Annotated in this window: 47 protein-coding genes, 6 tRNA genes, 3 rRNA genes and 1 pseudogene (2 of these 57 only partly in view); 47 read left to right on the top strand and 10 right to left on the bottom strand. The window is 62.4% G+C overall.

Annotation, left to right across the window (positions count from 1 at the left end; genetic code table 11):
* From FIV02_RS21460 to trpC, 17 genes and pseudogenes are all read left to right on the top strand, one after another.
* On the top strand, positions 1–395 hold the final stretch of the coding sequence (locus tag FIV02_RS21460) for a PAS domain S-box protein (RefSeq protein ID WP_152489726.1). 2,011 nt of this gene lie to the left of the window's left edge; the window shows 395 of its 2,406 coding nt (coding positions 2,012–2,406); the start codon falls outside the window, past its left edge; its stop codon occupies positions 393–395.
* Entirely contained in the window at positions 392–1,021 is a 630-nt protein-coding gene (locus FIV02_RS21455; protein WP_037054999.1) for a response regulator transcription factor, read from the top strand. Before FIV02_RS21460 ends, FIV02_RS21455 begins: the two co-directional genes overlap by 4 nt.
* Positions 1,022–1,351: 330 nt before the next feature.
* The gene (locus FIV02_RS21450) at positions 1,352–2,449 is read left to right on the top strand and encodes an ABC transporter ATP-binding protein (RefSeq protein WP_037054998.1); all 1,098 of its coding nucleotides are present in this window, start codon (positions 1,352–1,354) and stop codon (positions 2,447–2,449) included.
* Positions 2,450–2,501: 52 nt separating this feature from the next.
* On the top strand, positions 2,502–3,533 hold the full coding sequence (locus tag FIV02_RS21445; RefSeq protein ID WP_152489725.1) for an ABC transporter substrate-binding protein: 1,032 nt from the start codon (positions 2,502–2,504) through the stop codon (positions 3,531–3,533).
* Between the two features lie 66 nt (positions 3,534–3,599).
* A complete protein-coding gene (locus FIV02_RS21440; RefSeq protein WP_134676503.1) occupies positions 3,600–4,847 on the top strand; it encodes an ABC transporter permease in 1,248 nt (415 codons plus the stop codon).
* Positions 4,848–5,019: 172 nt separating this feature from the next.
* A complete protein-coding gene (locus FIV02_RS21435; RefSeq protein ID WP_037054990.1) occupies positions 5,020–5,847 on the top strand; it encodes an ABC transporter permease in 828 nt (275 codons plus the stop codon).
* Positions 5,848–5,952: 105 nt separating this feature from the next.
* Positions 5,953–6,996 (top strand): ABC transporter substrate-binding protein, encoded by a 1,044-nt coding sequence (locus tag FIV02_RS21430; protein WP_152489724.1) that lies wholly within the window; start codon positions 5,953–5,955, stop codon positions 6,994–6,996.
* A gap of 57 nt (positions 6,997–7,053) precedes the next feature.
* Positions 7,054–8,424: a sigma-54-dependent Fis family transcriptional regulator gene (locus FIV02_RS21425; protein ID WP_152489723.1), complete on the top strand. Its 1,371-nt coding sequence runs from the start codon at positions 7,054–7,056 to the stop codon at positions 8,422–8,424.
* 177 nt (positions 8,425–8,601) lie between these two features.
* Complete coding sequence (locus tag FIV02_RS21420) at positions 8,602–9,750, top strand: iron-containing alcohol dehydrogenase (protein ID WP_152489722.1); 1,149 nt, start codon at positions 8,602–8,604, stop codon at positions 9,748–9,750.
* Between the two features lie 79 nt (positions 9,751–9,829).
* Entirely contained in the window at positions 9,830–11,209 is a 1,380-nt protein-coding gene (locus FIV02_RS21415) for a membrane protein (protein ID WP_047589098.1), read from the top strand.
* A gap of 55 nt (positions 11,210–11,264) precedes the next feature.
* A complete protein-coding gene (gene gabD / locus FIV02_RS21410) occupies positions 11,265–12,719 on the top strand; it encodes an NADP-dependent succinate-semialdehyde dehydrogenase (protein ID WP_152489721.1) in 1,455 nt (484 codons plus the stop codon).
* A 193-nt stretch (positions 12,720–12,912) separates the two neighbouring features.
* Positions 12,913–13,587, top strand: a complete 675-nt coding sequence (gene rpe, locus FIV02_RS21405; RefSeq protein WP_013717380.1) for a ribulose-phosphate 3-epimerase — start codon at positions 12,913–12,915, stop codon at positions 13,585–13,587.
* A pseudogene (locus FIV02_RS21400) lies at positions 13,584–14,368 on the top strand (phosphoglycolate phosphatase). The gene rpe and the pseudogene FIV02_RS21400 overlap by 4 nt, the downstream one beginning before the upstream one ends.
* A gap of 249 nt (positions 14,369–14,617) precedes the next feature.
* Entirely contained in the window at positions 14,618–16,108 is a 1,491-nt protein-coding gene (trpE, locus tag FIV02_RS21390; protein WP_152489719.1) for an anthranilate synthase component I, read from the top strand.
* A 13-nt stretch (positions 16,109–16,121) separates the two neighbouring features.
* Complete coding sequence (locus FIV02_RS21385; RefSeq protein ID WP_037054979.1) at positions 16,122–16,718, top strand: aminodeoxychorismate/anthranilate synthase component II; 597 nt, start codon at positions 16,122–16,124, stop codon at positions 16,716–16,718.
* The gene (gene trpD / locus FIV02_RS21380; protein ID WP_152489718.1) at positions 16,715–17,761 is read left to right on the top strand and encodes an anthranilate phosphoribosyltransferase; all 1,047 of its coding nucleotides are present in this window, start codon (positions 16,715–16,717) and stop codon (positions 17,759–17,761) included. The genes FIV02_RS21385 and trpD overlap by 4 nt, the downstream gene beginning before the upstream one ends.
* Positions 17,758–18,597 (top strand): indole-3-glycerol phosphate synthase TrpC, encoded by an 840-nt coding sequence (trpC, locus tag FIV02_RS21375; protein WP_152489717.1) that lies wholly within the window; start codon positions 17,758–17,760, stop codon positions 18,595–18,597. Before trpD ends, trpC begins: the two co-directional genes overlap by 4 nt.
* Positions 18,598–18,648: 51 nt before the next feature.
* On the opposite strand, the gene crp is transcribed toward trpC, so the two are convergent.
* Positions 18,649–19,293 (bottom strand): cAMP-activated global transcriptional regulator CRP, encoded by a 645-nt coding sequence (gene crp / locus FIV02_RS21370; RefSeq protein WP_037054974.1) that lies wholly within the window; start codon positions 19,291–19,293, stop codon positions 18,649–18,651.
* 235 nt (positions 19,294–19,528) lie between these two features.
* On the opposite strand from crp, the gene FIV02_RS21365 reads away from it, so the two are divergent.
* Positions 19,529–19,951: an OsmC family protein gene (locus FIV02_RS21365; protein WP_037054973.1), complete on the top strand. Its 423-nt coding sequence runs from the start codon at positions 19,529–19,531 to the stop codon at positions 19,949–19,951.
* Between the two features lie 49 nt (positions 19,952–20,000).
* Here FIV02_RS21365 and coq7 read toward each other — a convergent pair whose 3' ends face one another.
* The gene (gene coq7, locus FIV02_RS21360; protein ID WP_037054971.1) at positions 20,001–20,648 is read right to left on the bottom strand and encodes a 2-polyprenyl-3-methyl-6-methoxy-1,4-benzoquinone monooxygenase; all 648 of its coding nucleotides are present in this window, start codon (positions 20,646–20,648) and stop codon (positions 20,001–20,003) included.
* A gap of 61 nt (positions 20,649–20,709) precedes the next feature.
* A complete protein-coding gene (locus FIV02_RS21355) occupies positions 20,710–21,543 on the bottom strand; it encodes an SUMF1/EgtB/PvdO family nonheme iron enzyme (protein WP_152489716.1) in 834 nt (277 codons plus the stop codon).
* Between the two features lie 123 nt (positions 21,544–21,666).
* On the opposite strand from FIV02_RS21355, the gene FIV02_RS21350 reads away from it, so the two are divergent.
* Positions 21,667–23,148 carry an AAA family ATPase gene (locus tag FIV02_RS21350; protein WP_037054968.1) on the top strand — a complete coding sequence of 494 codons (1,482 nt, stop codon included), beginning with the start codon at positions 21,667–21,669 and terminating at the stop codon, positions 23,146–23,148.
* 21 nt (positions 23,149–23,169) lie between these two features.
* Here the strand turns inward: FIV02_RS21350 and FIV02_RS21345 are convergent, their stop codons facing one another.
* The 5 genes from FIV02_RS21345 to hemJ form a co-directional block, all read right to left on the bottom strand.
* Complete coding sequence (locus tag FIV02_RS21345; RefSeq protein WP_152489715.1) at positions 23,170–23,958, bottom strand: SDR family oxidoreductase; 789 nt, start codon at positions 23,956–23,958, stop codon at positions 23,170–23,172.
* Positions 23,959–23,993: 35 nt separating this feature from the next.
* Positions 23,994–24,929, bottom strand: coding sequence for a DUF805 domain-containing protein (locus FIV02_RS21340; RefSeq protein WP_152489714.1), 936 nt, complete (start codon positions 24,927–24,929; stop codon positions 23,994–23,996).
* Between the two features lie 98 nt (positions 24,930–25,027).
* Entirely contained in the window at positions 25,028–26,290 is a 1,263-nt protein-coding gene (locus FIV02_RS21335) for an alanine racemase (RefSeq protein WP_152489713.1), read from the bottom strand.
* The gene (locus FIV02_RS21330) at positions 26,287–27,249 is read right to left on the bottom strand and encodes a nitronate monooxygenase family protein (RefSeq protein ID WP_152489712.1); all 963 of its coding nucleotides are present in this window, start codon (positions 27,247–27,249) and stop codon (positions 26,287–26,289) included. The genes FIV02_RS21335 and FIV02_RS21330 overlap by 4 nt, the downstream gene beginning before the upstream one ends.
* 10 nt (positions 27,250–27,259) lie before the next feature.
* Positions 27,260–27,688: a protoporphyrinogen oxidase HemJ gene (gene hemJ / locus FIV02_RS21325; protein ID WP_047586843.1), complete on the bottom strand. Its 429-nt coding sequence runs from the start codon at positions 27,686–27,688 to the stop codon at positions 27,260–27,262.
* Positions 27,689–27,821: 133 nt separating this feature from the next.
* Here hemJ and argC point away from each other — a divergent pair, with 133 nt between their 5' ends.
* The 4 genes from argC to erpA all read left to right on the top strand — a co-directional run bounded on the left by argC (position 27,822) and on the right by erpA (position 30,419).
* Positions 27,822–28,856 (top strand): N-acetyl-gamma-glutamyl-phosphate reductase, encoded by a 1,035-nt coding sequence (argC, locus tag FIV02_RS21320; protein ID WP_037054957.1) that lies wholly within the window; start codon positions 27,822–27,824, stop codon positions 28,854–28,856.
* Positions 28,853–29,596 (top strand): DUF6776 family protein, encoded by a 744-nt coding sequence (locus FIV02_RS21315; protein ID WP_256663014.1) that lies wholly within the window; start codon positions 28,853–28,855, stop codon positions 29,594–29,596. The genes argC and FIV02_RS21315 overlap by 4 nt, the downstream gene beginning before the upstream one ends.
* A complete protein-coding gene (locus FIV02_RS21310; RefSeq protein WP_037054952.1) occupies positions 29,586–29,996 on the top strand; it encodes a polymer-forming cytoskeletal protein in 411 nt (136 codons plus the stop codon). The genes FIV02_RS21315 and FIV02_RS21310 overlap by 11 nt, the downstream gene beginning before the upstream one ends.
* Positions 29,997–30,068: 72 nt before the next feature.
* Positions 30,069–30,419 (top strand): iron-sulfur cluster insertion protein ErpA, encoded by a 351-nt coding sequence (erpA, locus tag FIV02_RS21305; RefSeq protein WP_004373465.1) that lies wholly within the window; start codon positions 30,069–30,071, stop codon positions 30,417–30,419.
* Positions 30,420–30,467: 48 nt separating this feature from the next.
* Here erpA and FIV02_RS21300 read toward each other — a convergent pair whose 3' ends face one another.
* Both FIV02_RS21300 and FIV02_RS21295 read right to left on the bottom strand, forming a co-directional pair.
* Complete coding sequence (locus FIV02_RS21300; protein WP_152489711.1) at positions 30,468–31,559, bottom strand: anhydro-N-acetylmuramic acid kinase; 1,092 nt, start codon at positions 31,557–31,559, stop codon at positions 30,468–30,470.
* A 3-nt stretch (positions 31,560–31,562) separates the two neighbouring features.
* Entirely contained in the window at positions 31,563–32,990 is a 1,428-nt protein-coding gene (locus FIV02_RS21295) for a peptidoglycan DD-metalloendopeptidase family protein (RefSeq protein WP_047588590.1), read from the bottom strand.
* A gap of 181 nt (positions 32,991–33,171) precedes the next feature.
* On the opposite strand from FIV02_RS21295, the gene tyrS reads away from it, so the two are divergent.
* The 24 genes from tyrS to rpsG all read left to right on the top strand — a co-directional run.
* Entirely contained in the window at positions 33,172–34,371 is a 1,200-nt protein-coding gene (gene tyrS / locus FIV02_RS21290; protein ID WP_152489710.1) for a tyrosine--tRNA ligase, read from the top strand.
* 553 nt (positions 34,372–34,924) lie between these two features.
* Positions 34,925–36,461, top strand: a 16S ribosomal RNA gene (locus FIV02_RS21280).
* Positions 36,462–36,549: 88 nt separating this feature from the next.
* A tRNA-Ile gene (locus FIV02_RS21275) sits at positions 36,550–36,626 on the top strand.
* A 20-nt stretch (positions 36,627–36,646) separates the two neighbouring features.
* Positions 36,647–36,722: transfer RNA gene (locus FIV02_RS21270), tRNA-Ala, on the top strand.
* Positions 36,723–36,967: 245 nt separating this feature from the next.
* Positions 36,968–39,860, top strand: a 23S ribosomal RNA gene (locus FIV02_RS21265).
* Positions 39,861–39,998: 138 nt separating this feature from the next.
* A 5S ribosomal RNA gene (rrf, locus tag FIV02_RS21260) occupies positions 39,999–40,114 on the top strand.
* The 16S, 23S and 5S rRNA genes sit together here with 2 tRNA genes alongside, the layout of an rRNA operon.
* 369 nt (positions 40,115–40,483) lie before the next feature.
* The gene (gene birA / locus FIV02_RS21255; RefSeq protein ID WP_152490150.1) at positions 40,484–41,449 is read left to right on the top strand and encodes a bifunctional biotin--[acetyl-CoA-carboxylase] ligase/biotin operon repressor BirA; all 966 of its coding nucleotides are present in this window, start codon (positions 40,484–40,486) and stop codon (positions 41,447–41,449) included.
* Positions 41,439–42,188, top strand: coding sequence for a pantothenate kinase (locus FIV02_RS21250; protein ID WP_152489709.1), 750 nt, complete (start codon positions 41,439–41,441; stop codon positions 42,186–42,188). Before birA ends, FIV02_RS21250 begins: the two co-directional genes overlap by 11 nt.
* Positions 42,189–42,196: 8 nt before the next feature.
* Positions 42,197–42,886: an SPOR domain-containing protein gene (locus tag FIV02_RS21245; protein WP_152489708.1), complete on the top strand. Its 690-nt coding sequence runs from the start codon at positions 42,197–42,199 to the stop codon at positions 42,884–42,886.
* A 141-nt stretch (positions 42,887–43,027) separates the two neighbouring features.
* Positions 43,028–43,112, top strand: a tRNA-Tyr gene (locus FIV02_RS21240).
* 24 nt (positions 43,113–43,136) lie between these two features.
* Positions 43,137–43,210, top strand: a tRNA-Gly gene (locus FIV02_RS21235).
* A gap of 26 nt (positions 43,211–43,236) precedes the next feature.
* Positions 43,237–43,312 (top strand) — tRNA-Thr (locus FIV02_RS21230).
* Positions 43,313–43,396: 84 nt separating this feature from the next.
* The gene (tuf, locus tag FIV02_RS21225) at positions 43,397–44,590 is read left to right on the top strand and encodes an elongation factor Tu (protein WP_152489706.1); all 1,194 of its coding nucleotides are present in this window, start codon (positions 43,397–43,399) and stop codon (positions 44,588–44,590) included.
* Between the two features lie 53 nt (positions 44,591–44,643).
* Positions 44,644–44,719 (top strand) — tRNA-Trp (locus tag FIV02_RS21220).
* Between the two features lie 42 nt (positions 44,720–44,761).
* Positions 44,762–45,130 carry a preprotein translocase subunit SecE gene (gene secE / locus FIV02_RS21215; protein ID WP_037057257.1) on the top strand — a complete coding sequence of 123 codons (369 nt, stop codon included), beginning with the start codon at positions 44,762–44,764 and terminating at the stop codon, positions 45,128–45,130.
* A gap of 9 nt (positions 45,131–45,139) precedes the next feature.
* Positions 45,140–45,673, top strand: a complete 534-nt coding sequence (nusG, locus tag FIV02_RS21210) for a transcription termination/antitermination protein NusG (RefSeq protein ID WP_037057253.1) — start codon at positions 45,140–45,142, stop codon at positions 45,671–45,673.
* 119 nt (positions 45,674–45,792) lie between these two features.
* Positions 45,793–46,224, top strand: coding sequence for a 50S ribosomal protein L11 (rplK, locus tag FIV02_RS21205; protein ID WP_021488823.1), 432 nt, complete (start codon positions 45,793–45,795; stop codon positions 46,222–46,224).
* Entirely contained in the window at positions 46,224–46,919 is a 696-nt protein-coding gene (gene rplA / locus FIV02_RS21200; RefSeq protein ID WP_037057251.1) for a 50S ribosomal protein L1, read from the top strand. Before rplK ends, rplA begins: the two co-directional genes overlap by 1 nt.
* Positions 46,920–47,134: 215 nt before the next feature.
* The gene (rplJ, locus tag FIV02_RS21195) at positions 47,135–47,635 is read left to right on the top strand and encodes a 50S ribosomal protein L10 (RefSeq protein WP_037057248.1); all 501 of its coding nucleotides are present in this window, start codon (positions 47,135–47,137) and stop codon (positions 47,633–47,635) included.
* A gap of 81 nt (positions 47,636–47,716) precedes the next feature.
* Complete coding sequence (rplL, locus tag FIV02_RS21190) at positions 47,717–48,085, top strand: 50S ribosomal protein L7/L12 (RefSeq protein ID WP_037057245.1); 369 nt, start codon at positions 47,717–47,719, stop codon at positions 48,083–48,085.
* A 221-nt stretch (positions 48,086–48,306) separates the two neighbouring features.
* Positions 48,307–52,380 (top strand): DNA-directed RNA polymerase subunit beta, encoded by a 4,074-nt coding sequence (gene rpoB, locus FIV02_RS21185; RefSeq protein ID WP_152489707.1) that lies wholly within the window; start codon positions 48,307–48,309, stop codon positions 52,378–52,380.
* A gap of 61 nt (positions 52,381–52,441) precedes the next feature.
* Positions 52,442–56,641, top strand: a complete 4,200-nt coding sequence (rpoC, locus tag FIV02_RS21180; RefSeq protein WP_037057238.1) for a DNA-directed RNA polymerase subunit beta' — start codon at positions 52,442–52,444, stop codon at positions 56,639–56,641.
* A gap of 146 nt (positions 56,642–56,787) precedes the next feature.
* Positions 56,788–57,159 (top strand): 30S ribosomal protein S12, encoded by a 372-nt coding sequence (gene rpsL / locus FIV02_RS21175; RefSeq protein ID WP_004373429.1) that lies wholly within the window; start codon positions 56,788–56,790, stop codon positions 57,157–57,159.
* 104 nt (positions 57,160–57,263) lie between these two features.
* Positions 57,264–57,671: the 5' portion of a 30S ribosomal protein S7 gene (gene rpsG, locus FIV02_RS21170; RefSeq protein WP_003246741.1), read on the top strand. It continues 63 nt past the right edge of the window; only the first 408 of its 471 coding nucleotides appear in the window; the start codon lies at positions 57,264–57,266; its stop codon lies beyond the right edge, outside the window.

The following is a 57,671-nucleotide window of genomic DNA, read 5'->3' as shown; positions in this document are numbered from 1 at the left end:
CCTCGGCCATCGAATGGCAGGTACGTCGTTTCGAGGAGCGGACGCAGATCCCCTGCCTGGTCGAGGTGCCGGAGCATCTCATGCAACTGCCGGATGCCCAGGCCATCGGCCTGTTCCGCATCCTGCAGGAGGCCCTGACCAACGTGATGCGCCATGCCGGCGCGCACAGCGTCGAGGTGCACCTGTGGCAGGAGGGCGACACCTTGTGCCTGTCGGTGGCGGACGATGGCAAGGGCTTCGATCCGGCGCAGCGCAAGCCGGGACAGTCCTTCGGTCTGGTCGGCATGCAGGAGCGCATGCTCATGCTCGGCGGGCAGTTGCAGATTGACAGCAGGCCCGGCGAGGGCACTACCCTTTATGCGCGCATAACTTTGGATGAGGAGGTCACGGCGTGATCCGGGTACTCGTGGCCGAAGACCACACCATCGTACGGGAAGGCATCAAGCAACTGATCGGCATGGCCCGCGACCTCGAGGTGGCGGGGGAGGCGAGCAACGGTGAGCAGCTGCTCGACGTGCTGCGACGCACGCCCTGCGATGTGGTCCTGCTGGATATCTCCATGCCCGGCGTCAACGGCCTGGAGGCCATCCCGCGGATTCGCGCGCTCAGCGCGTCCCCGGCCATCCTGGTGCTGTCGATGCATGACGAGGCGCAGATGGCTGCCCGCGCCCTCAAGGCCGGCGCCGCCGGCTACGCCACCAAGGACAGCGACCCGGCACTGCTGATCACCGCCATCCGCAAGGTCGCTTCGGGCGGGCGCTACATCGACCCGGCGCTGGCCGACCGCATGGTCTTCGAGGTCGGCCTGACCGATTCGCGCCCGCCCCATGCGCAACTGTCCGAACGCGAGTTCTCGGTGTTCGAGCGCCTGGTGCGTGGCGAGGGCGTCAACGACATCGCCCTGCACCTGGCGGTGAGCAACAAGACCGTGAGCACGCACAAGGCGCGCCTGATGCAGAAGCTGGGCGCGCATTCGGTGGCCGACCTGGTGCGCTACGCCATGGAACACCGTCTGGTCTGAGCGCTCAGCCGCGCCGGAGCAGGGTGGATGGCGCTCTTTTCATCCACCGTTTCGAGATCGACGCGCTCGCATCGGTGGACATGAAAAGTGCTGTCCACCCTACCCGTGGATCAGCTGTTGGCGCGCAGTGCTGATCGCGGATAGATCGCGTCTGCAGGCGCGGCCTGCGCCTTCGATAGCCGAGACGATCACTCGGAATTTGTAGGGCGATCCCTACACGAGATTCTCTCCGCGCCTGATATCAGCTTGTCATCCCGCCCGATTTTTCGCCCTTTCTCGCCGCCCTACTCTGTGGCCATCGGCCTGAGACAAGAACAAGGGTGTGGTGTGATGGCAAACGATGTACTGGTGAGCTTCCGCGGCGTGCAGAAGAGCTACGACGGCGAAACGCTGATCGTCAAAGACCTCAACCTGGATATCCGCAAGGGCGAGTTTCTGACCCTGCTCGGCCCGTCCGGTTCCGGCAAGACCACCAGCCTGATGATGCTGGCCGGTTTCGAAACGCCGACCGCCGGCGAGATCCTCCTCGATGGCCGCTCGCTGAACAAACTGCCGCCACACAAGCGCGACATCGGCATGGTGTTCCAGAACTATGCGCTGTTCCCGCACATGACCGTGGCGGAGAACCTGGCCTTCCCGCTGAGCGTGCGCGGCATGTCGCGCACCGACATCAGCGAGCGGGTCAAGCGGGCTCTGTCGATGGTGCAGCTCGACAGCTTCCGCAACCGTTATCCGGGGCAGCTTTCCGGTGGCCAGCAGCAGCGTGTGGCGCTGGCCCGCGCGCTGGTGTTCGAGCCGCAGCTGGTGCTGATGGACGAACCGCTCGGCGCGCTGGACAAGCAGCTGCGCGAGCACATGCAGATGGAGATCAAGCACCTGCACCAGCGCCTGGGCGTGACCGTGGTCTACGTGACCCACGACCAGGGCGAGGCGCTGACCATGTCCGACCGCGTGGCGGTGTTCCACCAGGGCGAGATCCAGCAGATCGCCCCGCCGCGCGAACTCTACGAAACCCCGCAGAACACCTTCGTCGCCCAGTTCATCGGTGAGAACAACCGCCTCGCCGGGCAGCTGGTCAGCCGCGACGGCGAGCAGTGCGTGGTGCGCCTGGCGCGCGGCGAGCAGGTGAAGGCCACGGCGGTGAACGTCGGTGCCGTCGGCGAGCCGGTGAGCCTGTCGATCCGCCCGGAGCGCATCCGCCTCAACGGCCACAGCGAGGCCTGCCCGAACCGGTTCTCCGGGCGCATCGCCGAGTTCATCTACCTGGGCGACCACGTGCGCATCCGCATGGAGGTCTGCGGCCAGTCCGATTTCTACGTCAAGCAACCCGTGGCCGAGCTCGATCCGGGCCTGGAGGTTGGTGACCTGGTTCCGCTCGGCTGGTCTGTCGAGCATGTCCGCGCGCTCGACCCACTCCTGGCGGAGTGAGCGTTGCGCGCAGTGCTTCACCTTACCCCGTAACACAGAGGAGCTGATAAGAATGACGAAATCCCTGAAGCTCGCGGCATTGGCCCTGGGCGTGAGCTGTGCCATGCCGGCGCTGGCGGTGGATCTGACCGCGGTGTCCTTCGGCGGCGCGAACAAGGCGGCGCAGGTCAAGGCCTTCTACGAACCCTTCGAGAAGGACACCGGCAACAAGGTACTGGGCGGCGAATACAACGGTGAGATGGCCAAGGTCAAGGCCATGGTCGACACCCGCAGCGTGAGCTGGGACCTGGTCGAGGTGGAGTCCCCGGAACTGGCACGCGGCTGTGACGAAGGCCTGTTCGAGGAGCTCGATCCGGCGCAGTTCGGCAGTGCCGACAATTTCATCGACGGCGCCATCCAGCCCTGCGGCGTGGGCTTCTTCGTCTGGTCGACGGTACTGGCCTACAACGCCGACAAGCTGAGCAGCGCTCCGACCAGCTGGGCCGATTTCTGGGACGTGCAGAAATTCCCGGGCAAGCGCGGCCTGCGCAAGGGCGCCAAGTACACCCTGGAATTTGCCCTGATGGCCGATGGCGTGCCGGTCAAGGACGTGTACAAGGTGCTGGCCACCAAGGATGGCCAGGATCGCGCGTTCAAGAAGCTCGATGAGCTCAAGCCGAGCATCCAGTGGTGGGAAGCCGGTGCCCAGCCGCCGCAGTACCTCGCCTCCGGCGACGTGGTGATGAGCTCCGCGTACAACGGTCGCATTGCTGCCGTGCAGGCCGAGAGCAACCTGCAGGTGGTGTGGAACGGTGGTATCTACGACTTCGACTCCTGGGCGATTCCGCGTGGCGCGAAGAACGCCGAAGTGGCCAAGCAGTTCATTGCCTACGCGGTCAAACCCGAAGCGCAGAAGACCTACTCGGAAAACATCGCCTACGGCCCGGCCAACAAGCAGGCCATCGAGCTGCTGGCGCCGGAGCGCCTGAACCTGATGCCGACCACGCCGGAAAACATCGCCAACCAGGTGGCCATCGACGTGACCTTCTGGGCTGACTACGGCGAGCAGCTGGAGCAGCGTTTCAACGCCTGGGCCGCGCGTTAAGTCGCCTATCCGGCCCCGCCCGCTGGCGGGGCCGTCTGAATTCTCTTCCTGCTTGCGGAGTTGTCCATGGCCGCCGTACTGCCTGCCACCGATATGCCAGGGCCCAGCCTGAAACAGCGTCTGGCCCGTGCCGAGCGTTTCAATCGCCTGAAGTCGAAGGCGCTGATCCTGCCGCTGTTGCTGTTTCTCCTGCTGACCTTCCTGTTGCCCATCGGCGCCCTGCTGCTGCGCAGTGTCGACAACCCGGAAGTGGTCGGCAGCCTGCCGCGTACCGTCGAGGCGCTCGCCACCTGGGATGGCCGTGGCCTGCCCGCCGAGCCGGCCTATCGGGCGATCGCCGAGGATCTTGCCGAGGCCCGTCGCAATCAGCAGCTGGGTGACCTGTCCAAGCGCCTGAACATGGAGCTGGCAGGCTTCCGCAGCCTGGTCAGCAGTACCGCACGCAAGCTGCCGCTACGTGAGGAGCCGGCCTCCTATCAGACGGCCTTCCTCGACCTGGACGAGCGTTGGGGTGACCCCGCCTACTGGCAGGTGATCCGCCGCAACGCGTCGTCGGCCACCCCTTACTACCTGCTGGCCGCGCTCGATCACCGCATCGACGACCTCGGTGAGTTGGCCAAGGCCACGCCGGACCAGGCCATCTACCTGGACATCTTCGCCCGTACCTTCTGGATGAGCCTGGTGATCACCGCCATCTGCCTGGTGCTGGCGTACCCGCTGGCGTACCTGCTGGCCAACCTGCCGACCCGTTCCGGCAACCTGCTGATGATCCTGGTGCTGTTGCCGTTCTGGACCTCGATCCTGGTGCGGGTCGCGGCCTGGATCGTGCTGCTGCAGTCGGGCGGCCTGATCAACAGTGCGCTGATCTCGCTGGGCATCATCGAGCAGCCGCTGCAACTGGTGTTCAACCGCAGCGGCGTGTACGTGGCGATGGTGCACATCATGCTGCCGTTCATGATCCTGCCGATCTACAGCGTGATGAAGGGCATCTCGCCCAGCTACATGCGCGCGGCGGTGTCGCTCGGCTGCCACCCGTTCGCCAGTTTCTGGCGGGTGTACTTCCCGCAGACCCTGGCCGGTGTCGGCGCAGGCTGCCTGCTGGTGTTCATCCTGTCGATCGGCTACTACATCACCCCGGCGCTGCTGGGCAGCCCGAACGACCAGATGATCAGCTACTTCGTCGCCTTCTACACCAACACCACCATCAACTGGGGCATGGCCACGGCCCTCGGCGGCCTGCTGCTGGCGGCGACCCTGGTGCTCTACGTGGTGTACAGCTGGCTGGTCGGCGCGAGCAAGCTGCGGCTTGGCTGAAAGCGGCCTGCGTAGCAGGCCATCCGATGACCTTCGCCCATTCATGGGCGAGGGTGCCCGAAGGGCGGGAGAGGGTGCTTGTGTCGGCACCGCTGCTCTACGTCCCTGATGTTCACCAGACCCTCTCCCGCCAGCGGGAGAGGGGAGCTAAACGCTAAATGGAGTCACAGCCATGCTCAGCCCCTACATGTCACCCGTCGAGCGCCTCTGGTACTACGGCCTGCGCATTCTCTGCGGCCTGGTGCTGCTGTTCCTGATCCTGCCGGTGCTGGTGATCGTGCCGCTGTCGTTCAACTCCGGCACCTTCCTCGTCTACCCGCTGCAGGGCTTCTCGCTGCGCTGGTACGAGGACTTCTTCATGTCCGCCGACTGGATGCGCTCGCTGAAGAACAGCCTGATCATCGCCCCGGCGGCGACGATGCTGGCGATGGGCTTCGGCACCCTGGCGGCCATCGGCCTGACCCGTGGCGAGTTTCGTGGCAAGGCGCTGGTCATGAGCCTGCTGATTTCCCCGATGATCGTCCCGGTGGTGATCATCGGCGTGGCCAGCTACCTGTTCTTCGCGCCCCTGGGCCTGGGTAACAGCTACCTGTCGCTGATCCTGGTGCATGCGGTGCTCGGCGTGCCCTTCGTCATCATCACCGTGTCGGCGACCCTGCAGGGTTTCAACCACAACCTGGTGCGCGCCGCGGCCAGCCTCGGTGCCTCGCCGATCACCACCTTCCGCCGCGTGACGCTGCCGCTGATCGCGCCTGGCGTCATTTCCGGTGCGCTGTTCGCCTTCGCCACCTCGTTCGATGAAGTGGTGGTGACGCTGTTCCTCGCCGGCCCCGAGCAGGCGACTCTGCCCCGGCAGATGTTCAGCGGCATTCGCGAGAACCTGTCGCCGACCATCGCGGCTGCTGCCACTTTGCTGATCGGCTTTTCCGTGCTGCTCCTGCTGACCCTGGAGTGGCTGCGCGGCCGCAGCGAGCGCCTGCGTACCCAGCAAGTGGAGTGAGTTCACCCGTGCGGCGCAAGGGGCCGCATGCCTGAGTCATCATTAGCGAATGCGTGCCGGCATGGCCCGTGAGGCTGCGCCGGCCGTTCACAGGGAGAATCAAGGATGCTGTGGAAACGTAATTGGCCTTGGGCGCTCGCCCTGTGCTGCGTGGCTTCGATCGATGTGGCCCAGGCCGTATCGCAGTTGCGGGTCGTTTCATTCGGTGGCTCGGTGCGCGATGCCCAGCGCGAAGCCTTCTATCGCCCGTTCCGAGAAGCCTCCGATGTCGTGGTGGTGAGTGGCTCCTACAACGGCGACTTCGGCAAGCTGCGCAAGATGCAAGCGATGCAGCACGTCAGCTGGGACGTGATCGAGGTCGAGGCGCCCGAGCTGGTGCGGGGCTGCGAGGAAGGGCTGTTCCAGCCGATCGATGCCAGCGCGCTGGGCGATACCTCCAGCTATCTGCCGGGGGCGATACGGCCCTGCGGCGTGGGCATCTTCGTCTGGTCCATGGCACTGGCCTACGACAGCAAACGCTTCGGCCAGGCACCGACCGGCTGGGCCGATTTCTGGGACGTGCAGAAATTCCCGGGCAAACGCGGCCTGCGCAAGGGGGCCAAGTACAACCTCGAATTCGCTCTGCTGGCCGATGGCGTGCCGGCGCAGCAGATATATGCGCGCCTGGCCAGCGAGGCCGGTGTGCGCCAGGCCTTCGCCAAGCTCGATCAGATCAAGGCCGATATCCACTGGTGGGAAGCCGGGGAGGAGCCGGTGCGGCGCCTGCGCGATGGCTCCGTGGCGATGAGTGCGGCCTACAGCGGCCGTATCGCCACGGCGCAGGATCAGGGCGACCCGTTGCAGCTGATCTGGGCCGGCAGCGTCTATGACTTCGATTACTGGGCGATTCCCAAGGGCAGCTTCAACACGCCACAGGCGCAGGCGTTCATCCGCTTCGCCAGCCAGGCCGACGCCCAGCGTGCCTTCTCCGAGCAGATTCCCTACGGGCCGATCCGCCAGGACGCCCAGGCGGGGCTCGACGCGCAGCGCCTGGCCAGGCTGCCGACCGCGCCGCAGAACCTCGAGCAGGCACTGCCGATGGGGGTGGAATTCTGGATCGAACACGGTGCCGACCTGGAAGCGCGCTTCGAACAGTGGGCGTCACGCTGAGGCAGGCGGCGGCAGGCAGCGATAGAATTCGTGCTTTAAGCCAGCCGAGTATGCCTGATGGATTTCGATGCCCCGGGGTTTCGCGAACTGCTCGATGCCCTGCATGACGGTGTCTACATCACCGATGCCGACGGCATTACCCTCAAGGTCAACAGCGCCTACGAACGCCTGACCGGACTGCGCAGCGAGGACGTGGTCGGCCAGCACATGCAGGCGCTGGTGGAGCAGGGGGTGATCTCGCAATCGGTTTCCCTGCGCGTGCTCAAGGAGGGCAAGGCGCTGTCGCTGATGCAGAGCGTCAGCCAGGGCAAGCGCCTGCTGGTCAGCGGTACGCCGATCTTCGCCGAGGACGGGCGCGTGCGTTATGTGGTCAGCACCGTGCGTGACATGACCGAACTGCTGCGCATGAAGCACGAGCGCGACGAGCTGCAGCAACTGCGCAAGCTGCGCAGCAGCACCGCCAGGCTGCATGCCGGCCAGCGCGATGACCTGCTCGACACTTCGCCCGTGGCCAATCTGCCCGCCTCGGGCAGGGTCTTCGCCCTGGCCCGTCAGGTCGCCGCCAGCGACGTGAAGGTGCTGCTGCAGGGCGAAACCGGTGTGGGCAAGACGCTCATCGCGCAGTACATCCACAAGAGCAGCCCGCGGGCGGCACAGCCCTTTCTGGCGCTCAACTGTGGCGCGCTTCCCGAGAACCTGATCGAGGCCGAACTGTTCGGCTACGTCGCCGGGGCCTTCACCGGTGCCGGCAGCAAGGGCAAGCGCGGCCTGCTGGAGCTGGCGCACCAGGGCACGGTGTTCCTCGACGAAATCGGCGACCTGCCGCTGGCGCTGCAGGTGAAGCTGCTCAAGGTGATCGAGGAGAGCCGCTTCATTCCGGTCGGCGGGCTGGAACTCAAGGAAGTGGACGTGCGCATCGTCACCGCCACGCACCACGACCTGCGCGCGATGGTCGGCGAAGGGCGTTTTCGCGCCGACCTCTATTACCGCCTCAACGTGGTGCCGATTCATGTGCCGGCGCTGCGTGAGCGGCGCGAGGAGATCCAGCCGCTGCTGGATTTCTATCTGGTCGAGTTCAACCAGCGCTACGGCCGCGAGCTGAGCTGGGGGCTGGAGGCCCTCGATGCGCTCACCGACTACGATTGGCCCGGCAATATCCGCGAGCTGATCAACCTAGTCGAACGCCTGGTGGTCACCTGCAGCGCCGGCAGCGTGGAGCTGTTCGACCTGCCCGAGGAGATGCGCGCCGCCCGTGGCGCGCGTGACGATGAGCACCTGCTGCCGCTGCGCAAGCAGGTCGAGCAGCTGGAGCGCCGCCTGATCCGCCAGGCGCTGGTGCAGCACAAGACCACGCGAGAGGCTGCCAGGGTGCTGGGCCTGAGCCAGGCGACCCTGGTGCAGAAGATGAAGCGCTGGGAACAGGGCTGATTGGAAAATGGATCGTAAGGCGGCTTTTTGATTGGTTTTCCGATCAATGCTGCCTTGAAAAACACTGTGGCAAATCGACGCAAGCCCTCTGCGGCGGTGCTTTGCGCGAAGTGGCACAGGAATCGCTATTGCAGCGCCCGACCCCGTTTCGCAAAACAACGCATAAAGGGCCTGCTGATGAGTATTGCTGCATTCAAGATCGCCAATAAGCTGCTGACCGGCCAGGGCGCCGTCGAACAGCTGGCGAGCGAACTGCCCCGCCTGAAGATCAGCAACCCGCTGATCGTCACCGACACCATCCTGATCAAGTCCGGTACGGTCGAGCATGTCCTCGGGCAACTGGGGGAAATGGCCTATGGCATCTTCGACGGTGTCGAACCGGAGCCGGAGATCGCCATCGTCGAGGCCTGTGCCAAGGTCTATCGCGAGGGTGGCCACGACGGCCTGATCGGCGTGGGCGGTGGCAGCGCCATCGATATCGCCAAGGCCGTGGCCGGCTATGTGGGCCATGACGGCGCGCTGGAAGAGCTGTTCGGCGTCGACCAGGTCAAGCGCAAGGGCCCGCCGCTGATCGCCATCCCGACCACCGCCGGCACCGGCTCGGAAGTGACCAATGTGTCGATCCTGTCCGACAAGCAGGCGCAACTGAAGAAGGGCATCGTCAGCGACTACCTGCTGCCCGACGTGGCGCTGGTCAGCCCGGTGATGACCCTGACCTGTCCGCGCGGCGTCACTGCGGCCAGCGGTGTCGACGCACTGGTGCATGCGGTGGAGTCGTACCTGTCGGTCAATGCCTCGCCGATCACCGACGCGCTGGCCATTGGCGCCATCAAGCTGATCGCCAGGGCTCTGCCCAAGGCCTACGCCAACCCCGCCGACCTGGCCGCGCGCGAGGACATGGCCACCGCCAGCCTGATGGCCGGCATGGCCTTCGGCAATGCGGGGGTCGGTGCGGTGCACGCCCTGGCCTATCCGCTGGGCGGGCGTTTCAACATCGCCCACGGGGTCAGCAATGCCTTGCTGCTGCCTTATGTGATGGCCTGGAACAAGCTGGCCTGCGTCGAACGCATGGCGGAAATCGCCACCGCCCTGGGCGTGCAGACCCACGGCCTGAGCGACAAGGCGGCCGCCGATCTGGCGGTCGAGACCATGGCCGAGCTGTGCGCCAGCGTCGACATTCCCAAGGGCATGCGCAGCTTCGGTGTGCCCGAAGACGCCATCCCGGCCATGGCCGAAGAGGCCAGCCGGATCGACCGCCTGATGCGCAACAACCCGCGTCGCCTGACTGCCGGCGACATCGAGCAGATCTACCGCGCCGCCTACTGAGCGCTGCGCGACAACCGCTGAAAGGCCCCAGCCTGCTGGGGCCGGCTGACTACAACTCTAATAAGGCTGGGTGACTCACATGTCCGAACTGCATCAATCCGAACTGGGCGCGGAAGCACCTTACTGGCCGCTGGGGCCATTCAAGGTGCGTCTGCCGTTCATTCATTACCGCTTCGAAGCCTCCGACTACATGCAGGGCCTGCTCATGTGTGCGGTGGACCTGGCGGCGATTCCGCTGATGACCGAATTCCTCGGCATGCCGTTCGAGGTCGCGCTGGCGGTGGTCATGCTCAATGGCTTGCTCTACCTCGTGCACCACCTGCTCGGCGATCCGGTGGTGCCCGGCTGGATCACCCCGGCGATTCCCCTGCTGATGGCCTATTGCAGCCAGTTCCCGGAGGGGCCGGAGCGGGTTCACGCGTTGATCGCCTTCCAGTTGATGCTGGGGGTGTTCTCCATCGGCCTGGGGATGACGGGCATGGCGCGCAAGGTGGTGTCGCTGGTGCCCTCGGCGCTCAAGGCCGGCATCATCATGGGCGCCGGCCTGAGTGCGGTGGTCACGGTGTTCAAGGAAGGCGGCCGCTTCGACAGCTTCCCCTGGACCATCTCCATCGCGGTGGGCATCGCCTTCTACCTGGTGTTCTCCATGCACTTCCAGGAGCTGAAGAAGCGCAGCCGCTTCTGGTGGAACTTCGCCAAGCTGGGCATCTTCCCGATCATCCTGCTGGCGGTGTTCGTTGCGCCGATCTTCGGCGAGGCACCGTGGCCGAAGATCGAGTGGGGCATCAGCCAGCCGGACTTCGCCACGCTGTGGCGCGAATACACCGTGTTCGGTCTCGGCATGCCGCCGCTGATGATGTTCGTCACTGCCATCCCCACCGTGCTGGCTGCCTACCTGGTGGTGTTCGGCGACGTGCTGGGGGCCAGGGCGATCCTCTCCGAGGCCGACCATGTGCGCCGTGACGAGAAGGTCGATTTCAACCCCGACCGCTCGCACCTGATCTTCGGCGGGCGCAACGCCTTCATGAGCATCTTCGGCCCGGACGTGGCCATGTGCGGCCCGCAGTGGTCGGCGATGCAGGTGGTGATCACCGAGCGCTTCAAGGGCGGCGCCAAGGCCATGAAATCCATCTACGGTGGCGTCGGCTGGTTCCGCTGGGGCACCAACACCGGCTTGCTGCTGCTGCCGGTGGTGACCCTGTTGCAGCCGATTCTCGGTGTGGCGCTGGCGCTGACCCTGCTGATCCAGGGCTACGTCAGCGTACGCCTGGGCATCATGGAAGCCCGCAGCCAGCGTGACCTGGGGATCGCCGGGGTGATCGGCGCGGTGCTGGCGATCAAGGGCGCCGGCTGGGCCTTCGCCATCGGCGTCGGCCTCTGCGCGCTGATCTACGGCGCGCGGATGTTCCGTGGCGAGAACGACCAGACCTTCACCAAGGATCTGCCACCGGCCGAGTGATTCCTTCCTAACCGACCTGCCGGAGGCCGTGCGCCTCCGGCTGCAGGAGCCATGCATGAAACTGATCGATGCTGATTTGCTGCGTCACCAGGCCTACGTCGATGGCCAGTGGTGCGATGCCGACGAGGGCGCGACCACGGAAATCTTCAATCCCGCCAACGGCGCGTCGCTGGGCCGTGTGCCCAACATGGGCGCGGGCGAGACCCGTCGCGCCATCGACGCGGCGCAGGTCGCTCAGGTGGCCTGGCGCGCACTGACCGCCAAGGAACGCGCGGCGCGTTTGCGCGCCTGGTACGAGCTGATGCTGGCCAACCAGGAAGACCTGGCGCAGATCATGACCGCCGAGCAGGGCAAGCCGCTGGGCGAGGCGCGGGGCGAGGTGCTGTATGCCGCGTCCTTCATCGAATGGTTCGCCGAGGAGGCCAAGCGTGTCTATGGCGACACCATCCCCGGCCACCAGCCGGACAAGCGCCTGATCGTGACCAAGGAGCCGGTCGGCGTGGCGGCGGCGATCACCCCCTGGAACTTCCCGGCGGCGATGATCACCCGCAAGGCCGGGCCGGCACTGGCCGCCGGTTGCGCCATGGTGCTCAAGCCGGCGCCGCAGACCCCCTTCAGTGCCCTGGCCCTGGCCGTGCTGGCCGAGCGCGCGGGTATCCCGGCGGGCCTGTTCAGCGTGCTGCCGGCCGATGCCGAGCGCTCCCGCGAGGTCGGTGGCGAGCTGTGCGCCAATCCGGTCGTGCGCAAGCTGTCGTTCACCGGCTCGACCGGCGTCGGCATCAAGCTGATGGAGCAATGCGCGCCGACGCTGAAGAAGCTGTCGCTGGAGCTGGGGGGCAACGCGCCGTTCATCGTCTTCGACGATGCCGACCTGGATGCGGCGGTCGAGGGTGCCATGGTCGCCAAGTACCGCAATGCCGGGCAGACCTGCGTCTGTGCCAACCGCATCTACGTGCAGGACGCCGTGTATGACGCCTTCGCCGAGAAGCTGGCGGCGGCGGTGGCCAGGCTCAAGGTCGGACAGGGCGTCGAGGCAGGGGTGACCACCGGGCCGCTGATCGATGGCAACGCCGTGGCCAAGGTGCAGAGCCACCTGGCGGATGCGCTGGAGAAGGGCGCCAGGGTGGTGCAGGGCGGCAAGGCGCTGGGTGGCAACTTCTTCGAGCCGACCGTGCTGGTCGACGTGACGCCGCAGATGCGCGTGGCCCGCGAGGAAACCTTCGGTCCGCTGGCGCCGCTGTTCCGCTTCAGCGACGAAGCCGAGGTGGTGCGCCAGGCCAACGACACCGAGTTCGGCCTGGCCGGCTACTTCTATACCCGCGATCTGGGCCGCGCTTTCCGCGTGGGTGAGGCGCTGGAGTACGGCATGGTCGGCATCAATACCGGGCTGATCTCCAACGAGGTGGCGCCGTTCGGTGGCATGAAGGCCTCCGGGCTGGGCCGCGAAGGCTCCAGGTACGGGCTGGATGAGTACCTGGAAATCAAATACCTCTGCCTCGGCGGTATCTGAGTCGGGGCGCGCAGGTGGGAGGGGCTTCGGCCGCGGCGGCTACCGGCCCGAACGTCCAGCGCTTGCCGCTGAAGCGCCTCCCGGCGTGCAGTGCTTGTGACTATCTGGCAGCGGCGTCCTCGGGCGGCGCTGCCAGATGAGGCTCGAGCCGCTACAATGCCCGCCACCGTGATCAAGCACTCAGAGGTGCGCCATGCAACCCTTCGCCATCGCCCCGTCGATCCTGTCCGCCGACTTCGCCCGCCTGGGCGAGGAAGTGGATAACGTGCTCGCCGCCGGGGCGGACATCGTCCACTTCGATGTCATGGACAATCACTACGTACCCAACCTGACCATCGGCCCGATGGTCTGCTCGGCGCTGCGCAAGTACGGCATCACCGCGCCGATCGACGCCCACCTGATGGTCAAGCCGGTGGATCGCATCATCGGTGACTTCATCGAGGCCGGCGCCTCGTACATCACCTTCCACCCGGAAGCCAGCGAGCACATCGACCGCTCGCTGCAACTGATCAAGGCCGGTGGCGCCAAGGCCGGCCTGGTGTTCAACCCGGCCACGCCGCTGGACGTGCTCAAGTACGTGATGGACAAGGTCGACATGATCCTGCTGATGAGCGTCAACCCGGGCTTCGGCGGGCAGAAGTTCATCCCCGGCACCCTCGACAAGCTGCGCGAGGCGCGCGCGCTGATCGACGCCAGCGGTCGTGAGATCCGCCTGGAGATCGACGGCGGCGTCAACGTGCAGAACATTCGCGAAATCGCCGAGGCGGGCGCCGATACCTTCGTCGCCGGCTCGGCGATCTTCAACCAGCCGGACTACAAGGCCGTGATCGATGCCATGCGTGCCGAGCTGGCCCAGGTGCGTGGATGAAACCGCTGCGCGAGCTGTGCGGCGGCGAGCTGCCGCGGCTGGTGATGTTCGACCTGGACGGCACGCTGATCGACTCGGTGCCGGACCTGGCCGCCGCCGTCGACCGCATGCTGGTCGAGCAGGGGCGTGCTCCGGCGGGTATCGAGAAGGTTCGTGACTGGGTCGGCAACGGTGCCCGTGTGCTGGTGCGACGCGCCCTGGCCGATGGCCTGGAGCATGCGGCGGTGACAGAGGCCGCGACGGAAGAGGCGCTGGCGCGCTTTCTCGAGATCTACGCCGATTGCCATGAGCTGACGGCGCTCTATCCCGGCGTGCACGAGCTGCTCGAGGCCCTGAGCACGGCGGCCGTGGAACTGGCGGTGGTGACCAACAAGCCGGAGCGCTTCGTTGCACCGCTGCTGGAGCAGGTCGGTCTGGGGGGGTACTTCCGCTGGATCATCGGCGGCGACACCCTGCCGCAGCAGAAGCCCGACCCGGCCGCGCTGCTGCAGGTGATGCACCTGGCGGGTGTCGACGCCGGGCAGTCGTTGTTCGTCGGGGATTCGCGCAGCGACGTGCTGGCCGCGCGTGCTGCCAGCGTGCCGTGCGTGGCGGTGAGCTACGGCTACAACCACGGGCGCCCCATCGACGAGGAGCAGCCGAGCCTGGTCGTGGATAGCCTCGCCGAACTGCTGTAGGGGGGGCGCCGCATCGATCCACTGCGGTGAGCTTGCCGGTGGGCGGTCGGGCCGTGGCGGGTGAGGCGGCTGTCCGGCTGGCGCAGGCGCGGATTCATCGCTGATTCCGTGGAGAGGTCCGCTCCTGCAACGCTATCGCCTTACCCGGCTTGCAGCCTGTAGTGTGTAGCTGCTACCTTGGCCGCTCTCCTTATTCCCCCGCCTGTCGAGATCGCACCGTGGTGGTTAGCTGCAAACTCTGGATGAAAGTCATCAAGGCTCTGGCCCGCTGGCGCTGGCGCGCCTGATTTTTTCCTGCCGCTGCGCGCGGCCCGTTTGCACCCGACCGTTTTCCCCGAGCCATGAGGCTGATCATGACCCATGAAGAATTCCTGCGTTTAGCCGGCGAAGGCTACAACCGCATTCCCCTGGCCTGCGAAACCCTGGTGGATTTCGACACGCCCCTGTCCATCTACCTGAAGCTGGCCGATGCGCCGAACTCCTACCTGCTCGAATCGGTGCAGGGCGGCGAGAAGTGGGGGCGTTATTCGATCATCGGCCTGCCGGCGCGTACCGTGTTGCGCGTGCACGGCCATGACGTCGTGGTGAGCACCGACGGCGTCGAGGTCGAGCGTCAGCAGAGTGCCGACCCGTTGGCGTTCGTCGAGCAGTTCAAGGCGCGCTACAAGGTGCCGACCATCGCCGGCCTGCCGCGTTTCAACGGTGGCCTGGTGGGCTACTTCGGCTACGACAGCGTGCGCTATGTCGAGCAGAAGCTGGCCAGCTGCCCGAATCCGGACCCGCTGGGTACGCCGGATATCCTGCTGATGGTGTCCGACGCCGTGGTGGTGTTCGACAACCTGGCGGGCAAGATGCACGCCATCGTCCTGGCCGACCCCGATGAGGCGGATGCATTCGAGCAGGGCCATGCGCGCCTGCGCGAGATCCTGCACAAGCTGCGTCAGCCGATCACCCCGCGCCTCGGCGTGGACCTCGCTGCGCCACAGGGCGAGGAGCCGGCGTTCCGCTCCAGCTACAGCAAGGGTGACTACGAATCGGCGGTCAGTGCGATCAAGGAATACATCCTGGCCGGCGACTGCATGCAGGTGGTGATCTCCCAGCGCATGACCATCGGCTTCCAGGCCGCGCCCATCGATCTGTATCGCGCGCTGCGTTGCATCAACCCGACGCCGTACATGTACTTCTTCAACTTCGGCGACTTCCACGTGGTCGGCAGCTCGCCGGAAGTGCTGGTACGGGTCGAGGATGGCCTGGTCACCGTGCGCCCGATCGCCGGTACCCGGCCGCGTGGTGCCACCGAAGAGGCTGACCTGGCGCTGGAGCAGGACCTGCTCGGCGATGCCAAGGAGGTCGCCGAACACCTGATGCTGATCGACCTGGGCCGCAACGATACCGGCCGTGTGTCGCAGATCGGCTCGGTCAAGCTCACCGAGAAGATGGTCATCGAACGTTATTCCAACGTCATGCACATCGTCTCCAACGTCACCGGCCAGCTCAAGCCCGAGCTGTCGGCGGTGGATGCGCTGCGCGCGATCCTGCCGGCGGGCACCCTGTCCGGGGCGCCGAAGATCCGCGCCATGGAAATCATCGACGAGCTGGAGCCGGTCAAGCGCGGCGTCTACGGCGGTGCGGTCGGTTACTACGCCTGGAACGGCAACATGGACACTGCCATCGCCATCCGCACCGCGGTGATCAAGGATGGCGAGCTGCATGTACAGGCTGGCGCCGGTATCGTCGCCGATTCGGTGCCTGCCCTGGAGTGGGAAGAAACCCTGAACAAGCGCCGCGCGATGTTCCGCGCCGTTGCGCTGGCTGAACAGACCGCTCCCCAGGCTCAGGAATAAGAGGCGCCGCACCATGCTTTTGATGATCGACAACTACGACTCCTTTACCTACAACGTCGTGCAGTACCTGGGTGAACTGGGCGCCGACGTGCATGTGATTCGCAACGACGAACTCAGCGTGGCCGAGATCGAGGCGCTCAAGCCCGAGCGCATCGTGGTCTCGCCGGGGCCGTGCACGCCCAGCGAAGCGGGGGTGTCCATCGAGGCCATCCTGCATTTCGCCGGCAAGCTGCCGATCCTGGGCGTGTGCCTGGGCCACCAGAGCATCGGCCAGGCCTATGGCGGCGACGTGGTGCGTGCGCGCCAGGTGATGCACGGCAAGACCAGCCCGGTGTTCCACGAGGACAAGGGGGTGTTCGCCGGCCTCAACAAGCCGCTCACCGTGACCCGCTATCATTCCCTGGTGGTCAAGCGCGAGACCTTGCCTGACTGCCTGGAAATCACCGCCTGGACCCAGCACGACGACGGCTCGGTCGACGAGATCATGGGCCTGCGCCACAAGACCCTGAACATCGAAGGCGTGCAGTTCCACCCCGAGTCCATCCTGACCGAGCAGGGCCACGAACTGTTCGCCAACTTCCTCAAGCAGACCGGAGGCGTGCGCGCATGAACATCAAGGAAGCCCTCAACCGGATCGTCGCCCAGCTCGATCTGACCACCGAGGAAATGCAGGCGGTGATGCGCGAGATCATGACCGGCCAGTGCACCGACGCCCAGATCGGCGCCTTCCTCATGGGCATGCGCATGAAGAGCGAGACCATCGACGAGATCGTCGGTGCTGCCAGTGTGATGCGTGAGCTGGCCTCCCCGGTGGTGATCGACGCCGAGCGCATGGTCGATACCTGCGGCACCGGCGGCGACGGCATGAACGTGTTCAACGTCTCCACCGCTGCGGCATTCGTCGTCGCGGCTGCCGGTGGCAAGGTGGCCAAGCATGGCAACCGCGCGGTGTCCGGCAAGAGCGGCAGTGCCGATCTGCTCGAGGCAGCCGGGGTCTACCTGGGGCTCAAGCCCGAACAGGTGGCGCGTTGCGTGGAAAGCGTCGGGGTCGGCTTCATGTTCGCCCCTGCCCATCACGGGGCGATGAAGCACGCCATCGGCCCCCGTCGCGAACTGGGGCTGCGGACCATCTTCAACATGCTCGGCCCGATGACCAACCCGGCGGGTGCCCGGCATCAGGTGATCGGCGTGTTCAGCCTGGCGCTGTGCCGGCCGATGGCCGAGGTGCTGCAGCGTCTGGGTAGCCAGCACGTACTGGTGGTGCATGCGCAGGACGGCCTGGACGAGATCAGCCTGGCTGCACCGACCTTCGTCGCCGAGCTGAAGGATGGGGCGGTCAGCGAGTACCGCATCCAGCCAGAGGATTTCGGCATCAAGAGCCAGAGCCTGATCGGCCTGACCGTCGACAACGCCGAGCAGTCGCTGGAGCTGATTCGCGACGCGCTGGGTCGACGCAAGACCGAGAATGGACAGAAGGCGGCCGATATGATCGTCCTCAATGCCGGTGCGGCGCTGTACGCCGCCGACCATGCCAGTACCCTGAACGAAGGCATGCAGCTCGCGCATGACGCCCTGCACACCGGACTGGCGCGCGAGAAGCTGGAGGAGCTGGTGTCCTTTACCGCGGTATTCAGACAGGAGAACGAAGGGTGAGCGTACCAACCGTACTGGAGAAGATCGTTGCCCGTAAGTTCGAGGAAGTGGCGGCGCGCCGCGCGCAGGTCAGCCTCGCCGAACTCGAGGTCGCAGCCCGCAGCGCCGACGCACCGCGCGGTTTCGCCCGCGCACTGCTGGAGCAGGCTGCGCGCAAGCAGCCGGCAGTGATTGCCGAGGTGAAGAAGGCATCGCCGAGCAAGGGCATCCTGCGCGAGGACTTCATCCCGGCCGACATCGCCCGCAGCTACGAGGCCGGCGGCGCTACCTGCCTGTCGGTGCTGACCGATATCGACTTCTTCCAGGGTGCCGACCAGTACCTGCAGCAGGCCCGTGCGGCCTGCACGCTGCCGGTGATCCGCAAGGACTTCATGGTCGATCCGTATCAGATCGTCGAAGCCCGCGCCCTGGGCGCCGACTGCGTACTGTTGATCGTCTCCTGCCTGGATGACGTGCGCATGGCCGAACTGGCCTCGGTGGCCAAGGATGTTGGTCTCGATGTGCTGGTGGAGGTGCATGACGGCGACGAACTTGAGCGCGCCCTGACCACCCTCGATACGCCCCTGGTCGGTATCAACAACCGCAACCTGCACACCTTCGAGGTCAGCCTGGAAACCACGCTCGACCTGCTGCCACGTATCCCAAGGGATCGCCTGGTGGTGACCGAGAGCGGCATCCTCAACCGGGCCGATGTCGAGCTGATGGAGATCAGCGAGGTGTACGCCTTCCTGGTCGGCGAAGCCTTCATGCGCGCGCAGGAGCCGGGCGTGGAGCTGCAGCGCCTGTTCTTTCCCGAGCGCGGGCGGGCCACGGTGATCGGCAAGGATCCCGACTAGGACGCATGAAAAAGCCGGCTCAGAGCCGGCTTTTTTCATTGCGTGGCGTGCTCAGCGAGTGCCGAACACCACCATGGTCTTGCCCTTGACGTGCACCAGCCCCTGTTCCTCCAGGGACTTGAGCACGCGACCGACCATCTCGCGGGAGCAGCCGACGATGCGGCCGATTTCCTGGCGAGTGATCTTGATCTGCATGCCGTCCGGGTGGGTCATGGCGTCCGGCTGCTTGCACAGGTCGAGCAGGGTGCGCGCGACACGGCCGGTCACGTCGAGGAAGGCCAGGTCGCCGACCTTGCGCGTGGTGTTGCGCAGGCGTTCGGCCATCTGGCTGCCGAGGGCGAAGAGAATGTCCGGGTCTTGCTGGGTCAGTTCGCGGAACTTGGTGTAGCTGATTTCCGCGACCTCGCATTCGGTCTTGGCGCGTACCCAGGCACTGCGCTCCTTCTCCGTGCCTTCTTTCTCGAACAGGCCCATTTCACCGAAGAAGTCGCCGGCATTGAGGTAGGCGATGATCATCTCGCGGCCGTCGTCGTCCTCGATGAGGATGGTGACCGAACCTTTGACGATGAAGAACAGGGTTTCGCAACGATCACCTGCGTAGATGATGGTGCTTTTCGCGGTGTAGCGACGGCGATGACAGTGCGCGAGCAACTTGTCGAGATGTTTGATTTTTGGTGTAAGGGTAATAGCGACCATGCCCGAGTCCCGAATATAGAAAAGTAGGCCTTTGTCCAACAGGCAATTTCTTATTAGTTATCCGGCCAAGTGTGCCAGCAATCCGGCGCCAGCTTAACAGACGCACAAAATGAAGGGTGTTTTTTGTGACCTGCCTAACACAGCCTAGTGGAACTTTGACGCTTGGCGCGTGCATCAGGATGTCGCGGGGCTGTGCTAACCTGCGTGCCTTTGCAAAGCAACGGAGCCTGGATAGATGAAAGCGCGCGTGCAGTGGGCCGGCGAAGCCCTGTTTCTCGGGGAATCCGGTAGTGGCCATGCCGTGGTCATGGACGGCCCGCCCGAGGCCGGAGGTCGCAACCTGGGCATCCGTCCGATGGAGATGCTGCTGATCGGCCTGGGTGGCTGCAGCAACTTCGATGTCGTCAGCATCCTGCGCAAGGGGCGCCAGCCGGTGGAGAGCTGCGAGGTGTTCCTCGATGCCGAGCGCGCAGGCGAGGAGCCCAAGGTGTTCACCAGGATTCACCTGCACTTCGTGGTCAAGGGGCGTGGCTTGAAAGAGGCTCAGGTCAAGCGTGCCGTAGAGCTGTCGGCGGAGAAATACTGCTCGGCTTCGATCATGCTGGGCCGTGCCGGTGTCGACATCAGCCACGACTACGAAATCGTCGAGCTGGGCTGAGCGGGTTTCGCGTGATACGACGAGGGCGCCCATGGGCGCCCTCGTTCATTCAGATGCGGTAGGTGCTCTTGGTCATGACCTTCGATAGCAGGGTCATGCCGAACTTGACCGGCGCCGGGAAGCGTACACCGCCGGCTGCAAGCGCGCTGTTGGCGTGCTGCTGCTCGTCGATGCGCATCTGCTCGAGAATGGCGCGCGACTTGGCGTCATGTTCGGGAATCTGCTCCAGGTGTTCGTCCAGGTGCTTGCAGACCTGATCCTCGGTGGCGGCGACGAAGCCCAGGCTGACCCGGTCGCTGACCAGGCCGGCAACGGCGCCCACGCCGAAGGACAGCCCGTAGAACAGCGGGTTGAGCACGCTCGGGTGGCTACCCAGTTCGCGGATACGCTGCTCGCACCAGGCCAGGTGGTCGATTTCCTCATCGGCCGCGTGCTCCATGGCGCTGCGCACCTCCGGCAGCTTGGCCGTCAGCGACTGTCCCTGATACAGCGCCTGGGCGCAGACTTCACCGGTGTGGTTGATGCGCATCAGCCCGGCGACGTGGCGCGACTCCTCGCTGCTCAGCTCCGCCTCGTTCTGCACCACGGCGGGTGAGGGGCGAGCCGATGCGCCGCTGAAGGGCAGTAGGGTGCGCAGGGCGGCATCGGCCTGCAGCAGCAGGCGATCGACGGGGGAATACTGGCGTTCGCTGGCCATGGGGCACCTCCAGAAGGAACAACGCGCCTAGTCTACTGCAAAGTGGCCGGGGCGTCCGGGGTCAGGGCAACTCGCGCAGGACGCGAAAGCCCAGGGCGTAGTCGCGGTGGTGCAGCTGCTTGAGGTCGCGCATGCTGCTGCGCAGGTAGCTCGGGCCGCTGTTCCAGGCACCGCCGCGTACCACGCGCGGGCTGTCGTCGAGCAGGCCGGCACTCTGCGTTTCGCTGCCGTCGAAGCGCTGGGTGAAGCGCGACGCGGTCCATTCCCAGACATTGCCCGCCGTGTCGCTCAGGCCGAAGCCGTTGGCGGGGAACTGGCCCACGGCGGCGGTCTTGTTGCGCAACAGGCGTGATGTCGCGCAGCCACGGCAGTGGGCGCGCGGCGCCTGCTCGCTGCTGTCCAGTTCATCGCCCCACCAGTAGTAGCTCGGGCTACCGCCGCGAGCGGCATATTCCCACTCCGCCTCGGTCGGCAGGCGGTAGCGGGCGCCGCTCTGGCGCGACAGCCATTGCGTATAGGCATGCGCGTCGCGCCAGGACACGTGGATCACCGGGCGCCGTGCGGAGAGGCCCCAGCCCTCGTTGTCGGGCATGGGCAGGTTGGCGGCTTCGGCATAGCGCTGCCAGTCGGCGAAGGTGACCTCGTAGCGGCCGATGGCGAAGGGCGCGGCGAAGGTCACGGTGCGTGGCGGGCGCTCGTTGTCGTTGCCCCGGCCGCTGCCATCGCCCAGCTGGAACTGCCCGGCGGGGATGACCACCAGTTCGGGCCCTGTGCCGCCGCTGGCCAGTGTATCGCTGATCGGCTCGCTGGCGAACGCCGGCAGGGCCAGCAGCGCCAGGCCGGCGAGGCCGAGGGATAGCTGCCGTGTCACAGCGCGTGCGATCAGCACTTGCATGGCAGGTTGCCTGCGGCGACGATCTGCGTGTTTAGACGGTCCATGCGGCGAGCTCCCGATTCTGCCAAATCGCGGATGTTAACCTTGCTCGCCGGGCAGACCCAACCTCACAAGGAGCAGGTGTTGAAGAACGATATTCACGATCTGGGGCTGGTGCTGGACTCGAAGGTCAAGCTGATCGTCATCGAGTCCTGGGACGAGCTGCGCGTTCTGGAGACCCTGACAGGGCTGGCGATCAAGCGCGGCCTGGGCTTGCACACCTGGTCGGTGACCGAAGGCCTGCAGCGCCTCGGCTTCGGTGGCGCGGCGGTGGACGAGTCGCCCACCCTGGAGCCGGATGCCGCGTTGCGCCTGATCAAGGTCGATCCGCAGCCCAACCTGTACGTGATGTGCGATCTGCACCCATTCCTCGATGACAACCCTCGTCTGGTGCGCTTGCTCAAGGAGATCGCCATGAGCGAGGGGGCGCACAAGCCGACGCTGGTACTGGTGTCGCACGCGCTCAAGCTGCCGGCCGAGGTGCAGCGTTATGCTGCGCGCTTCAGCCTGGCGCTGCCGTCCGAGGACGAACTGCTCGGCATCGTGCGTGACGAGGCGACGCGCTGGAGCGAAGGGAACCGCGGGGCGCGGGTGCGCACCGACAATCGCACGCTGCAGCAGGTGGTCAAGAACCTGCGCGGCCTCAGCCATGCCGAGGCGCGTGCGTTGGCACGCAACGTGATCTGCGACGACGGGGCGATCACCCAGGAAGATATCCCCGAGCTGAACAAGACCAAGTTCCAGCTGCTCGATCTGGAAGGCGTGCTCAGCTTCGAGTACGACACCGCACGCTTCGCGGAAGTCGGTGGCCTGGTCAACCTCAAGCGCTGGCTGGCGGAGCGGCAGGCCGGTTTCCTCGAGGGCAAGCAGCTCGACGCGCCCAAGGGGGTGATGCTGGTCGGCGTGCAGGGCGGCGGCAAGAGCCTCGCTGCCAAGGCGGTGGCCGGTCTCTGGGGGCTGCCGTTGCTGCGCCTGGACTTCGCCTGCCTGTACAACAAGTTCTTCGGCGAGACCGAGCGCAACCTGCGTGAGGCGCTGCGCCTGGCTGAACAGATGGCCCCCTGCGTGCTGTGGATGGACGAGGTGGAGAAGGGCCTGGCCAGTGGTGACCATGATGGCGGGGTCAGCCAGCGGGTGCTCGGCACCCTGCTGACCTGGATGTCCGAGCGCAAGGCACCGGTGTTCGTCGTGGCCACGGCCAATGCCATCGACCGCCTGCCGCCCGAGCTGGTGCGCAAGGGGCGTTTCGACGAGCTGTTTTTCGTCGACCTGCCGAGTGCCGAGGTCCGCGCCGAGATCTTCCGCATCCACCTGCAGCGCCGCGAGCTGGATCCTGCCGGGTTCGACCTGGCACAACTGGCGGCGGCCAGCGAGGGTTACTCCGGCGCGGAGATCGAGCAGGCGGTGGTCAGTGCGCTGTACGCCGGTCAGGCGCAACAGCAGTCGGTCGACCAGGCGCTGGTGGTGCGTGTGCTGCAGGGCACGGCGCCGCTGTCGGTGGTGATGGCCGAGCGGCTGGCGGCGCTGCGTGACTGGGCGGACGGCAGAACGGTCAACGCGGGCTGACGTCGGGCTGTCGCGAACGGCTCAGGCGCCAGTGAAGGGGCGGGTCAGGCGTGCGCTGATCTTGCGCACCAGCCAGCGCGGCGCCAGGCGCGGGCTCATTGCCAGCAGGCGGTTGCGCCAACCGGGAATGATCAGGGCGCGGTCTTTCTGCAGGGAGCGCACGGTGAGCAGCGCCACTTCCTCGGCGCTCATCATCAGCCTGCTGCCGGCGAGGCGGCTGACGTCCATCCGCGCCGAGCGGAAGAATGCACTGTGCGTCGGCCCGGGGCAGAGGACGGAAACCCGGACGCCACGCGCGCGCAACTCCTCGCGCAGGCCTTCGGAAAAGTGCAGGACATAGGCCTTGCTGGCGTAGTAGCTGCTCATCCAAGGGCCCGGCTGGAACGCCGCGACCGATGCCACGTTGAGAATCTGTCCGCCGCCCTGTTCGGCCATGCGCTGACCGAGGGCATGGCAGAGGCGGGTCAAGGCCAGGACGTTGACTTCCAACTGCTCCTGCTCGCGGCCCCAGTCCTGTTCGAGGAACGGGCCGGCACAGCCCAGGCCGGCGTTGTTCACCAGCAGGTCGATGTGCCACTGGCCCTGTTCCAGTTCGATCAGCAGCCCGGACAGCTGCAGTGGCTCGCTCAGGTCGCAGAGCCGGAACAGCACTTCGACGCCGAAGCGCTGTGCCAGCTCGCAGGCGATGCTTTCCAGGGCTTCACGCCGGCGCGCCACCAGGATCAGGTTGCGCCCACGACGCGCCAGGGCTTCGGCCATGGCCAGGCCGATGCCGCTGGATGCGCCGGTAACCAATGCATAGCTGCGCATGATGGGGCGTCAACGATCCCGTCTGTAGGCCGACACTAGCCGAGGTAGCCCTGGTAGGCAGGCAGGGCGATGGCCGCGACGATGCCCGCGATCGGTACCAGCAGGAACAGCCAGGCCAGGACCTTGACCCCGGTGCTGTTGGGCGGTGGCGGCGGACCGTAGCGGTTGACGCCCTGAGTACCCGGAATGATCAACATGAGCAGGGCAAACACGCTGCCGACGACGGGGACGAAGTTGAGCAGCCAGAGCCAGCCCGACCAGCCCATGTCATGCAGGCGCTGCACGCCGATGAACACGCTGATCACGATCATGGCAATGACCGCGATACCCAGTAGCAGCCCGCCAAGAGTGCCGGAAATGGCCGATGCGCCCGCGAACAGCGCCATCAGCGGCAGGGAGCAGAGCAGCATGGCCATGGTCCAGCCGAGGTAGCGCACGCGGCCGATACGGCCGTTGACGCTGAATACCTTGAGTTCGGAATACTCGGGCAGTGCCTCCGCGACATTGGCCTGCGGCGGTGCATAAGGGGAGGCGCCAGTGGCATCTGCAACCTGCGCCGGGGCGGCTTCGGCCAGCTGGGCCTGGCGAGCGAGGTACTTCTCGATGATGATGCCGCAGGCGGAGCATTCGCTGGCCTTGGCCTGTTCATGCCCACACTTGGGGCAGTTCATGCGGGCGCTATCTACCGGCTCCGCCTCGGATTCTTCTTCGGTGGGCACCAGGCTCAGGCTGGCGCTCTGGTCCAGTTCCTTGCGCACGTTGGCGCCGGCCTTCTGCAGGGCGTTGAGGTACTGGTTCGCCTCGTGTTCCTCGAGGTCGCGCTTGAGTGCCACCGGGGTGCCGCTGAACAGGCTGTCGATGCGGGCCGCATCGCTCTTGAACAGGCGGGCCAGATTGTCCTTGACCGTTTCCAGTGTGGTCTCCGGCATCAGTTGGCCATCGAACACTATCTTGTAGCGCGGTTGGTTCATGCGAGCTTCCTTGTCTGCTGGAAGGTAGAAGTGGGCTAAGCCTAGAGCGACGCGAGGCCAATATACAAGCGGCCTGAGCTGCACGCGACGGGCAATGTTCAGGCGTTGCCTATTGTGCTCCAGCGGCCCACCAGCTGGCCGCGGCGTAGTAGACGTATTTCGCTGAAGTCGGCCAGCAGGCCCTCGCTGACGGCGGGGCGCAGGAACACCCAGTCCCCGCTGCCCAGTTGCGTGCCTGCGCTGCCGATCAGGCGTTCCTGGTTGGCGCTGCGGCCATACAGGGGGTCGTAGTCGAGGCCTTGTGGCGAAACGGGTTGCGCTGGCCAGCGGCCACCGTACAGGTAGTAGGCGCGCTGCCGGTTCGGGTTCCAGGCGCTGATCGCCGGCTGCAGCGGCTGCAGGTAGGGCAGGGCGCCGTCAACCGCCTTGAGTACCGGCGCAGCGATCCACAAGGCCGGCTGGTGCGCCTGTAGCAGCGCGGTATCGAAGTCCGCAGGCTTGAGCAGGGCGGAACCGACGGCGACTTCATTGAGTACACTGGCCTGCTGGCTGTGGAGGGGGTAGGTCAGGCTGCCGCCGCCGTTGAGCAGGGGCAGCGCCGGCCACCGCTTGTCGAGCGAGCGTACGCTGTCGATGAACGCGCGATAGCGCGCATCGCTGTCGGCGAAGGCTTGCTGCTGGCGCACCCAGGGCGGGCTGTGGGCGACATGGGCGTCGTAGCCCATCAGGCCGCGGCACTGCAGCTGCGGGTAGCGGGCAAGTTGCTGCACGGCCTGGTTGAGTGCCTGCGGGCTGGCGAAGCCGCCACGCTGCAGGCCGACATCGATTTCCAGCGCGATGCGCAACGGCTGGTTCAGCGCCTTGGCCAGCTCGGCGTACTGCACCAGGCGCTGTTCGCTGTCGATCAGCCAGGTCACCTGGCGCGCCGCGTCGAAAGTCAGGTGCTGTGGCAACTGGCGGTGGAAGTTCAGGGCCGCCTCGACGGGCAGCGGCTTGCCCAGCAGCAGGTCGGCCTGGGGGAAACTCTTGGCCAGACGATTCAGCTGAGGTTGCTGAAAGACCATGAAACGCTGGGTCTGCAGGCGCTTGCCCAGGTACTCCAGCAGGCCACTGCTGGCCAGCGACTTGGTCACCAGGCGCAACGCGAGGCGCTCCGGCAGGCGGGCGGCGAGCAGGTCGGCATTGGCGTCCAGCCGGTCGAGGTCGAGCAGCAGAGTGGGCAGGCCATCGCCATCCTGCTGCAGCTGCCGATTGAGCGCGGCGAAATAGGCGTCATGCACCTGCCCCCGGTCATGCGGGCGCAGTGCCCAGCCGCCGAGCAGGCCCAGCGCTCCCAGGCCGAGCAGGTGACGGCGTTTCATCGTGGCCAGCGTTGCCCCAGTTGCTGGCTGCGGGCGACTGCCGCGCGGTACTCGCCGTCGAGTCGTGCCACCAGCTCCTGTACCGATGGCAGGTCATCGATGGCGCCAACCCCCTGGCCGGCTGACCATACGGTTTTCCACGCCTTGGCCTCGTCATCCATCGGCTTGAGTTTCTCGCCGTAGTTGATGCTGGCCTTGTTCTGCAACTGATTCAGGTCGTAACCCGCCTGTTCCAGGCTCTGGCGCATGAAGCTGGCCGGCACGCCGGAGACGGCGGGTGTGTGGATGATGTCGGCGGCGCGGGCGCCGAGGATCATGTCCCGGTAGGCGGCAGGGGCGTCGTTCTGCGTGGTGGCGATGAAGCGTGTGCCCATGTAGGCCAGGTCCGCGCCCAGCAACTGGGCGGCGAGAATCTCGTGGCCGTGGTTGAGGCAGCCGGACAGCAGCACGGTCTTGTCGAAGAACTGACGGATCTCGGCCAGCAGCGCGAAGGGGCTCCAGGTGCCCGCATGGCCACCTGCGCCCGCAGCTACCGCGATCAGCCCGTCGACGCCGGCCTCTGCGGCCTTCTCGGCGTGGCGGCGGGTGGTCACGTCATGGAACACCAGGCCGCCATAGCCATGCACGGCGTCGACCACTTCCTTCACCGCGCCCAGGCTGGTGATGACGATCGGCACGCGGCGCTCGACGCAGATGGCCAGGTCGGTCTGCAGTCGTGGGTTGCTCTGGTGCACGATCAGGTTGACGGCGAAGGGCGCGGCGTCGGGCTGCAGGCTGGCGCTAATCTCGTCGAGCCAGGCGGCGAAACCGCTGCTTTCACGCTGGTTGAGCGCCGGAAAGCTGCCGACGATGCCGCTGTTGCAGCAGGCGCTGACCAGTGCCGGGTTGGATACCAGAAACATCGGAGCGGCTACCAGGGGCAGACGCAGGCGTTGCTCGAGCAGAGTAGGCAGAGACATGGTGGTTTCCTCAGAAGGGGCGGACGACGACCAGAATGACGATGCCCAGCAGAGCCAGCACCGGCGCTTCGTTGAACCAGCGATAGAACACATGGCTGCGGCTGTTCTCACCCCGCGCGAAGCGCTTCAGCTGAGCGCCGCACAGGTGGTGATAGATGACCAGGGCGACCACCAGTGTCAGCTTGGCGTGCATCCAGCCCTGGGAGAAATAGTAGGAAGGGTTGAGGCTCAGCAGCCAGATGCCCAGGCCCAGTGTCGCGATCATCGACGGCAGCATGATGCCGCGGTAGAGCTTGCGCTCCATCACGCAGAAGCGTTCATGGCTGGCGCTGTCGTCGCTCATCGCGTGATAGACGAACAGGCGCGGCAGATAAAACAGGCCGGCGAACCAGCAGACCACGGCAATGATGTGCAGGGCCTTGAGCCAGAGATAGAGCATTTGCGTGTCTCATGCTGAAAATTGCCCCGATAGTAGAGGCAGGCAACGCTTTACGTCACCTCTGCGGTTGGAGCTTGGCCGATGCGGCTTTATCATCGGCAACTTTCCAATGGCTTTTGTGAAGGGGCATGTGATGATCAAGGTCGGTATCGTCGGCGGCACGGGTTACACCGGTGTCGAACTGCTGCGTCTGCTGGCGCAACACCCGCAGGCTGAAGTGACCGTCATCACTTCCCGTTCCGAAGCCGGCCTGCGTGTCGACGAGATGTACCCCAACCTGCGCGGCCACTACCCGGACCTGGCATTCAGCGTGCCGGACGTCGCCACCCTGGGCGCCTGCGATGTGGTGTTCTTCGCCACGCCCCACGGTGTGGCCCATGCCCTGGCCGGTGAACTGCTGGCTGCCGGCACGCGAGTGATCGACCTGTCCGCCGACTTCCGTCTGCAGGATGCCGAGGAGTGGGCCAAGTGGTACGGCCAGCCGCACGGCGCGCCGGAGCTGCTGAGCGAGGCGGTGTATGGCCTGCCCGAGGTCAACCGTGAGGCGATCAAGGCGGCGCGTCTGATCGCCGTGCCGGGTTGCTACCCGACGGCCACCCAGCTTGGCCTGATCCCGTTGCTGGAGGCCGGGCTGGCAGACACCGGCAGTCTGATTGCCGACTGCAAGAGTGGTGTCAGCGGCGCCGGGCGTGGCGCCAGCGTCGGCTCGCTGTTCTGCGAGGCCGGCGAAAGCATGAAAGCCTACTCGGTCAAAGGCCATCGCCACCTGCCGGAAATCCGCCAGGGGCTGCGCCTGGCTGCGGGCAGCGACGTCGGCCTGACGTTCGTCCCGCACCTGACACCGATGATCCGTGGCATTCACGCCACCCTGTATGCGCGCGTGGCCGACACCTCGGTGGATCTGCAGGCACTGTTCGAGAAGCGCTATGCGGGCGAGCCGTTCGTCGACGTGATGCCGGCCGGCAGCCACCCGGAAACCCGCAGCGTGCGCGGCGGCAATGTCTGCCGGATCGCGCTGCATCGGCCTCAGGGCGGTGACCTGGTGGTGGTGCTGTCGGTCATCGACAACCTGGTCAAGGGGGCTTCCGGCCAGGCAGTGCAGAACATGAACATCCTCTTCGGCCTCGACGAGCGCCTCGGTCTGTCGCACGCGGCTCTGTTGCCGTGACAGCGGGTTGGGAAGTTCGCCTCAGCGATCCGCGCCGTGATCGTCGACGTCGCTGGTCGCTGTTGCTGCTGGTGCTCGCGCTGCCAGCGGCATTCGCCCTGGGCTGGTACTGGCCGCAGGCTGCGCCGCAGCAGAGCCCGGAGCAAACGCAGGCGCTGCTGACGCGCCTGGCCGAGCAGGACCAGGAACTGGAGCTGCTGCGCCAACGCCTGGCGGTGGTGGGCAGCAGCGACAAGGTGAGTCAGCAGGCGATCGAACAGAACCGCCTGACCATCAAGCTGCTCGAGGAGCAGATCTTCAAGCAGCAGCAGGACCTGGCCTTCTACAAGGGCGTGCTGGCGCCTGCCAGTCGCCGCGAAGGCCTGCGCATTCGCACGTTTGAGCTGCAAGCCACGGACGTACCTCGGCGTTTCCGCTACAAATTGCTGATGAGCCGAGTCGGCGCCAGTGACGAGGCGCTGCAGGGGAAAATGCGTGTCACCGTCGAGGGTCGGCAGGGGGGTAAAACCGCCTCTCTGGCGCTGTCGACGTTGTCCGATGACGTGAGTGAAAACCCCATCCCATTTTCCTTCAAGCATTTCCAGTCCTTTCCCGAGGCTGGCCGCTTCGGTGAATTGCAGCTGCCTGAAGGCTTCGAGCCGCTTCAGGTCAAGGTTCAGGCGGAAGTCGAAGGCGACAAGCCGCTGAACCGTACGTTCGAATGGATCAAATCAGGAGTTATGACCCCCCATGTGGAGTAAAGACAAGGCCAAACCCGACCTGCAGCGTTTCAGCGGCAAGACCAGCCTGATCGCTGCCGGTGCCGAGCTGGTGGGCGACATGCGCTTTCAGGGCGCGGTGCAGGTGGACGGCAAGGTCACCGGAAACCTGCTGGCCACCGAAGGGCTGGTTCGTGTCAGTGTGGGTGGGCTGGTTGAAGGAGAGGTGCGGGCCCCCCATATCGTCATCGACGGCGAAGTGATCGGCGACGTGTTCGCCAGTGGTCATCTCGAACTGGGTGCGCGTTCGCGTGTGCGTGGCAATCTGCACTATGCCCTGATGGAAATGGCCATGGGGGCGCAGATCGAAGGTCGCCTTCACCATCTCAAGGACGGCGACAAGCCGCTTGAGCTGCCAGCCTTGGTAGATGCCGAGCAATAGTTGACCGATTTTGTAGGGCAAGCGGATAATGCATGCCCAACGCAGTATGGCGCATGGCGCCGGGAGTTCAGCATGAGCGTCGAAACCTTCACCCCTGCCCCTTTGCACTTCACCCAGGGTGCGGCCAGCAAGGTGAAGACCCTGGTCGATGAAGAAGGCAATCCGCGTCTGAAGTTGCGCGTGTTCGTCACGGGCGGTGGCTGCTCGGGCTTTCAGTACGGCTTCACCTTCGATGAAGACGTTGCCGAGGATGACACCATCGTCGAGCGCGAGGGCGTCAGCCTGGTGGTCGATGCCATGAGCTTCCAGTATCTGGTCGGCTCCGAGGTCGATTACCAGGAAGGGCTCGAGGGTTCGCGCTTCGTGATCAAGAACCCCAATGCCACCACGACCTGTGGCTGTGGTTCGTCCTTCTCGATCTGAGCACCTGGCCAGACGAAAAACGCCGCGCTCGATGCGCGGCGTTTTCGTTCAGGCGGGATAGATCGCGCCGAGGATGCGCAGCCCTGCGGCTCCGGTAACGCTCGGCCGGTTACCCGGAATCCCCTCCAGGGCGCAGTGGGCGAGCCAGGCGAAGGCCATGGCCTCGACCCAGTCCGGGTCGATACCCTGCGCGGCCGTACTCCGCACGTCGGCTCCTTGCGTCAGCGCGCTCAGGCGCTGCATGAGGCAGGTGTTGTGCGCGCCGCCGCCGCATACCAGCAGGACATCGGTATGGGCCTGCGCAGTGCGCAAGGCACTGGTGATGCTGCGGGCAGTGAGTTCGACCAGCGTCGCCTGCACATCCTCGCCCGCTATCGCAGGCAAGGCCTGCAGGTGGCCGAGCAGCCAGTCGAGGTTGAACAGCTCGCGGCCGGTACTCTTGGGGCCGGCCGTCGCGAAGAACGGATCGCTCAGCAGTCGGCTCAGCAGGCCGGGGTGCACGGTGCCAGTGGCAGCCCAGGCACCGTCGCGGTCATAGTTGAGCCCCTGGCAGTGATGAATCCAGGCATCGAGCAGGACGTTTCCAGGGCCGCTGTCGAAGCCCAGCACCTCCCCATTCGGATCCAGCAGGCTGAGATTGCTGAAACCGCCGACGTTGAGCACGGCCACCTGATGCTCGCCATCAGCAAACAGGCTCTGATGGAAGGCAGGCACCAGGGGCGCGCCCTGGCCACCCGCCGCAACGTCGCGGCGGCGGAAGTCCGCGACCACGCAGATGCCGGTCAGCTCGGCGAGTAGCGCGGGGTTGCCGATCTGGATGGTGAAACCACGGGCAGGTTCATGGCGCACGGTCTGGCCATGGCTGCCAATGGCGCGAATCTGTTGTGCGGTCAGGTTCTGCCGGTTCAGCAGCTCGTCGATGCCCTGTGCGGCGAGCTCGACCCAGCGTTGTTCGGCAATGGCGGCGCGAGCCAGCTCATTCTCGCCAGGTGCGCAGAGTGCCAGCAGATCGCTGCGCAGCGTCTCGGGCATTGGCCGGTAGAGGGTCGCGAGCAGGCGGGGGGAGTGGTCTTGCTCGATCAGTGCGATGTCCAGGCCGTCCAGACTGGTACCGGACATCACACCTATATAAAGAGACATGGATTACTGCTTGTTGCTGGCCAGCATGGTGGCCTTTTCCTGATCCATGCGTGCCATCAGCGGCTTGCTCAGTTGCATGAAGCGTTGCTTCTCGCTCGCAGCAATCGGGTCGGCCATTGGCAGCTTCTGGCTCAGCGGGTCGACGTGCACGCCATTGACCTGGAACTCGTAGTGCAGGTGTGGGCCGGTCGACAGGCCGGTGGTACCGATATAGCCGATGATCTGCCCTTGCTTGACGTTGACGCCGTTGCGAATGCCCTTGGCGAAGCCTTGCATGTGCGCATAGAGCGTCCGGTAGCGCTGTCCGTGCTGGATGATCACCGTATTGCCATAACCGCCGTTACGACCGGCCAGGGCAATCTTGCCATCGCCGGCCGCCTTGATCGGCGTACCGCGTGGTGCCGCGTAGTCGACACCCTTGTGCGCGCGAATCTTGTTCAGGATCGGGTGCTTGCGTCCGGTGGAGAAGCGCGAGCTGATGCGGGCAAAGTCCACCGGCGTGCGGATGAAGGCCTTGCGCATGCTTTCGCCGTTGGCGCTGTAGTAGCTGGTCGCGCCCTGCTTGTTGGTGTAGCGCACGGCGGTGTAAGTCTTGCCGCGGTTGGTGAAGCGTGCGGACAGGATGTCGCCGGTGCCGACGCGCTTGCCGTTGACCACCTTCTCCTCGTAGATCACCTCGAACTCGTCGCCTTCGCGAATATCCATGGCGAAGTCGATGTCGTAACCGAAGACGTTGGCCAGATCCATGGTCAAGCCATGAGACAGTCCGGCACGCTTGGCCGAGAGGAACAGCGAGCTGTTGATCACGCCATGGCTGTAGGCCGTCACGACTTCCGGCTTGACCTGGTCACGCTGGAAATCGAAGCCATCGGCGTCACGGCTCAGACGAATGGTTTCCAGCTCACTGAGCTTGCTCTGCAGGCTTTTCAGCTTGCCGTCGTCACCCAGCTGGAAGTCGAGTACCTGGCCGACCTTGAGGCGGCTGAACTGCTTGGCTTCCTTGCTGCTGTTGAGCGCCTCGTGCAGGTCGTTCGCGTTCAGCCCGACCTTGGCAAAGACCGTGGACAGCGTATCGCCGTTGCTGACGGTGACGCTGTGCTGGTTGGGATCGGAAGGAGTGGTGTCGGCTGTTGCTGGATTCTTTTCATCAGCGCCATCTCCGACGCTGTTTTCGGCGCTATCTGCGCTCGGTCCGATCTTGGCGAACGGCGAGGCAGCGCCAGAGGCTGGCTGTCCCGCTCGGAGGTCGTCCTTTTCCTGCAGCACCAGCTCGGCTTCGCTGCCGAGGTCCAGATCGAGAAAGGTCTTCTGCGCTTCGACTTCACGCGAAGGAAACACCAGCAGAGCCAGGCTCAGCAGCGCAGCTACACCACTCGCAGCCAGGATATGGCTCTTGGGGTAGGGCGGGGCTTTAGGGATATTTTGCGTCATGGCGTGAGGCGTTTTCTTGGAATGTGCATTAACTGTATAAAATATAACCAAAATCGGCTCGGGGCAACCCTTGACATGCCCTGTCTGCGACCGCCGGGCCAACCATGGGCAAAACTTGTAATTAGTTTGCGATCTTGTATGGTTGGTTCCCTTTCAATTTCCAGTGGTTGCGGGTTCTGTCATGAAGTCGGTCGAAGAGCAGCTGGCGCTGATCAAGCGCGGTGCGGAAGAGGTTCTGGTTGAAGCGGAGCTGGTCGAAAAGCTCAAGCGTGGTCAGCCACTGCGGATCAAGGCGGGGTTCGATCCTACCGCGCCGGATCTGCACCTCGGTCATACCGTGCTTATTAATAAGCTGCGTCAGTTCCAGGAGCTGGGGCATCAGGTGATTTTCCTGATCGGTGACTTCACCGGAATGATTGGTGATCCCAGCGGCAAGAGCGCTACTCGTCCGCCGCTGACCCGCGAGCAGGTGCTGGACAACGCCGAGACCTACAAGCAGCAGGTGTTCAAGATACTCGATCCGGCCAAGACCGAAGTGGCGTTCAACTCCACCTGGATGGATCAGCTCACGCCGGCCGACTTCATTCGCCTGGCGTCGCAGTACACCGTTGCGCGGATGCTCGAGCGCGATGACTTCGACAAGCGCTACAGCAGCAACCAGCCGATTGCCATTCACGAGTTCCTCTACCCGCTGGTGCAGGGCTACGACTCCGTTGCGCTCAAGGCCGATGTGGAGCTTGGCGGTACTGACCAGAAGTTCAACCTGCTGATGGGGCGCGAGCTGCAGCGTGCCTACGGTCAGGAGTCGCAGTGCATCGTCACCATGCCTCTGCTCGAAGGGCTCGATGGCGTGAAGAAGATGTCCAAGTCCCTGGGCAACTACGTGGGTATCCAGGAAGCGCCAGGCGTGATGTACAACAAGCTGGTGTCCATGCCGGATGCATTGATGTGGCGCTACTTCGAGCTGCTCAGCTTCCGCTCCATGGAGGAGATCGAGCAGTTCAGGCGCGATGTCGAGCAGGGTGCCAACCCGCGTGACATCAAGATCAAGCTGGCCGAGGAACTGGTTGCGCGTTTCCACGGTGAAGAGGCGGCTGCCAATGCGCATCGCTCGGCCGGTAACCGCATGAAGGATGGCGAGCTGCCGGACGACCTGCCCGAGGTCGAGCTGGTTTCGGCTGAAGATATGCCGATCTCGTCCGTCCTTAATAAGGCAGGCTTGGTGAAGAACGCTGCGGTGGCACGTGATCTGCTGGGCTCCGGCGGTGTGCGGGTCGATGGCGAGGTGGTCGATCGCTCCTTCCTGTTCAAGGTGGGCGAGGCCCATGTCTGCCAGGCGGGCAAGAAAGCCTTTGCGCGGGTCGTGCTCAAGGCCGAGTAATAAAATTGCAATTTAAGCTTGACGCGCGTTCTGTGGGTTGTAGAATGCGCGCCACTTCAGCGATGAAGCTCTTCGAAAACTTCTTGTTAATCAATAAGTTAAGTTTAAAAGAGGGGTTGCAAAGCTGGATCTGGCGTGTAGAATGCGCGCCGGTCGACAGGGTGGTGGTTGAGCCCTGTTGGTGATTCGGTCAAGTGGATCGAAAGCGGTAGAAAAGAGGTGGTTGACAGCGGTTTTGAACGCTGTAGAATGCGCCTCCCGCTGGAGAGAAGAAGCTCTGATCGAAAGCGCAAGTGGTTGAGTAGAAAGAAAAAATTCTTCGAAAAACAGCTTGACAGAAACAAAGGCTGCTGTAGAATGCGCGGCCTCGGTTGAGACGAAAGACTTAACCAACTGTTCTTTAACAACTGAATCAAGCAATTCGTGTGGGTGCTTGTGAGGTAAGACTGGTAGTCAACTGATTATCAGCATCACAAGTAACACTCGTGAATTCGAGAGTTTATTTGCGATTGCTGAGCCAAGTTTAGGGTTTTCTCAAAACCCAAGTAGTATTGAACTGAAGAGTTTGATCATGGCTCAGATTGAACGCTGGCGGCAGGCCTAACACATGCAAGTCGAGCGGATGAAGGGAGCTTGCTCCTGGATTCAGCGGCGGACGGGTGAGTAATGCCTAGGAATCTGCCTGGTAGTGGGGGATAACGTTCCGAAAGGAACGCTAATACCGCATACGTCCTACGGGAGAAAGCAGGGGACCTTAGGGCCTTGCGCTATCAGATGAGCCTAGGTCGGATTAGCTAGTTGGTGAGGTAATGGCTCACCAAGGCGACGATCCGTAACTGGTCTGAGAGGATGATCAGTCACACTGGAACTGAGACACGGTCCAGACTCCTACGGGAGGCAGCAGTGGGGAATATTGGACAATGGGCGAAAGCCTGATCCAGCCATGCCGCGTGTGTGAAGAAGGTCTTCGGATTGTAAAGCACTTTAAGTTGGGAGGAAGGGCTGTAGGCTAATATCCTGCGGTTTTGACGTTACCAACAGAATAAGCACCGGCTAACTTCGTGCCAGCAGCCGCGGTAATACGAAGGGTGCAAGCGTTAATCGGAATTACTGGGCGTAAAGCGCGCGTAGGTGGTTCGTTAAGTTGGATGTGAAAGCCCCGGGCTCAACCTGGGAACTGCATCCAAAACTGGCGAGCTAGAGTACGGTAGAGGGTAGTGGAATTTCCTGTGTAGCGGTGAAATGCGTAGATATAGGAAGGAACACCAGTGGCGAAGGCGACTACCTGGACTGATACTGACACTGAGGTGCGAAAGCGTGGGGAGCAAACAGGATTAGATACCCTGGTAGTCCACGCCGTAAACGATGTCAACTAGCCGTTGGAATCCTTGAGATTTTAGTGGCGCAGCTAACGCATTAAGTTGACCGCCTGGGGAGTACGGCCGCAAGGTTAAAACTCAAATGAATTGACGGGGGCCCGCACAAGCGGTGGAGCATGTGGTTTAATTCGAAGCAACGCGAAGAACCTTACCTGGCCTTGACATGCTGAGAACTTTCCAGAGATGGATTGGTGCCTTCGGGAACTCAGACACAGGTGCTGCATGGCTGTCGTCAGCTCGTGTCGTGAGATGTTGGGTTAAGTCCCGTAACGAGCGCAACCCTTGTCCTTAGTTACCAGCACGTTATGGTGGGCACTCTAAGGAGACTGCCGGTGACAAACCGGAGGAAGGTGGGGATGACGTCAAGTCATCATGGCCCTTACGGCCAGGGCTACACACGTGCTACAATGGTCGGTACAAAGGGTTGCCAAGCCGCGAGGTGGAGCTAATCCCATAAAACCGATCGTAGTCCGGATCGCAGTCTGCAACTCGACTGCGTGAAGTCGGAATCGCTAGTAATCGTGAATCAGAATGTCACGGTGAATACGTTCCCGGGCCTTGTACACACCGCCCGTCACACCATGGGAGTGGGTTGCTCCAGAAGTAGCTAGTCTAACCTTCGGGGGGACGGTTACCACGGAGTGATTCATGACTGGGGTGAAGTCGTAACAAGGTAGCCGTAGGGGAACCTGCGGCTGGATCACCTCCTTAATCGAAGACTTCAGCTTTCTCATAAGCTCCCACACGAATTGCTTGATTCACTGTAGAAGACGATGCTGTAACGCGGCGACCCTGTTATAGGTCTGTAGCTCAGTTGGTTAGAGCGCACCCCTGATAAGGGTGAGGTCGGCAGTTCAAATCTGCCCAGACCTACCAATTCAGGTGCAGATGCTTACGGGGCCATAGCTCAGCTGGGAGAGCGCCTGCTTTGCACGCAGGAGGTCAGCGGTTCGATCCCGCTTGGCTCCACCATTACAGCATGATCGTTAGAGAGTTCAGAAATGAGCGCTTCAGGTGATGACCTGTTGAGTGCTGATTTCTGGTCTTTTGACCGGTACAAATCGTTCTTTAAAAATTTGGATATGTGATAGAAGTGACTAACGATGTGTTTCACTGCACATTGTTAATCAAGGCAAAATTTGTAGTTCTCAAGACGCAAATTTTCGGCGATGTCGTCTTCACGATTGAGACAGTAACCAGATTGCTTGGGGTTATATGGTCAAGTGAAGAAGCGCATACGGTGGATGCCTTGGCAGTCAGAGGCGATGAAAGACGTGGTAGCCTGCGAAAAGCTTTGGGGAGTCGGCAAACAGACTGTGATCCAGAGATCTCTGAATGGGGGAACCCACCCGGCATAAGCCGGGTATCTTGTACTGAATCCATAGGTGCAAGAGGCGAACCAGGGGAACTGAAACATCTAAGTACCCTGAGGAAAAGAAATCAACCGAGATTCCCTAAGTAGTGGCGAGCGAACGGGGACTAGCCCTTAAGTTGATTTGAGTGTAGTGGAAGGCTCTGGAAAGTGCCGCCGTAGTGGGTGATAGCCCCGTACACGAAACGCTCTTATCAATGAAATCGAGTAGGACGGGGCACGAGAAACCTTGTCTGAACATGGGGGGACCATCCTCCAAGGCTAAATACTACTGACTGACCGATAGTGAACCAGTACCGTGAGGGAAAGGCGAAAAGAACCCCGGAGAGGGGAGTGAAATAGAACCTGAAACCGTATGCGTACAAGCAGTGGGAGCCTACTTTGTTGGGTGACTGCGTACCTTTTGTATAATGGGTCAGCGACTTATATTCAGTGGCGAGCTTAACCGAATAGGGGAGGCGTAGCGAAAGCGAGTCTTAATAGGGCGCTTTAGTCGCTGGGTATAGACCCGAAACCGGGCGATCTATCCATGGGCAGGTTGAAGGTTAGGTAACACTGACTGGAGGACCGAACCGACTACCGTTGAAAAGTTAGCGGATGACCTGTGGATCGGAGTGAAAGGCTAATCAAGCTCGGAGATAGCTGGTTCTCCTCGAAAGCTATTTAGGTAGCGCCTCGTGTATCACTGCTGGGGGTAGAGCACTGTTTCGGCTAGGGGGTCATCCCGACTTACCAAACCGATGCAAACTCCGAATACCAGCAAGTGTCAGCACGGGAGACACACGGCGGGTGCTAACGTCCGTCGTGAAAAGGGAAACAACCCAGACCGTCAGCTAAGGTCCCAAAGTTATGGTTAAGTGGGAAACGATGTGGGAAGGCTTAGACAGCTAGGAGGTTGGCTTAGAAGCAGCCATCCTTTAAAGAAAGCGTAATAGCTCACTAGTCGAGTCGGCCTGCGCGGAAGATGTAACGGGGCTCAAACCATACACCGAAGCTACGGGTTCATCCTTTGGATGAGCGGTAGAGGAGCGTTCTGTAAGCCTGTGAAGGTGAGTTGAGAAGCTTGCTGGAGGTATCAGAAGTGCGAATGCTGACATGAGTAACGACAATGCGAGTGAAAAACTCGCACGCCGAAAGACCAAGGTTTCCTGCGCAACGTTAATCGACGCAGGGTTAGTCGGCCCCTAAGGCGAGGCAGAAATGCGTAGTCGATGGGAAACGGGTTAATATTCCCGTACTTCTAGTTACTGCGATGGAGGGACGGAGAAGGCTAGGCCAGCACGGCGTTGGTTGTCCGTGTTTAAGGTTGTAGGCTGGTTTCTTAGGTAAATCCGGGAGATCAAGGCCGAGAACTGATGACGAGCGTTCTTTTAGAATGCGAAGTGGTTGATGCCATGCTTCCAGGAAAAGCTTCTAAGCTTCAGGTAACTAGGAACCGTACCCCAAACCGACACAGGTGGTTAGGTAGAGAATACCAAGGCGCTTGAGAGAACTCGGGTGAAGGAACTAGGCAAAATGGCACCGTAACTTCGGGAGAAGGTGCGCCGGTGAGGGTGAAGTATTTACTACGTAAGCCCATGCCGGTCGAAGATACCAGGCCGCTGCGACTGTTTATTAAAAACACAGCACTCTGCAAACACGAAAGTGGACGTATAGGGTGTGACGCCTGCCCGGTGCCGGAAGGTTAATTGATGGGGTTAGCGCAAGCGAAGCTCTTGATCGAAGCCCCGGTAAACGGCGGCCGTAACTATAACGGTCCTAAGGTAGCGAAATTCCTTGTCGGGTAAGTTCCGACCTGCACGAATGGCGTAACGATGGCGGCGCTGTCTCCACCCGAGACTCAGTGAAATTGAAATCGCTGTGAAGATGCAGTGTATCCGCGGCTAGACGGAAAGACCCCGTGAACCTTTACTATAGCTTTGCACTGGACTTTGAGCTTGCTTGTGTAGGATAGGTGGGAGGCTTTGAAGTGGGGACGCCAGTTCTCATGGAGCCATCCTTGAAATACCACCCTGGCAACCTTGAGGTTCTAACTCTGGTCCGTTATCCGGATCGAGGACAGTGTATGGTGGGTAGTTTGACTGGGGCGGTCTCCTCCCAAAGAGTAACGGAGGAGTACGAAGGTGCGCTCAGACCGGTCGGAAATCGGTCGTAGAGTATAAAGGCAAAAGCGCGCTTGACTGCGAGACAGACACGTCGAGCAGGTACGAAAGTAGGTCTTAGTGATCCGGTGGTTCTGTATGGAAGGGCCATCGCTCAACGGATAAAAGGTACTCCGGGGATAACAGGCTGATACCGCCCAAGAGTTCATATCGACGGCGGTGTTTGGCACCTCGATGTCGGCTCATCACATCCTGGGGCTGAAGCCGGTCCCAAGGGTATGGCTGTTCGCCATTTAAAGTGGTACGCGAGCTGGGTTTAGAACGTCGTGAGACAGTTCGGTCCCTATCTGCCGTGGACGTTTGAGATTTGAGAGGGGCTGACCTTAGTACGAGAGGACCGGGTTGGACGAACCTCTGGTGTTCCGGTTGTCACGCCAGTGGCATTGCCGGGTAGCTATGTTCGGAAAAGATAACCGCTGAAAGCATCTAAGCGGGAAACTTGCCTCAAGATGAGATCTCACTGGGAACTTGATTCCCCTAAAGGGCCGTCGAAGACTACGACGTTGATAGGCAGGGTGTGTAAGCGCTGTGAGGCGTTGAGCTAACCTGTACTAATTGCCCGTGAGGCTTGACCATATAACACCCAAACAATCTGCTCTGACAGCAGAGGGTGTCGATGGTGAAGTCGACAGAAAGCCGAAAATTTGCGAGAGCTACAAGCCTCTATCACGTATCCAAGGGATCGCGCCTTACCGCGAGATCCCAACCGAATTGCTTGACGACCATAGAGCGTTGGAACCACCTGATCCCATCCCGAACTCAGTAGTGAAACGACGCATCGCCGATGGTAGTGTGGTGCTTCACCATGTGAGAGTAGGTCATCGTCAAGCTCCTATACGAAACCCCAGATCTCTAACGAGGTCTGGGGTTTCTTCTTTGCGCGGCAGAAAGTCGGGCGTGGGCAGCGCCGCCTGGCGGGGTAACCTGCAGGACGTCATCGCCGGCAAGCCGGCTCCTACGGTACGCGGCCTGGCGAAGTTCCTGTAGGAGCCCGCTTGCGGGCGATCGCGGTGATCGCCGCACCTGGGTGGTCGGGGCGTTCGCGGCTGAAGATGTTCCTGTGCAGCGCTTTCGGGGTGTTTGCCGGCGCGGTGCAGTGCTTGGATCTTCTCCCCGGATCGGCGGTGGAACACTGCGTTTTCTATGCAAGTACAAGCCTCGTCGTTATCATGCCAGCCTTGTTCATAGCGGGGCCTCGCATGCTGGAATTGTTGAAACTTCTGCAGGATGGTCGCTTCCATTCCGGTGAAGCCCTTGGGGCTCGGCTCGGGATCAGTCGGAGTGCCATCTGGAAGCAGTTGCAGGGCCTGGAGGCTGAACTGGGGGTCGAGGTGTTCAAGGTCCCAGGTAAAGGCTATCGGCTTTCTTCGCCCCTGGTCCTGCTCGATGCCGAGCGGATTTCACAAGCGGCGGGAGAGGTGGACTGGCCCATCGCTGTCGAGTCCAGCCTGGATTCGACGAATGCGGAAATCTTCCGCCGCCTCGATGCCGGCGCTCGTCCGCCTTTCGTGTTGCTTGCCGAACGTCAGACCGCGGGTCGCGGGCGGCGAGGTCGGGTGTGGGCGAGTCCGTTTGCCGAGAACCTCTATTGCAGTCTTGTCCTGCGCGTTGATGGTGGAATGAGTCAGGTCGAGGCCCTGAGTCTGACCGTCGGCCTGGCGGTGGCGAAAGCGCTGCGGGCGTGTGGCGTGACTGCGGCCGGGCTCAAGTGGCCGAATGACGTGTTGGTCGATGGGCGCAAGATATCCGGAATACTGCTCGAGCTTGCCGGCGATCCTGCCGATGTCTGCCATGTCGTGATCGGTATCGGTATCAATGTGAACATGCTGGTCGATACGCCTGCGTTGATCGATCAGCCCTGGACGTCGGTGCGGCAGTGTCTCGGCCACGCGCTCGACCGCAACCAGTTGGCGGCTGAACTCCTGAAGCAGTTGCGTGTGCACCTCTCCACGCATTGGCAGCAGGGCTTTGCCGGCTTGCGAGAAGAGTGGGAGGCGTTGCACGTGTGGCGAGGCCGCTCCGTCGCGTTGACTGCGGGGAGCAACGCAATCCTGGGTGTGGTGCAGGGCGTCGATGAACGAGGGGCGATTCGGCTGAGTGTCGATGGTGTCGATCAAATCTTCAGCGGTGGCGAGTTGAGCCTGAGGTTGCAGCATGATTCTTGAGCTCGACTGCGGTAACAGCTTCATCAAATGGCGAGTGATCTCCATCGACGCTGCTCAGCGTATTGCCGCTGGCGTGGTCAACGACGATGCCGGCCTGTTCGAGGCGCTGTCGGCTGTCCCTGATCTGCAAGTGGAGCATTGCCGCATGGTCAGTGTGCGCAGCGATGCCGAGACCGAGCAGTTGGTTGCCCGTCTGCGTGCGTCTCTGGGCGTGGAGGCGGTTTGCGCTCAGTCCGCCAGTCAGGTCGGCGCTGTACGCAATGGCTATGCTGACTTCCAGCGCCTGGGCCTGGACCGCTGGCTGGCCGTGCTCGGGGCTTACCATCTCGGTCAGCGCGCCTGTCTGGTGGTGGATCTGGGGACGGCCGTCACAGCCGATTTCATCTCTGCCGATGGTGCGCACCTGGGCGGCTTCATCTGTCCGGGGCTGCCGTTGATGCGCGATCAGCTGAGCACGCACACCCGGCGTATTCGTTACGACCGCCAGGTGGCACTCGCGGCATTGCAGGAGCTGGATCCTGGGCGTTCCACTGCGGAGGCGGTCGAGCGTGGTTGCGTGCTGATGCTGCGCGGGTTCGTCGCCGAGCAGTTGGCACAGGCGACGGCGCGTTTTTCGGATGGCTTCGAGGTGTTCCTGACGGGTGGGGATGCCGATCTGGTGCGTGATGTCGTGCCGGGCGCTCAGGTCGTCGCGGATCTGGTATTTGTCGGGTTGGCGATCGCCTGCCCCCTGAATTGAGGCAAGGCATGCGCTGGTTCCTGCTACTGCTGCTACTTCTTAACGCGTTCTACTACGTCTGGCACCAACAGCAGGCGCCGTTGCGGGCCAAGGAGGTGGCGCCGGCCAGTTCTTATCAGGGGGCGCGCAAGGACATACGCCTGCTCAGCGAGGCCGAGTCGCCTCGTCTGCCCGCAAGGCAGCCGGAGGTCGAGCCGCAGGCGGCGGCCTCCGAGGCGGCGGTGTGTCTTTTCCTGGGGAGCTTCGAGGCGGAATCTCGCGCCCGGGTCGTCGAGCAGCGCCTGCTGAGCCTGGACATACAGGCTGAGGTTCACAGCATCGATGCGGCTGCGGGCGTGGAGTACTGGGTGTACCTGCCTCCGCTGGCGTCCCGGCAGGCGTCGTTGCGTCAGTTGCGAGAGCTGCAGGCGCGGCGCATCGACAGTTACATCATCACGCAGGGGGAGTTGGCTAATGGCATCTCCCTGGGCATCTTCCCGCGCAGCGATTCGGCCGACAGTGTCATGCAGCGCCTTCGCGAAGTGGGTTACGAGCCGCAGATGCGCGAATTGTCGCGCGCCCATCGCAGTTTCTGGGTGCGGGTGGCCCCGGAAAGCAGGCGTCTGGCCGACGAATTTCTGCTGGGGCGACTGGCTGGAGACTTCGCTGGTTTGCAACATCAATTAATGCCGTGCGAGGGCGTTGCATTGCTCCAATAGTTTGCATAGAATGGCGCCCGCTTCGCAGGGTGGTCAAAGTTGGTTCCCGACGAAGATGTTGTCAAAGTAGCTAACCTCAAGATTTTAATGAGAAAAAGCTTGACAGCAGGGTGGCAGATCTAGAAAATGCCGCCTCACTTTGGAGGGGTTCCCGAGCGGCCAAAGGGATCAGACTGTAAATCTGACGTCATCGACTTCGAAGGTTCGAATCCTTCCCCCTCCACCAGATTCAGCGTGAGCTGCAGGCTCCGCGGGCATAGTTCAGTGGTAGAACCTCAGCCTTCCAAGCTGATGATGCGGGTTCGATTCCCGCTGCCCGCTCCAGTTTGTGGTTGGCGCAATAGAGTTTGGCTCATGTAGCTCAGTTGGTAGAGCACACCCTTGGTAAGGGTGAGGTCAGCGGTTCAAGTCCGCTCATGAGCTCCATCTAATGAAGGCAGATATGAAAGTATCTGCCTTTGTTTTAATGGCGGCATGGCTTGCTCAATTCTTCGTTAGGAGACGGTCAAGATGGCTAAAGAGAAATTCGAACGTAACAAACCGCACGTCAACGTCGGCACCATCGGTCACGTTGACCACGGTAAGACCACTCTGACCGCTGCTCTGACCCGTGTCTGCTCCGAAGTTTTCGGTTCGGCCAAGGTCGACTTCGACAAGATCGACAGCGCTCCGGAAGAAAAAGCTCGTGGTATCACCATCAACACCGCGCACGTAGAGTACGACTCCACCATTCGTCACTACGCGCACGTTGACTGCCCGGGCCACGCCGACTACGTGAAGAACATGATCACCGGTGCCGCCCAGATGGACGGCGCGATCCTGGTCTGCTCGGCTGCCGATGGTCCGATGCCGCAAACCCGTGAGCACATCCTGCTGTCCCGTCAGGTTGGCGTACCGTACATCGTCGTGTTCCTGAACAAGGCCGACATGGTTGACGACGCCGAGCTGCTGGAACTGGTTGAGATGGAAGTTCGCGACCTGCTGAGCACCTACGACTTCCCGGGCGACGACACTCCGATCATCATCGGTTCTGCTCTGATGGCCCTGAACGGCGAAGACGACAACGAGCTGGGCACCACTGCCGTTAAGAAGCTGGTCGAGACTCTGGATAGCTACATTCCTGAGCCGGTTCGTGCCATCGATCGTCCGTTCCTGATGCCGATCGAAGACGTATTCTCGATCTCCGGCCGCGGTACTGTTGTTACCGGTCGTGTAGAGCGCGGTATCGTCAAGATCCAGGAAGAAATCGAAATCGTCGGTCTGCGTCCGACCACCAAGACTACCTGCACCGGCGTTGAGATGTTCCGCAAGCTGCTGGACGAAGGTCGTGCTGGTGAGAACTGCGGCGTGCTGCTGCGCGGCACCAAGCGTGATGAAGTCGAGCGTGGTCAGGTTCTGGCCAAGCCGGGCACCATCAAGCCGCACACCAAGTTCGAAGCTGAAGTGTACGTTCTGTCCAAGGAAGAAGGTGGTCGTCACACCCCGTTCTTCAAGGGCTACCGTCCGCAGTTCTACTTCCGTACCACTGACGTGACCGGTTCGTGCGAACTGCCGGAAGGCGTTGAGATGGTAATGCCGGGCGACAACATCAAAATGGTTGTCACCCTGATCAAGCCGATCGCCATGGAAGACGGCCTGCGCTTCGCGATCCGCGAAGGCGGTCGTACCGTCGGCGCCGGCGTGGTTGCCAAGATCGTCGAGTAATCGGTTGATCTGTTCCTCTCGGGCCGGCATAATGGTCGGCCTGATTTTGCTTTAGGTCAGTAGCTCAATTGGCAGAGCGGCGGTCTCCAAAACCGCAGGTTGGGGGTTCGATTCCCTCCTGACCTGCCATTTTCTAACGAATCTGGCGTGTCTTTCACAGGATCTTCTCGAATGAATGTTAAGGCTGAAGCCAAAGACTCTCGCTTTGATCTGGTCAAGTGGCTGGTTGTCGCTGCCCTGGTTGTTGTGGGTGTCGTAGGTAATCAGTACTTCTCTGCTGAGCCGGTTCTGTATCGTGTTCTGGGTCTGGTTGCTCTGGGTGCTGTTGCTGCCTTCGTGGCGTTTCAGACTGCTCGCGGCCAGGCGTTCGCGGTTCTGCTGAAAGAAGCTCGCGTCGAGATTCGTAAAGTTGTTTGGCCGACCCGTCAGGAAACCACGCAGACCACGTTGATCGTGGTTGCTGTTGTCCTGGTAATGGCGCTGCTGTTGTGGGGGCTCGATTCCCTGCTCGGTTGGCTTGTTTCCCTGATTGTTGGTTAAGGGTGTCTCGTGGCTAAGCGTTGGTACGTCGTGCATGCCTACTCGGGTTACGAGAAGCATGTGATGCGCTCGCTGATCGAGCGCGTGAAACTCGCTGGAATGGAAGATGAATTCGGCGAAATTCTCGTGCCCACTGAAGAAGTGGTCGAGATGCGCAACGGTCAGAAGCGCAAGAGTGAGCGCAAGTTCTTCCCTGGCTATGTTCTGGTCCAGATGGAAATGAACGAGGCGACTTGGCACTTGATCAAGGATACGCCGCGCGTCATGGGCTTCATTGGTGGTACTGCCGACAAGCCGGCGCCGATCACCGAGAAAGAAGCTGAAGCCATTCTCCGTCGTGTTGCCGATAACGGCGACAAGCCCAAGCCGAAGACGCTGTTCGAGCCGGGCGAGATGGTCCGTGTTGTCGATGGCCCGTTCGCCGATTTCGGTGGCGTGGTCGAAGAAGTGAATTACGAGAAGAGCCGTATCCAGGTTGCAGTGACCATCTTCGGTCGCTCCACCCCGGTCGAGCTGGAGTTCAGTCAGGTCGAGAAGGCATAACTGACATAAGCATCCCACACCCCGCAGCCTTAGGCTGCGGGGTTTTGTCGTCACTGGGATAAATGCGTAAGTAACCTCGGGGAGCCGTCAGGCGTTCGAACCCGAAATTGGAGTAGCTAATGGCTAAGAAAATTCAGGCTTATATCAAGCTGCAGGTTAAAGCCGGTCAGGCAAACCCGTCGCCACCCGTTGGTCCGGCTCTGGGTCAGCACGGTGTCAACATCATGGAATTCTGCAAGGCGTTCAACGCCAAGACTCAGGGCATGGAACCTGGTCTGCCGACTCCTGTGATCATCACCGTTTACAGCGACCGTAGCTTCACCTTTGAAACCAAGAGCACCCCGGCATCGGTACTGCTGAAGAAGGCCGCTGGCCTGAGCAGCGGCTCCGCTCGCCCGAACACCGTCAAAGTAGGCACCGTTACCCGTGCTCAGCTGGAAGAGATCGCCAAGACCAAGCAGGCCGATCTGACTGCCGCTGACCTGGATGCGGCCGTGCGCACCATCGCCGGCTCCGCTCGTAGCATGGGCCTGAACGTGGAGGGTGTGTAATGGCTAAGTTGACCAAGCGCCAAAAGGCCATTGCGGCCAAGGTTGAAGCCGGCAAGGCCTACACCTTCGAAGAAGCTGCCGGCCTGCTGGCCGAGCTGTCTGCTGTCAAGTTCACCGAGTCCTTCGACGTCGCAGTGAACCTGGGCGTAGACCCGCGTAAATCCGACCAGGTCGTTCGTGGCGCCACCGTTCTGCCGAACGGCACCGGTAAAAGCGTTCGCGTTGCCGTGTTCACCCAGGGTCCGGGCGCTGAAGCCGCTCTGGCTGCTGGTGCCGACAAGGTAGGTATGGACGATCTGGCTGCCGAAATGAAAGCCGGCGACCTGAACTACGACGTCGTCATCGCTTCCCCGGACGCCATGCGCGTTGTCGGCCAGTTGGGTCAGGTTCTCGGCCCGCGCGGCCTGATGCCGAACCCGAAAGTCGGCACCGTGACTCCGGACGTCGCTACTGCGGTCAAGAATGCCAAGGCTGGTCAGGTGCGTTTCCGTACCGACAAGAACGGCATCATCCACACTTCCGTTGGCAAGGTCGGCTTCGAAGCCACCGCGCTGAAGCAGAACGTGGAAGCCCTGCTGGCTGACCTGAAGCGTCTGAAGCCGTCGACTTCGAAAGGCATCTACGTCAAGCGCGTGACCCTGAGCACCACCATGGGTCCTGGTCTGATCATCGATCAGGCTTCGCTCGACGCGTAAGTGATTGAGCCGGCAGCCTTGTGCTGCCGGCTTTGAAAAAATTGGGGTCCCTGCCTGGCGGGGGCTATCCAAGACCGTAGGTGGCGCAAGCTTTAAAGCAGAGAGAGCGATCTCCCTGAGCCTACGCAGATGGTGCTCCCGATTCATACCGAATCAGACACCAAAACGCCGTCCGGCCCATGTCGGACGAAACGGTAACATCCAGGAGTAAACCCGTGGCAATTAAACTCGAAGACAAGAAGGCCATCGTCGCTGAAGTCAACGAGGCTGCCAAAGCCGGTCTGTCCGCTGTCGTGGCTGATGCCCGTGGCGTGACCGTCGGCGCAATGACCGGACTCCGTAAAGAGGCCCGAGCGGCTGGTGTGTACGTGAAAGTCGTACGTAACACCCTGCTCAAGCGCGCTGTTGAAGGCACTCAGTTCGACGTGCTCAACGACGTGTTCAAAGGCCCGACCCTGATCGCGTTCTCCAACGAACATCCGGGCGCTGCTGCCCGTATCTTCAAGGATTTCGCCAAGGGTCAGGACAAGTTCGAGATCAAGGCAGCTGCGTTCGAGGGCCAGTTCCTCGCAGCAAACCAGATCGACGTACTGGCAAGCCTGCCGACCCGCGAAGAGGGCATTGCCCAGCTGATGAGCGTGATTCAAGGCGCCACCAGCAAACTCGCTCGCACGCTGGCAGCTATTCGCGACCAGAAAGAAGCTGCTGCTGCCTAAGGCCGCGTAAGCACTTTCGAAATCACATGTTTAATTTGATGGTCGCGTAAGGCCGTCACCCCAATACAGGAATTGATAGTCATGTCCCTGACTAACGAGCAAATCATCGAAGCTATCGGCCAGAAATCCGTTATGGAAATCGTTGAGCTGATCAAAGCGATGGAAGAAACCTTCGGCGTTACCGCTGCTGCTGCTGTTGCTGCCGGTCCGGCTGCTGCTGCTCCGGCTGCTGAAGAGCAAACCGAGTTCACCATCGTTCTGGCTGAAGCTGGCGACAAGAAAGTGAACGTGATCAAGGCTGTTCGCGAGCTGACCGGTCTGGGCCTGAAAGAAGCCAAGGCTGTCGTTGACGGCGCCCCGGGCGTGGTCAAGGAAGGCGCTTCGAAAGAAGAAGCCGAAGCTGCCAAGAAAGCCCTGGAAGAAGCAGGCGCCAAGGTCGAGCTCAAGTAAGTTCGCACCTTGCGTCTACAGCCCGAGCGACTCGCACAAGGCTGATGGCTGGTGGCTTTTGCCACCGGCCTTTTTCCGTTCTAGGTTGGCTGTTCGTCAGTCAGCCTGGAATCGGGAAGATCCCGCCCGAGAGGCGGCCGCAAACCGAGGGTTTGCACGATTTTCTGGTCATCGCCGCCGGCGCTGGCCAAATAAGCAGGTGACCAAGCTGGGGAACGCTGATGGCTTACTCATACACTGAGAAAAAACGTATCCGCAAGGACTTTAGCAAGTTGCCGGATGTCATGGATGTGCCTTACCTCCTGGCCATCCAGCTGGATTCCTATCGCGAATTCCTGCAGCAAGGGGCGAGCAAGGAACAGTTCCGTGACATCGGCCTGCATGCGGCCTTCAAATCGGTATTCCCGATCATCAGCTACTCCGGCAACGCCGCTCTGGAGTACGTCGGCTATCGCCTGGGCGATCCGGCGTTCGACGTCAAGGAGTGCGTCCTGCGTGGCGTGACCTTCGCCGTGCCGCTGCGCGTGAAGGTGCGTCTGATCATTTTCGACAAAGAATCGTCGAACAAAGCGATCAAGGACATCAAAGAGCAGGAAGTGTACATGGGCGAAATCCCGCTCATGACCGAGAACGGTACCTTCGTCATCAACGGTACCGAGCGTGTGATCGTTTCCCAGCTGCACCGTTCGCCGGGCGTGTTCTTCGACCACGACCGTGGCAAGACCCACAGCTCGGGCAAGCTGCTGTACTCCGCTCGCATCATCCCTTACCGCGGTTCCTGGCTGGACTTCGAGTTCGACCCGAAGGACGCGGTATTCGTGCGTATCGACCGTCGCCGCAAACTGCCGGCGTCCGTCCTGCTGCGCGCGCTCGGCTACAGCACCGAGGAAGTGCTGGATGCCTTCTACGACACCAACGTCTACCACGTTAAGAGCGAAGGCCTGAGCCTGGAGCTCGTGCCTCAGCGCCTGCGCGGTGAAGTCGCGGTCCTGGACATCAAGGACAGCAGCGGCAAGGTGATCGTGGAGCAGGGCCGTCGTATCACTGCCCGCCACATCAACCAGCTGGACAAGGCTGGCATCAAAGAGCTGGACGTTCCGCTCGAGTACGTCATTGGCCGCACCACTGCCAAGGCCGTCGTGCATCCGGCCACCGGCGAAATCATCGCCGAGTGCAACACCGAGCTGACCGCCGACCTGCTGGTCAAGATGTCCAAGGCACAGGTTGTCCGCTTCGAGACCCTGTACACCAACGACATCGACTGTGGTCCGTTCATCAGCGACACCCTGAAGATCGACAGCACCACCAATCAGCTGGAGGCGCTGGTCGAGATCTACCGCATGATGCGCCCGGGCGAGCCGCCAACCAAGGATGCCGCCGAGACCCTGTTCAACAACCTGTTCTTCAGCGCCGAGCGTTACGATCTGTCTGCCGTCGGCCGCATGAAGTTCAACCGTCGTATCGGTCGTACCGAGATCGAAGGTTCGGGCGTGCTGAGCAAGGAAGACATCGTTGCCGTACTGAAGACCCTGGTCGACATCCGTAACGGCAAAGGCATCGTCGATGACATCGACCACCTGGGTAACCGTCGCGTACGTTGCGTCGGCGAGATGGCCGAGAACCAGTTCCGCGTGGGCCTGGTGCGTGTCGAGCGCGCGGTCAAGGAACGTCTGTCGATGGCCGAAAGCGAAGGCCTGATGCCGCAGGATCTGATCAACGCCAAGCCGGTTGCGGCGGCGGTGAAGGAGTTCTTCGGTTCCAGCCAGCTTTCCCAGTTCATGGACCAGAACAACCCGCTCTCCGAGATCACCCACAAGCGCCGCGTTTCCGCACTCGGCCCAGGTGGTCTGACCCGTGAGCGCGCCGGCTTCGAAGTCCGCGACGTACACCCGACCCACTACGGCCGTGTGTGCCCGATCGAGACGCCTGAAGGTCCGAACATCGGTCTGATCAACTCGCTGGCTGCCTACGCCCGCACCAACCAGTACGGCTTCCTGGAAAGCCCGTACCGCGTGGTCAAGGAAGGCAAGGTCACCAACGACATCGTGTTCCTGTCGGCCATCGAAGAAGCCGATCACGTGATCGCCCAGGCCTCCGCCACCCTGAACGACAAGGGTGAGCTGATCGACGAGCTGGTTGCCGTACGTCACCTGAACGAATTCACCGTGAAGGCGCCGGAAGACGTCACCCTGATGGACGTTTCGCCGAAGCAGGTTGTTTCCGTCGCTGCCTCGCTGATTCCGTTCCTCGAGCACGACGACGCCAACCGTGCACTCATGGGTTCGAACATGCAGCGTCAGGCTGTACCGACCCTGCGCGCCGACAAGCCGCTGGTAGGTACCGGCATGGAGCGCAACGTCGCCCGTGACTCCGGTGTCTGCGTCGTGGCCCGTCGCGGTGGCGTGATCGACTCGGTCGACGCCAGCCGTATCGTGGTTCGCGTCAATGATGACGAAGTCGAAACTGGCGAAGCCGGTGTCGACATCTACAACCTGACCAAGTACACCCGCTCCAACCAGAACACCTGCATCAACCAGCGTCCGCTGGTGAGCAAGGGTGATCAGGTTGCGCGTGGCGACATCATGGCTGACGGCCCGTCCACCGACATGGGTGAACTGGCGCTGGGTCAGAACATGCGCGTTGCGTTCATGCCGTGGAACGGCTTCAACTTCGAAGACTCCATCTGCCTGTCCGAGCGCGTGGTTCAGGAAGACCGCTTCACCACCATCCACATCCAGGAACTGACCTGTGTGGCGCGTGACACCAAGCTCGGCCCAGAGGAAATCTCCTCGGATATCCCGAACGTTGGTGAAGCTGCACTGAACAAGCTGGACGAAGCCGGTATCGTCTACGTCGGTGCCGAAGTCGGCCCGGGCGACATCCTGGTCGGCAAGGTCACCCCGAAAGGCGAGACCCAGCTGACTCCGGAAGAGAAGCTGCTGCGTGCGATCTTCGGTGAGAAGGCGTCCGACGTGAAGGACACCTCCCTGCGCGTGCCGACCGGCACCAAGGGTACCGTCATCGACGTACAGGTCTTCACCCGTGATGGTGTCGAGCGCGACAGCCGTGCCCTGGCCATCGAGAAAGAGCAGCTCGACGAGATCCGCAAGGATCTGAACGAAGAGTTCCGCATCGTCGAAGGCGCGACCTTCGAGCGTCTGCGTTCCGCTCTGGTGGGTGCCATCGCCGAAGGCGGCGCCGGCCTGAAGAAAGGCAGCGCGGTCACCGACGAGTTCCTCGACGGCCTCGAGCGTGGTCAGTGGTTCAAACTGCGCATGGCCGACGACGCGCTGAACGAGCAGCTGGAGAAGGCGCAGGCCTACATCTCCGACCGCCGTCAGCTGCTCGACGACAAGTTCGAAGACAAGAAGCGCAAGCTGCAGCAGGGCGATGACCTGGCTCCGGGCGTACTGAAGATCGTCAAGGTCTACCTGGCCATCCGCCGTCGCATCCAGCCGGGTGACAAGATGGCCGGTCGTCACGGTAACAAGGGTGTGGTCTCGGTGATCATGCCGGTCGAAGACATGCCGCACGACGCCAACGGTACGCCGGTCGACATCGTCCTCAACCCGCTGGGCGTACCGTCGCGTATGAACGTCGGTCAGATCCTCGAAACCCACCTGGGCCTGGCGGCCAAGGGCCTGGGCGAGAAGATCAACCGCATGCTCGAAGAGCAGCGCAAGATCGCTGAGCTGCGCAAGTTCCTCGCCGAGATCTACAACGAGATCGGTGGTCGTCAGGAAAACCTCGACGAGTTCTCCGACAACGAGATCCTCGAGCTGGCGAAGAACCTGAAAGGCGGCGTGCCGATGGCGACTGCCGTGTTCGACGGTGCCAAGGAAACCGAGATCAAGGCCATGCTGAAGCTGGCCGATCTGCCGGAAAGCGGCCAGATGCGTCTGTTCGACGGTCGTACTGGTAACCAGTTCGAGCGCCCGACCACCGTCGGCTACATGTACATGCTCAAACTGAACCACTTGGTGGACGACAAGATGCACGCGCGTTCCACTGGTTCCTACAGCCTGGTTACCCAGCAGCCGCTGGGTGGTAAGGCGCAGTTCGGTGGTCAGCGTTTCGGGGAGATGGAGGTCTGGGCGCTGGAAGCCTACGGTGCCGCCTACACCCTGCAGGAAATGCTGACCGTGAAGTCGGACGACGTGAACGGCCGTACCAAGATGTACAAGAACATCGTGGATGGCGATCACCGGATGGAGCCGGGCATGCCCGAGTCCTTCAACGTGCTGATCAAAGAGATCCGTTCGCTCGGCATCGACATCGATCTGGAAACCGAATAACACGTGACGCGAGGAGAGCGGGGCGGTTAGCCCGCTCTCCGCTCCGCCAGGAGGAAAGGCCTTGAAAGACCTACTGAATTTGCTGAAAAACCAGGGTCAGATCGAAGAGTTCGACGCCATCCGCATCGGGTTGGCCTCGCCTGAGATGATCCGTTCGTGGTCGTTCGGTGAAGTTAAAAAGCCGGAAACCATCAACTACCGTACCTTCAAGCCAGAGCGCGACGGCCTGTTCTGCGCCAAGATCTTTGGCCCGGTCAAGGACTACGAGTGCCTGTGCGGCAAGTACAAGCGCCTCAAGCACCGCGGTGTGATCTGCGAGAAGTGCGGCGTTGAAGTCGCGCTGGCCAAGGTTCGTCGTGAGCGCATGGCGCACATCGAACTGGCCTCGCCGGTTGCCCACATCTGGTTCCTGAAGTCGCTGCCGTCCCGTATCGGCCTGCTGATGGACATGACCCTGCGTGACATCGAGCGCGTGCTCTACTTCGAGAGCTACGTGGTGATCGATCCGGGCATGACCACCCTCGAGAAGGGGCAGCTGCTGAACGACGAGCAGTACTTCGAAGCCCTCGAAGAGTTCGGTGACGACTTCGACGCGCGCATGGGCGCCGAAGCCGTGCGCGAGCTGCTGCACGCCATCGACCTGGATCACGAGATCGGCCGCCTGCGTGAAGAGATTCCGCAGACCAACTCCGAGACCAAGATCAAGAAGCTGTCCAAGCGCCTGAAGCTGATGGAAGCCTTCAAGGACTCCGGTAACCTGCCGGAGTGGATGGTCCTGACCGTTCTGCCGGTTCTGCCGCCGGACCTGCGTCCGCTGGTGCCGCTGGATGGTGGCCGCTTCGCGACTTCGGATCTGAACGATCTGTATCGCCGCGTGATCAACCGTAACAACCGTCTGAAGCGCCTGCTCGATCTGTCGGCGCCGGACATCATCGTGCGCAACGAAAAGCGCATGCTGCAGGAAGCGGTCGACGCCCTGCTCGACAACGGCCGTCGCGGTCGCGCCATCACCGGCTCGAACAAGCGTCCGCTGAAGTCGCTGGCCGACATGATCAAGGGTAAGCAAGGTCGCTTCCGTCAGAACCTGCTCGGTAAGCGCGTGGACTACTCCGGTCGCTCCGTTATTACCGTGGGCCCGACCCTGCGCCTGCACCAGTGCGGTCTGCCGAAGAAGATGGCGCTGGAGCTGTTCAAGCCGTTCATCTTCGGCAAGCTGGAAGCCCGTGGTCTGGCGACCACCATCAAGGCGGCCAAGAAGATGGTCGAGCGCGAGCTGCCCGAGGTCTGGGACGTTCTCGCCGAAGTCATCCGCGAACATCCCGTGCTGCTCAACCGTGCACCGACCCTGCACCGTCTGGGTATCCAGGCGTTCGAGCCGGTTCTGATCGAAGGCAAGGCCATCCAGCTGCACCCGCTGGTCTGCGCCGCGTACAACGCCGACTTCGACGGTGACCAGATGGCCGTGCACGTGCCGCTGACCCTCGAGGCCCAGCTGGAAGCGCGCGCGCTGATGATGTCGACCAACAACATCCTCTCGCCCGCCAACGGCGAGCCGATCATCGTACCGTCGCAGGACGTGGTTCTGGGTCTGTACTACATGACCCGTGAAGCGGTGAACGCCAAGGGTGAAGGTCGCGTCTTCGCCGATCTGCAGGAAGTCGACCGCGTGTTCCGCGCCGGCGAAGCGTCCCTGCACGCCCGTGTGAAAGTGCGTATCAACGAAACCGTCAAAGAGAAAGACGGTTCGATCAGCAAGAACACCCGCATCGTCGACACCACCGTCGGCCGCGCGCTGCTGTTCCAGGTGGTACCGGCCGGCCTGTCCTACGACGTGGTCAACCAGCCGATGAAGAAGAAGGCGATCTCCAAGCTGATCAACCAGTGCTACCGCACCGTGGGTCTGAAGGACACCGTCATCTTCGCCGACCAGCTGATGTACACCGGTTTCGCCTACTCGACCATCTCCGGTGTGTCGATCGGCGTGAACGACTTCGTCATCCCGGATGAAAAAGCGCGCATTATCGATGCCGCCACCGAGGAAGTGAAGGAAATCGAATCGCAGTACGCCTCCGGCCTGGTTACCCAGGGCGAGAAGTACAACAAGGTGATCGACCTGTGGTCGAAGGCCAACGACGAAGTCTCCAAGGCGATGATGGCCAACCTCTCGAAAGAGCCGGTGGTCGATCGCGAAGGCAAGACCGTCGAGCAGGAGTCCTTCAACTCCATGTACATGATGGCCGACTCCGGTGCGCGGGGTTCCGCAGCCCAGATTCGTCAGCTGGCCGGTATGCGTGGTCTGATGGCCAAGCCGGACGGTTCCATCATCGAAACGCCGATCACGGCGAACTTCCGTGAAGGCCTGTCGGTTCTGCAGTACTTCATCTCCACCCACGGTGCTCGTAAAGGTCTGGCGGATACCGCACTGAAGACCGCGAACTCCGGTTACCTGACCCGTCGTCTGGTCGACGTGGCCCAGGATCTGGTGGTGACCGAGGTCGACTGCGGTACCGAACACGGTCTGCTGATGACTCCGCACATCGAAGGCGGCGACGTGGTCGAGCCGCTCGGTGAGCGCGTTCTGGGTCGTGTCATTGCCAAGGACGTGCCGAAGCCGGGCAGCGACGAGATCATCGTGCCGGCCGGTACCCTGATCGACGAGCAGTGGGTCGAGTTCATCGAGCTGAACAGCGTCGACGAAGTGGTCGTGCGTTCGCCGATCACCTGCGAAACCCGCTACGGCATCTGCTCCGCGTGCTACGGCCGCGATCTGGCCCGTGGTCACCAGGTCAACATCGGTGAGGCGGTCGGCGTTATCGCTGCCCAGTCGATCGGTGAGCCGGGTACCCAGCTGACCATGCGTACCTTCCACATCGGTGGTGCTGCAAGCCGTACCTCGGCTGCCGACAGCGTCCAGGTGAAGAACGGTGGTGCGATCCGTCTGCACAACCTGAAGCACGTCGAGCGTGTCGACGGCAACCTGGTAGCGGTTTCCCGTTCCGGTGAGCTGGCCGTGGCCGACGAGTTCGGTCGTGAGCGCGAGCGCTACAAGCTGCCGTACGGTGCCGTTATTTCCGTGAAGGAAGGCGACAAGGTCGACGCTGGCGCCATCGTCGCCAAGTGGGACCCGCACACCCACCCGATCGTGACCGAAATGAAGGGTATCGTGACCTTCGTCGGCATGGAGGAGGGCATCACCATCAAGCGCCAGACCGACGAACTGACCGGTCTGACCAACATCGAGGTGATGGATCCGAAGGATCGTCCGGCTGCTGGCAAGGACATTCGTCCGGCCATCAAGATGGTCGACGCCAACGGCAAGGAACTGCTGCTGCCGGGTACCGACGTACCGGCCCAGTACTTCCTGCCTGCCAACGCCCTGGTCGGTGTGGCGGATGGTGCGCAGATCGCGGTCGGTGACGTTATCGCCCGTATCCCGCAGGAAACCTCGAAGACCCGCGACATCACCGGTGGTCTGCCGCGCGTTGCCGACCTGTTCGAAGCCCGTCGTCCGAAGGAAGCTTCGATCCTGGCGGAAATCAGCGGCACCATCTCGTTCGGAAAGGAGACCAAGGGCAAGCGCCGTCTGGTCATCACTCCGACCGATGGCAGCGATCCGTACGAGGAGCTGATTCCGAAGTGGCGTCACCTGAACGTGTTCGAAGGTGAACAGGTCAACAAGGGTGAAGTCATCTCCGACGGTCCGAGCGATCCGCACGACATCCTGCGTCTGCTGGGCGTCAGCGCGCTGGCCAAGTACATCGTCAACGAGATCCAGGACGTTTACCGTCTGCAGGGCGTGAAGATCAACGACAAGCACATCGAGACCATCCTGCGTCAGATGCTGCGCAAGGTCGAAGTCAGCGAGTCCGGCGATTCGTCCTTCATCAAGGGCGACCAGATGGAGCTCACCCAGGTTCTGGGCGAGAACGAGCGTCTGGCCGAGGAAGACAAGTTCATCGCCAAGTACACCCGCGTACTGCTGGGTATCACCAAGGCGTCGCTGTCCACCGAGTCGTTCATCTCGGCGGCTTCCTTCCAGGAAACCACCCGCGTCCTCACCGAGGCGGCGGTTACTGGCAAGCGCGACTACCTGCGTGGTCTGAAAGAGAACGTGGTCGTGGGTCGTCTGATCCCGGCTGGTACCGGCCTGGCCTATCACAGCGAGCGCAAGCGCAAGCGTGATGCCGACAAGCCGGTCCGCGTCAGCGCCAGTGAGGTCGAAGCCGCACTGACCGAAGCGCTGAACTCCAGCGGAAATTGAGTCGAAGCCCCGTCAGTTCGCTGGCGGGGCTTTGCCTTGACTGGGGACGTGAGTCTCTTTAGACTCATGCACCCCTAAATTTGGCAGGGCGTTTGGCTCTGCCATCTTTATTTGTGAGCGTCGAAAGACAACAGTGGAGCTAGTAGATGGCAACTATCAACCAGCTGGTACGTCAGCCGCGTAAGCGCATCGTCGAGAAATCCGACGTGCCTGCGCTGCAGAACTGCCCGCAGCGTCGTGGCGTGTGCACCCGCGTGTACACCACCACGCCGAAGAAACCTAACTCGGCACTGCGTAAGGTATGCCGCGTGCGTCTGACCAACGGCTACGAAGTGTCTTCGTACATCGGCGGTGAAGGCCACAACCTGCAAGAGCACAGCGTCGTGCTGATCCGTGGCGGTCGTGTAAAAGACCTTCCGGGTGTGCGCTACCACACCGTGCGTGGTTCGCTGGATACCTCCGGCGTCAAAGACCGTAAGCAGGGTCGTTCCAAGTACGGTACCAAGCGTCCGAAATAAGGCCGCTTGATCCTTTTTATTTAGTTGAGTCGATAAGAGTAAGGTCGGGCGCGGCGTTCGCCGTTGGTCCCGAGCTAACCTGAAGACCGTTTGAGGGCTTATCAATGCCAAGACGTCGTGTAGCAGCCAAGCGTGAGATCCTGGACGATCCGAAATACGGAAGCCAGATCCTCGCCAAATTCATGAACCACGTGATGGAAAGCGGCAAGAAGGCCGTGGCCGAGCGCATCGTTTACGGTGCTCTGGACACTGTCAAAGCACGCAAGAACAGCGATCCCCTGGAGATCTTCGAGAAAGCTCTCGACGCCATCGCTCCGCTGGTCGAAGTCAAGTCCCGCCGTGTAGGCGGTGCTACCTACCAGGTTCCGGTCGAAGTTCGTCCGTCCCGTCGTAACGCTCTGGCCATGCGCTGGCTGGTGGACTACGCGCGCAAGCGTGGTGAGAAGTCCATGGCTCTGCGTCTGGCTGGTGAGTTGCTGGATGCTGCTGAAGGCAAAGGCGCTGCTGTCAAG

Origin of the sequence: Pseudomonas sp. THAF187a, assembly GCF_009363395.1 — a bacterium.
GTDB classification, from domain to species: domain Bacteria; phylum Pseudomonadota; class Gammaproteobacteria; order Pseudomonadales; family Pseudomonadaceae; genus Aquipseudomonas; species Aquipseudomonas khazarica.
The sequence above is the reverse complement of the archived record's forward strand: the minus strand, read 5'-3'. Positions and strand labels throughout refer to the sequence as shown.

What these genes read in the sequence shown, in the direction of transcription:
- FIV02_RS21450 (WP_037054998.1), top strand. Translation starts at nt 1,352, where the DNA reads ATGGCAAACGATGTACTGGTGAGCTTCCGCGGCGTGCAGAAGAGCTAC.
- FIV02_RS21445 (WP_152489725.1), top strand. Translation starts at nt 2,502, where the DNA reads ATGACGAAATCCCTGAAGCTCGCGGCATTGGCCCTGGGCGTGAGCTGT.
- FIV02_RS21440 (WP_134676503.1), top strand. Translation starts at nt 3,600, where the DNA reads ATGGCCGCCGTACTGCCTGCCACCGATATGCCAGGGCCCAGCCTGAAA.
- FIV02_RS21435 (WP_037054990.1), top strand. Translation starts at nt 5,020, where the DNA reads ATGCTCAGCCCCTACATGTCACCCGTCGAGCGCCTCTGGTACTACGGC.
- FIV02_RS21430 (WP_152489724.1), top strand. Translation starts at nt 5,953, where the DNA reads ATGCTGTGGAAACGTAATTGGCCTTGGGCGCTCGCCCTGTGCTGCGTG.
- FIV02_RS21425 (WP_152489723.1), top strand. Translation starts at nt 7,054, where the DNA reads ATGGATTTCGATGCCCCGGGGTTTCGCGAACTGCTCGATGCCCTGCAT.
- FIV02_RS21420 (WP_152489722.1), top strand. Translation starts at nt 8,602, where the DNA reads ATGAGTATTGCTGCATTCAAGATCGCCAATAAGCTGCTGACCGGCCAG.
- FIV02_RS21415 (WP_047589098.1), top strand. Translation starts at nt 9,830, where the DNA reads ATGTCCGAACTGCATCAATCCGAACTGGGCGCGGAAGCACCTTACTGG.
- gabD (WP_152489721.1), top strand. Translation starts at nt 11,265, where the DNA reads ATGAAACTGATCGATGCTGATTTGCTGCGTCACCAGGCCTACGTCGAT.
- rpe (WP_013717380.1), top strand. Translation starts at nt 12,913, where the DNA reads ATGCAACCCTTCGCCATCGCCCCGTCGATCCTGTCCGCCGACTTCGCC.
- trpE (WP_152489719.1), top strand. Translation starts at nt 14,618, where the DNA reads ATGACCCATGAAGAATTCCTGCGTTTAGCCGGCGAAGGCTACAACCGC.
- FIV02_RS21385 (WP_037054979.1), top strand. Translation starts at nt 16,122, where the DNA reads ATGCTTTTGATGATCGACAACTACGACTCCTTTACCTACAACGTCGTG.
- trpD (WP_152489718.1), top strand. Translation starts at nt 16,715, where the DNA reads ATGAACATCAAGGAAGCCCTCAACCGGATCGTCGCCCAGCTCGATCTG.
- crp (WP_037054974.1), bottom strand. Translation starts at nt 19,293, where the DNA reads ATGGTCGCTATTACCCTTACACCAAAAATCAAACATCTCGACAAGTTG.
- FIV02_RS21365 (WP_037054973.1), top strand. Translation starts at nt 19,529, where the DNA reads ATGAAAGCGCGCGTGCAGTGGGCCGGCGAAGCCCTGTTTCTCGGGGAA.
- coq7 (WP_037054971.1), bottom strand. Translation starts at nt 20,648, where the DNA reads ATGGCCAGCGAACGCCAGTATTCCCCCGTCGATCGCCTGCTGCTGCAG.
- FIV02_RS21355 (WP_152489716.1), bottom strand. Translation starts at nt 21,543, where the DNA reads ATGCAAGTGCTGATCGCACGCGCTGTGACACGGCAGCTATCCCTCGGC.
- FIV02_RS21345 (WP_152489715.1), bottom strand. Translation starts at nt 23,958, where the DNA reads ATGCGCAGCTATGCATTGGTTACCGGCGCATCCAGCGGCATCGGCCTG.
- FIV02_RS21340 (WP_152489714.1), bottom strand. Translation starts at nt 24,929, where the DNA reads ATGAACCAACCGCGCTACAAGATAGTGTTCGATGGCCAACTGATGCCG.
- FIV02_RS21335 (WP_152489713.1), bottom strand. Translation starts at nt 26,290, where the DNA reads ATGAAACGCCGTCACCTGCTCGGCCTGGGAGCGCTGGGCCTGCTCGGC.
- FIV02_RS21330 (WP_152489712.1), bottom strand. Translation starts at nt 27,249, where the DNA reads ATGTCTCTGCCTACTCTGCTCGAGCAACGCCTGCGTCTGCCCCTGGTA.
- hemJ (WP_047586843.1), bottom strand. Translation starts at nt 27,688, where the DNA reads ATGCTCTATCTCTGGCTCAAGGCCCTGCACATCATTGCCGTGGTCTGC.
- argC (WP_037054957.1), top strand. Translation starts at nt 27,822, where the DNA reads ATGATCAAGGTCGGTATCGTCGGCGGCACGGGTTACACCGGTGTCGAA.
- FIV02_RS21310 (WP_037054952.1), top strand. Translation starts at nt 29,586, where the DNA reads ATGTGGAGTAAAGACAAGGCCAAACCCGACCTGCAGCGTTTCAGCGGC.
- erpA (WP_004373465.1), top strand. Translation starts at nt 30,069, where the DNA reads ATGAGCGTCGAAACCTTCACCCCTGCCCCTTTGCACTTCACCCAGGGT.
- FIV02_RS21300 (WP_152489711.1), bottom strand. Translation starts at nt 31,559, where the DNA reads ATGTCTCTTTATATAGGTGTGATGTCCGGTACCAGTCTGGACGGCCTG.
- FIV02_RS21295 (WP_047588590.1), bottom strand. Translation starts at nt 32,990, where the DNA reads ATGACGCAAAATATCCCTAAAGCCCCGCCCTACCCCAAGAGCCATATC.
- tyrS (WP_152489710.1), top strand. Translation starts at nt 33,172, where the DNA reads ATGAAGTCGGTCGAAGAGCAGCTGGCGCTGATCAAGCGCGGTGCGGAA.
- birA (WP_152490150.1), top strand. Translation starts at nt 40,484, where the DNA reads ATGCTGGAATTGTTGAAACTTCTGCAGGATGGTCGCTTCCATTCCGGT.
- FIV02_RS21250 (WP_152489709.1), top strand. Translation starts at nt 41,439, where the DNA reads ATGATTCTTGAGCTCGACTGCGGTAACAGCTTCATCAAATGGCGAGTG.
- FIV02_RS21245 (WP_152489708.1), top strand. Translation starts at nt 42,197, where the DNA reads ATGCGCTGGTTCCTGCTACTGCTGCTACTTCTTAACGCGTTCTACTAC.
- tuf (WP_152489706.1), top strand. Translation starts at nt 43,397, where the DNA reads ATGGCTAAAGAGAAATTCGAACGTAACAAACCGCACGTCAACGTCGGC.
- secE (WP_037057257.1), top strand. Translation starts at nt 44,762, where the DNA reads ATGAATGTTAAGGCTGAAGCCAAAGACTCTCGCTTTGATCTGGTCAAG.
- rplK (WP_021488823.1), top strand. Translation starts at nt 45,793, where the DNA reads ATGGCTAAGAAAATTCAGGCTTATATCAAGCTGCAGGTTAAAGCCGGT.
- rplA (WP_037057251.1), top strand. Translation starts at nt 46,224, where the DNA reads ATGGCTAAGTTGACCAAGCGCCAAAAGGCCATTGCGGCCAAGGTTGAA.
- rplL (WP_037057245.1), top strand. Translation starts at nt 47,717, where the DNA reads ATGTCCCTGACTAACGAGCAAATCATCGAAGCTATCGGCCAGAAATCC.
- rpoB (WP_152489707.1), top strand. Translation starts at nt 48,307, where the DNA reads ATGGCTTACTCATACACTGAGAAAAAACGTATCCGCAAGGACTTTAGC.
- rpsL (WP_004373429.1), top strand. Translation starts at nt 56,788, where the DNA reads ATGGCAACTATCAACCAGCTGGTACGTCAGCCGCGTAAGCGCATCGTC.